Below are 56,326 nucleotides of genomic sequence, written 5' to 3'. Positions count from 1 at the left end.
GGCGTACACCCCATCTCCCGACGATAAACAGAATACATATACTGAAGTGACGTAAAACCGCTCTGCATAGCCACATCGGCATAACTCAGCTGCGTCTCTCGCAGCAAATTTTTTGAGCGATCGAGTCTGAAGCTCAGTAATTCGTCGTGCAACGTCTTTCCGAGGGTACGCATAAAGTGCATGTCGAGGGTCGCGCGGGAACAGCCTACGTGCTCTGCAACCTGGGCGGCCTTGATCCCCTGGGCGCCGAACTGACGGATGAAGTAGCGGGCGCGTAAAATATAGGTATTCATTATAACGCTATGCCGGGTAGACGCCTGGGCATTCACCCCTTCAGGCCCGACCATGACATGTTTTTCACGCAGCGGTGTGCCCGTCAGCTGCCGGTGCAGCATCTCCGCGGCGGTGCGTCCCATCTGATGAGTACCCTGCGCAACCGAACTGATGGCGATGCGACTAAGGCTGCGCAGCAACGGATCATCATCTATGCCGATAATAGCGATCTCTTCCGGCACGGCATAACCCGCGATGGAACACGCCTGCAGCACTTGTCTGGCGCGTGAGTCCGTCACGGCGATGATACCAACAGGCTTAGGTAGCGTCCCCAACCACCGGGCCAGATCCTCAAGGATGTTTTGCCACACCAGGGCGTGTGTCGGAATGCCTTCAAAGATCTCGGCCTGATGTCCGTCCGCCTCTACAAACTGGCGAAAGGCGTTTGCCCGTTCCACTGCCCAGGGGTTCATAATTGTCGGCTCGATGGAGTAACAGGCAAAGCGTGGCAGGCCCATGTCGATGAGATGTTGATACGCCTGCCTCACCAGCTCAACGTTATCCGACGCCACGTAAGGAAGAGAGCGGATCGTTGGGCTGCTCAGTTGCCAGGAGCCGCCAATCCCCACCACCGGCACCTCTACCTTCGTCAGTAGCGATGTCAACAGAGGATCGTCGAAATCCGCAATGACGCCATCCCCTTTCCATTCGAGCAGGCTGGCCGGGGATGAGCGGAAATCCTCTTCCAGCAGGAAATCCCAGTGGATGCGGGTCGATTTCATGTACTCGCATATTCCTTCAATGATACTCCTGCCATAGCGCCCTTTGGCTTTCAGCATCAGTGCCACCCGAAACATGTCATGCTTTCGCGACGCCATAGCGTGATCCCTGAACATAGAGAGAAACATCACCCTATCATAAGCCGATCAATGTCAGTAAAGATATTACTGCCCTTAACCTCATATTATTAAAGAATAATTTAACCATTTAGAAAAATCATAAACCGGTTTTGCAGCAGAGTTATGCCAGGCTGTTTTCCGTTCCTGAAGTGCAAAAAAATAAAAAACCTCTGGAGGAAATGTCTCTGCTATGAAATTGCAAATAAACGGAAAAACTCTTTTCCTGTCGCTGACGTTGCTCTTACTGGTTGTCACGCATGAATCGTTCAACCAGGTCCGCGCAGCAGTCAGCCCGGAAAATAACAGCGTGGCCGCTAAACCGCGGGTGATTGTCTCAACGGACATCGGCGGGACCGATTTTGACGATTACCAGTCGCTGGTCCACCTGCTGCTGTACGCAGATGCGATGGAGCTCGAAGGCCTGCTCTCCTCGCCGTGGGGGCCGGTAAGAAACCGTGCGACGGAAATCCTGAAGACAATCGATCGATATGAACAGGATTATCCGAATCTGAAAAGCTGGTCCAGTGATTACCCGACCCCGGATTACCTGCGCTCCATTACCCGACAAGGCGGGATGGATTCCGCGCCGCCCGAAGGCTTTAGTCAGCCCACTGATGCCTCAAAACTGATCATTGAAGCGGCAAAACGCCCCGATCCCCGACCGCTGTGGATCCTGATCTGGGGAGGCATTGACGACCTGGCGCAGGCGCTGCACGACGACCCAACCATCAAGCAAAAAATTCGCGTCTACTATATCGGTGGCCCGAACAAGAAGTGGTCAACCTCCGCATACAATTATATTGTTCGCCATCACCCGGACCTGCACATCATTGAAAACAATTCCACCTATCGGGGCTGGTTCACGGGAGGCGATCAAACCAACGGTCTCGACGGCGCGACCTTTGTGGCTACGCATGTAAAAGGCCACGGCGCGCTGGGCGATTTCTTTAATTCTTACGGAGAGGGTCAATTAAAGATGGGCGATACGCCGTCGGTGGCATATATCCTTGGGCCCAATCCCGACGATCCTCAACAAGAAAGCAAAGGCGGTGGACGGTTTGTGCGGGCATGGGATCGCCCCCTGTACACCTTCAACGGCAGGCCAACCGCCTCCGACGTGGTGGAAACCTATGGCCTGGTTGAGCTGATCGTTCATCCCAAAGGGCAGGCGCCGGCGGGGACCACCGCAAATCTGGTCGTGCCTGCCTCCGGGAGCAAAAGCGATCGTTTCCCGGGCTTTGCAGCAGCTGACGGGACGTGGCACTTCCGTTTCGTCCCAAAAGCATCCCAGACGTGGAAGTACACCATTGAATCCAACTGGGCCGGCCTGCAAGACCCGGTTGGAGGTAGCTTTACCTCAACGTCCCCAGCTGCTTTCCGGGCCACGCAGCCCTCTGGCCGCTATCCAAACTGGTGGACCGACAATCCCGATCCCGCTTTAAGCGAGGATGTGCCACCTTTTGGCCCGCAGCAGGGTATCAAAACCATTAATCAGTGGCGCGCGACCTACCTGGCTGACTTTGCTTCTCGTATCGAACGGCTGAAGCCACCAACACCTGATGTAAAAGAGAGCAAACAACGTCTGTTCGTGTTAACCGATATCGGTGACGATCCCGATGACCAGATGTCAATGGTGCGCCTGATGACCTACGCTAACCAGGTGAACATTGAAGGTCTTGTCGCCACCTCTACCGGCAAAAATAAAGATCAGGTAGAACCACAGCGCATCATCGATATCATTAAAGGTTACGGATTAGTCCGCGACAATCTGGAAAAACATGAGCCCGGATTTCCGCTTGCGGACGATCTGCTTAAGGTCGTGGCTCAGGGCTTGCCAGTCCACAATATGGCCGCGGTGGGTGAAGGCAAAGACTCGACAGGATCGGAACTGCTCATTAAGGCCGTTGACCGTCAGGACGATCGTCCATTATGGGTGACGGTCTGGGGTGGTCCGAATGTGCTTGCGCAGGCGCTATGGAAAGTACGTCAAACCCGTACGCCTGAAGAGCTTGAAAAGTTTGTTTCCAGACTTCGCGTCTACGCCATCTCCGATCAGGACGACAGCGGTCCCTGGATCCGCAAAATGTTCCCGTCACTGTTTTACATCGTCTCCCCGGGGCAAAACGCCGGGGGCGGTTTTCACCACGCCACCTGGATTGGCATCGGCGGTGACTATTTCCATGGCCGTTTCGCCGGGGCAGATTATCAGCTGGTAACCAACGAATGGCTGGATAAAAATGTGCGCAGCAAAGGCCCCTTAGGGGCAGAGTACCCGCGCTGGAAGTTTATGATGGAGGGGGACACGCCATCATTTTTGAATCTGATTCATAATGGTTTGTCCGATCCTGAACATCCTGACTGGGGTGGCTGGGGCGGTCGTTACGAGCTCTATACACCGCATAAAGAGCGTTGGTTTATGGCTCAGGAGACGCGACCGATTTGGACCAATGCGCAGGATGAAGTGCTGGGCTTTGATAATCGCTGGCACACCACTAACCATGCGACAATCTGGCGCTGGCGTGGGGCTTATCAAAATGACTTTGCCGCCCGAATGGACTGGACCATCAAGCCCTACAGTGAGGCCAATCATCCCCCGGTACCAAAACTCGATCACCCTGCCACCCTGACGGTGAAAAAAGGGCAACGGGTGGAGCTCAGCGCAATGGGCTCCACCGATCCCGACGGTGATGCCCTCTCCTATGAATGGTTTGTCTATGCAGAGGCGGGAACGCGCGTATTATCAAATGCGGCCACCGGGGTCATGTTAGACATTAAAAACGCTGACCAGCCAAAGGCCTGGTTCGATGTCACCGATGCCCGGGTGATGCCTCCGGGAACAGGTACGATGCATATCATTCTGGCCGTGACCGATCATGGCACGCCGCGCTTAACCCGCTACAAGCGCGTGATTGTCAATGTAGTGCCATAACCCCTCAAGCGGCGGGCCTGATGCCTGCCGCTTCACTTATGTACTGACAGGCGCTACTCGTCACCTTTCTTCTGACTCAGACCATACTCGCGCAGCTTGTTGGCGATGGCGGTGTGAGACACGCCCAACCGTTTCGCCAGCTTACGGGTGCTGGGATAGTTACGATACAACTGCGTCAGCACCGAGCGTTCAAAGCGGCTGGTAATGTCGTCCAGCGATCCTTCCATCGCCTCTTCGCCTACCGCCACCGTTCCGGCATCGTAATCCGGCAATAAAATATCCTGCGGCCGCAGCTCATAGCCTTCTAGCTGGGTCAGGGCACGATAGATCGCATTTTTCAGCTGACGAATATTCCCCGGCCAGCCGTAACGGGTAAGAACCGTATTCAGATCGGCTGAAAACTTCGGTCTTGGGATACCCTGCTCATCGGCAAAGCGCGCCACAAACAGCTCGGTCAACGGCATGATGTCCTGGGGGCAATCGCGCAGCGGCGGAATATTGAGGGTCAGAACGTTCAGGCGATAATAGAGATCTTCCCGGAACATCCCCTTCTGCACCAGTTCCACCAGGTTCTTCTGGGTGGCGCAGATGACGCGCACATCCACATGCACCTCATGATCTTCTCCCACCCGGCGGAAGGTGCCGTCATTGAGGAAACGCAGCAGTTTGGCCTGCATCCGCGGCGACATCTCGCCAATTTCATCCAGCAGCACCGAGCCGCCGTTGGCCTGCTCAAAGAAGCCTTTTTTGCCTTCCGGCGCGTGGCCAAACAGCTCGCTTTCAACGGCATCTTCCGGAATAGAAGCGCAGTTCAGGGCAAGATAAGGTTTGCTCGCCCGCGGCCCCGCCTGATGCACCGCATGGGCCAGCAGATCTTTGCCGGTACCGGTGTCGCCGGTGATCAGCAGCGGTGCGGCAAGGTTTGCCAGCTTGCGCGCCTGCTCCACCACGTGGCGCATTTTCGGGCTGACGGCAATAATCTGGCTGAAGGCGCCCGTATCCTGGCTCGACAGGTTTTGCAGTTGACGTCCCATACGGACCGTTGAGCGCAGCATGATCACTGAACCGGTCAGGGTTCTGTCGTCGTTGTCGCCCTGCAGATAGACCGGGGTGAGCTCCATCAGGAAATTTTGTCCGTTAATAACCACATGCTCGCTGTGAGTCGAGCGCGGGTTGCTCTCCAGCCAGCGCTGGAAATTGAAGCCGGGGATCAGCTGGGCGGCGTTGTGGTTGCTCAGTTTCTCCGGCTCCAGGGCAAACAGCTGGCAGCTCGCCTGATTAGCCCGATCGATTTTGCCTTTCAGATCCAGGGATAAAAAGGGTTCGGGCATCGCTTCCAGCAGCGCGCTGAGGGCCAGGTGCTCGCGCTCGGAGGGCATCCACGGCACGGTGCGCACATCCGTAACGCCAGCGATACGGCGGATTTCAGCCATTAAGCTGCTGAATGTTTCGAAAGCAATTTCAGCAAAATTCAGGTAAATCTTCCCGATTGGGTCAATCTCAATTCCACGCAGGTCAATACTCCGCAAAACAAGGAGATCGAGCAGCTCGCGAGTCAGGCCGAGACGGTCCTTACAAAACACTTCCAGACGCATGGGAAAATCACTCTATAAGCCATTAACCCTGAAATGATAAGCCAGATATCTGCAATCGGGAAGACGGCTGTCAACAAATATTGACAGCCTGTGAGCAGGGTGTCGGAATTATGTGCGAGGAAGCGAGCTTACTGCGGTTTTTTATTGAGGGTATCTTTCAGCTGGCCGATTAATTCCCGACGGAAATCCCCCAGCCGGGGTTTATCATCCTCTGTCCACGGCAGTGGACGGCACAATTCCATCGCTTTGATCCCCAGCCGCGCGGTGAGTAATCCCGCACCAATCCCCTGCGCCGCACGGGCCGAAAGGCGAGCGGCCAGATCCTGTGACATCCAGTCCATCCCCACCTCGCGGACCAGCTCACTGGCCCCGGCAAAGGCCATATTGAGTAGTACAAGGCGGAACAGGCGCAAGCGGCTGTAATAGCCCAGTTCGATACCGTACAGCGTGGCAATACGGTTGATCAGGCGCAGGTTGCGCCAGGCAATAAAAGCCATATCCACCAGCGCCAGCGGGCTGACGGCAATCATCAGCGTTGATTCGGCTGCCGAGCGGCTGATCTCCCGCCGCGCCTGGCTGTCCAACACCGGCTGCACGAGGTGGGCATACAGCGATACCACTTCGCGATCGTTTTGCGTTTCGTGAATGGCGGCGTACCAGCGCTGCAAGGCCGGATGAGACTGATCGAGCCCGGCCTGTTTCGCCAGTTTTTCACAAAATGCCCGCCCGTTACCGGTGCCGTGGCTGTGCAGCAGATCCCGGGCTTCATCGCGCTCGTGGGCGCGCTGGCGCAGTCGCCATAAACGGCGCCATTCTGTGGCAACAGAGCCGACGCCCGCGCCGACGATAAGCGCACCTGCCGCGCATCCTCCCAGCGCCACCCAGTCCTGGGTTTGCCAGGCATTGATTGCCCACTGCACGCCTTGCCCCACCACCGCAACGCCCGCCAGCATCAGGCCCGCGCTGACCATTTTGCGCCACAGGCTACGTTTAGGCCGCAAAGCGGCTTCGACGACGGCTTCGGCTTGTCCTTCTTCCGCAGGGAGCATATCGGTCACTACCGGGGCGAAGTTTCCGGCCTGGGTGTCATCAAATGTTTGTGCCGCTTTGAAGGCTTCGCGATCCGCTTCTTCCAGGGTGCCGGTAAAATCCATTCGCGGTTTTAAGGGTTCGGTCATCGCAATTTATCTCCAATCAAAAACTCCAGCGCGGCATCTAGGCGAATGTGCGGAAGCGGCTGGTCTACATTCATCGTCTGCGGGCGGAAGGCTTCAAACTGAAACCCCTGCTTCTGCCAGAATGCCTGGCCCGGCAATCGGGCGGGTACTTCGCCAGGGTAGACCGTCAGCGGGGCGCCGTCACTCAGACGGTGGCCGCGCAGCGCCGGGATCTTATCGCCATTAACGTCAATCAGGCCACTCTGGGTGGCCTGCACCGAGGCCAGCCCCAGGCAGTCCATGCTGATACCCTCAAAGGCGGCGTTTTGCCAGGCATCCTGCACCAGCTGCTGGAGGAGCGATACCATATTGGCGTGCTGATCCACCGTCACGTGATCCGCCTTGGTGGCGGCAAACAGCAGTTTGTCGATCACCGGAGAGAAGAGACGCCGGAACAGCGTGCGCTGCCCGTAGTGGAAGCTCTGCATCAGTTGGGTTAGCGCGAGGCGCATGTCGTTGAACGCCTGTGGCCCGCTGTTGAGCGGCTGAAGGCAGTCCACCAGCACAATCTGGCGGTCGAAGCGCAAAAAGTGGTTAGTGTAGAACCCCTTAACCACTTTCTCACAGTAGTAGTTAAAGCGTTCGCGCAGCATACCGGCGTTGGTATGTTTGTCCGCCTGGGCAAGCTTCGATTCACCAAAAGCCTCCACGTCCGGCCAGGGGAAAAATTGCAGGGCCGGGGCGCCCGCCATATCCCCAGGCAGCACAAAGCGACCCGGCTGGATAAAGTGCAGACCCTCTTTCTTACATTGATGCAGGTAATCGGTCCAGGCTTCCGAAATGGCCGCCAGCCGGTTTTCATCGGCGGGTGCCAGCGGATCCAGCCCCTCACACAGGGAACGCCAGCGGGCGGACCAGGCCGCGCGGGGCCCCTGTAACAGGCCGGTCATCTGCCGCGACCAGCTGAGATAGTCCTGGGTCAGCATCGGCAGGTCGAGCAGCCATTCGCCGGGATAATCGACAATCTCCAGATAGAGAGTGGAGGTCTCTTTAAAATGGCGAAGCAAAGAATCATTGGAACGGTACCGCAGCGCCAGGCGGATTTCACTCACCCCGCGGGTGGGCGTGGGCCAGGTTGGCGGCGTGCCGTAAAGCTGGGCCAGCCCTTCATCGTAGGTGAAACGGGGAATGCCAAAATCGCGCTGAGGGACGCGCTTCACGCCGAGCAGGCGCTCTTCGCGTACCGCGCTCAACAGCGGCAAGCGCGCCCCGGCATGCAGGTTAAGGAGCTGATTGACCATCGCCGTGATAAAGGCGGTTTTGCCGCTGCGGCTCAGTCCGGTAACCGCCAGGCGCAAATGTCGGTCAACCCCACGATTTACCAGAGAATTAAATTCATTTTTAAGTCGCTTCATCGCCATCCTGTTCTGCCTGAAGGAATTATTGTTCTGAGAAATATGACACGGGGGCAAGGAGAAAGGAATAAAAGCAGCGCAACGGCACATTGAACTTTGTGCCGTTGCGAATTATTTCAGTTTACTGGATAACCGGTTCGCGAGCTTTTTCAGCATCGGCTCCAGCGCGACGGCCAACAACATTCGTACCGGCTTGCGGGCAACCGATTTGATCGCCCACCCCGCCACGCCTGCCGGGCCGTAACGCAGTGCGGTGAGTAATACCAGCTTCCCTGCGATTTTCAGGCCCGGCTTGACGCGATGTCCGGCCTGTTGCCAGCGTTGATTCATATCAGTTCTCTCAGTTAAAGCTGACGAAAACGGCTTCGCAGCGTGAAGGTATCCGAGGTGACATACCGCTCCATTTCGCGCAAGCGTTTTTCGCCTGCCGACAGCTCAGCATCCACCGCGTCCAGTAATTCACTGCTGGTGGGGCTATTTTCATCGCCCATCGCGCCGTCCGGCATCGGGTCCAGCACGAAGGACAAAATGATATAGGCCACCAGGGTAATAAACGCCAGACCAAAGAAAATGGAGAGTACCGTTACCACACGCACCAGCTTCACCGGCACGTCGAGGTAGTGCGCCAGTCCGGCGCAGACGCCGCGCACCATCCCCTTCTGGGGGATACGCCACAATTTTTTATTCAGGTTCAGTGCCATTAGCGATCCCTCCAGTTCGGATGTTCTGCGTCCAGAATCGCCTCCAGCGCCTGAATACGTTCGCGCATTTTATTTGCGTCCTGAGTTAATTGCGCCAGGCGCTGCTGTTCGCTTTGCGACAGCTCTCCCCTTGAAGAACGGTTACTGTAGTGCAGCCACAACCAGATCGGCAGAACAAATAGCACGAAAATGGTCAGCGGAATGGCAAGAAAAAGCGCGCTCATGTCTACTCCTTGTGTGATGAGTGGCGGCGCCGGCGGGCGCCGCAGTTTTTATTATTGATTGTCTTGTTTCATTTTGGCCTTCAGCGCGGCCAGTTGCTCGCTGATTTCATCATCCGCTTTCAGATCGGCAAACTGCTGATCCAGCGTTTTCTGTTTGCCAAAGCTGTGGCTTTCCGCTTCCGCTTCCATCTGATCGATACGACGCTCAAACGACTCAAAACGGGCCATGGCTTCGTCAATCTTGCCGCTGTCGAGCTGACGGCGCACGTCACGGGATGAACTTGCCGCCTGGTGACGCAGCGTCAGGGCCTGCTGGCGGGCGCGGGTTTCGCTCAGCTTGTTCTCCAGCTCCGCAATCTCTTTTTTCATGCGGGCAAGGGTTTCATCCACCAGCGTCACCTCCTGATCAAGGGTGGCGACAATATCGGTCAGCTTCTGCTTTTCAATCAGCGCAGAGCGGGCCAGGTCCTCTTTATCTTTGCGCAGCGCCAGCTCCGCTTTTTCCTGCCATTCGGCCTGCTGGGCGGTCGCCTGTTCAATACGGCGGGAAAGCTGCTTTTTCTCAGCCAGCGCACGGGCGGAGTTAGAGCGCACTTCCACCAGCGTGTCTTCCATCTCCTGAATCATCAGACGAACCAGCTTCTGCGGATCCTCTGCTTTCTCCAGCAGTGAGTTGATGTTGGCGTTCACGATGTCGGCAAAACGAGAAAAAATACCCATAATTGAATCCTCATATTTTCTGTTATCGGGCTAAGCCCTGCTGCATAGTTAATACAATTCCCGTGCCAGTTTTATATCTTATTGATTTTATACGATGTGATTGCTTTTTCGCCCGCTACGCCCTACTCTCACTTAGTGAATTACACCAATAAGTGGTCAATTACGTCATGGCTGAATTTAAAGACACGTTACTCGGGGAAGCCAACAGTTTTCTCGAAGTGCTGGAGCAGGTATCCAGGCTGGCACCGCTGAATAAACCGGTGCTGATTATCGGCGAGCGCGGCACCGGCAAGGAGCTGATTGCCAACCGGCTACACTACCTCTCCGGGCGCTGGGATGGACCGTTTATCTCTCTGAACTGCGCCGCGCTGAACGAGAACCTGCTGGATACGGAACTGTTTGGTCACGAGGCGGGCGCCTTTACCGGGGCGCAGCGTCGCCATCCCGGTCGCTTCGAGCGCGCCGATGGCGGCACGTTGTTTCTTGATGAGCTGGCGACCGCGCCGATGCTGGTGCAGGAAAAACTGCTACGCGTCATTGAGTATGGCGAGCTGGAGCGCGTGGGCGGCAGCCAGCCTTTACAGGTAAACGTGCGGCTGGTGTGCGCCACTAACGCCAATCTGCCGGAGATGGTCGAGCAGGATAAGTTTCGCGCCGACCTGCTGGATCGGCTGGCGTTTGATGTGGTTAACCTGCCGCCGCTGCGCGAGCGGCGCAGCGATATCATGCTGCTGGCGGAGCAGTTTGCTATTCAGATGTGTCGCGAGCTTGGGCTGCCGCTGTTTCCCGGTTTTAGTCAGCACGCCCGTGAAACGCTGCTGGACTACCGCTGGCCGGGCAATATCCGCGAACTGAAAAACGTAGTGGAGCGCTCCGTCTACCGCCACGGTAGCAGCGAGACAGAGCTGGATGAAATTGTGATCGATCCCTTTCAGCGTCCCGCACAGCCCTCTGTCAGCAAACCGCTTACCACGGGTATACCTACCCTGCCCCTCGATTTGCGTCTGTTCCAGCTGGAGCAGGAGAAGCGGTTGCTGGAGCAGAGCCTGCGCGAGGCACAATTTAATCAGAAACGCGCGGCTGAACTGCTGGGGCTGACCTACCATCAGTTAAGGGCATTGCTCAAAAAGCATCAGATGCGATGACATAATCAGCACTTACCCGCAGACATTTTTACGAAGCAGGTGTAAGTGCGATACACTTTGCAGATCGTCTCTAAAAACCTTAAAAATTATGCGACTGGTTTTCTCGTCCCTGATTGCGCTCGGTCTGTTAAGCAGCCAGGCGTTTGCCGCGCCTGAGCTGGCGGATCGCGCGGATATTCGCGACAGCGGCTTTGTCTACTGCGTAAGTGGGCAGGTCAACACCTTCAACCCGCAAAAGGCGAGCAGCGGCCTGATCGTCGATACCCTCGCCGCCCAGATCTATGACCGCCTGCTGGATGTGGATCCCTATACCTATCGCCTGGTGCCTGAACTGGCCGAGAGCTGGCAAGTGCTGGACAACGGGGCCACATACCGTTTTCGCCTGCGCGACGACGTCAGCTTCCAGACCACGCCGTGGTTTAAGCCTACCCGTAAACTCAATGCGGATGACGTGGTCTTTACCTTCCAGCGCATTTTTAACCGCAACCATCCGTGGCACTACATCAACGGCGGTAATTTCCCCTACTTCGACAGTTTACAGTTTGCCGATACGGTGAAGTCCGTTCGCAAGCTGGATAACCGCACGGTGGAGTTCACCCTGGCGCGGCCAGATGCCTCCTTCCTGTGGCATCTGGCGACGCACTATGCTTCGGTGATGTCCGCGGAATATGCCACTCAACTCACCCTGAAGGACAAAATGGAGTTGATGGATCGCCAGCCCGTAGGAACCGGACCGTTCCAGGTTGAAGAGTATCGGGCGGGGCAGTACGTGCGCCTGCAACGCCATGAGAAATTCTGGCGCGGCACGCCGCTTATGCCGCAGGTTGTGGTCGATTTAGGCTCCGGCGGTACCGGGCGGCTGTCGAAACTGCTGACCGGCGAATGCGATGTCCTGGCCTGGCCCGCTGCCAGCCAGCTGACTATCCTGCGCGACGACCCGCGTCTGCGCCTGACCCTGCGCCCGGGCATGAATATCGCTTATCTGGCCTTTAACACCAACAAACCGCCGCTGGACAACCCGGCGGTACGCCATGCCCTGGCGCTGGCGATCAATAACCAGCGTCTGATGCAGTCCATTTATTACGGTACCGCAGAAACTGCCGCCTCAATCTTGCCCCGCGCCTCGTGGGCCTACGATAGCGAGGCTAAAATTACCGAATACAACCCGGAAAAATCACGCGAACAGCTCAAAGCGCTGGGGGCAGAAAACCTCACCCTGCAATTGTGGGTGCCTACCAGCTCCCAGGCCTGGAACCCCAGCCCGCTAAAAACCGCGGAGCTGCTCCAGGCTGACCTGGCCCAGGTGGGGGTTAATGTGGTGATTGTTCCGGTAGAAGGCCGTTTTCAGGAGGCGCGCCTGATGGACATGAACCACGATCTCACCCTGTCAGGTTGGGCGACAGACAGTAACGACCCGGACAGTTTCTTCCGTCCGCTCCTGAGCTGCGCGGCCATTGATTCGCAGACCAACTATGCCCACTGGTGCAACCGCGAGTTTGACAGCATTCTACGCAAGGCGCTGTCGACCCAGCAGCTGGCGGCACGTATCGATGCCTATGATGAAGCGCAGATTATTCTGGCCAAAGAGTTGCCGGTACTGCCGCTGGCCTCATCCCTGCGTCTGCAGGCGTACCGTTACGATATCAAAGGCCTGGTGCTCAGTCCGTTTGGAAATGCGTCGTTTGCGGGCGTCTCCCGCGAGAAACAAGAAGAGGTGAAAAAACCGTGATTATTTTTACCTTACGTCGGTTGCTGTTGCTGCTCATCACCCTCTTCTTTCTCACCTTAGTGGGTTTTAGCCTGAGCTATTTTACCCCGCACGCGCCGCTACAGGGTGCTTCGCTGTGGAATGCGTGGTGGTTCTGGTTTGAAGGCGTGCTGCACTGGGACTTTGGCGTCTCCAGCATTAACGGCCAGCCCATCTCCGAGCAACTGAAAGAGGTCTTCCCCGCCACCATGGAGCTCTGCATCCTGGCGTTCGGTTTTGCGCTGATTGTCGGGATCCCGGTCGGGATGCTCGCCGGGATCACCCGCAATAAATGGCAGGACAAGCTGATCAGCGCGATCGCCCTGCTCGGGTTTTCGGTTCCCGTCTTCTGGCTGGCGCTGCTGCTGACGCTCTTTTTCTCGCTGACGCTCGGCTGGCTGCCGGTTTCCGGACGTTTTGACCTGCTCTATGCGGTAAAAACTGTCACCGGATTCGCCATTATTGACGCCTGGCTCTCAGATTCGGTCTGGCGGCATGAGATGATCATCAGCGCCGTGCGCCACATGGTGTTGCCGGTGCTGGCCCTGGCCGTGGCACCAACCACGGAGGTGATTCGCCTGATGCGCATCAGTACCAGCGAGGTGTTTGACCAGAACTATGTTAAAGCGGCCGCCACACGCGGATTGTCACGGCTGACGATTTTACGTCGCCATGTGCTGCATAATGCGTTGCCGCCGGTGATCCCCCGTCTCGGGCTGCAGTTCTCAACCATGCTGACGCTGGCCATGATCACCGAAATGGTCTTTAGCTGGCCAGGCCTCGGGCGCTGGCTGATTAACGCCATTCGCCAGCAGGATTATGCCGCTATCTCTGCCGGCGTGATGGTGATTGGCGCGCTGGTGATTATTGTGAACGTGTTATCTGATATTTTGGGCGCTATGGCTAACCCACTGAAACATAAGGAATGGTATGCCTTACGATAGCGTATACAGTGAAAAGCGCACGCCCGGTGCGTTACGCACCGTGTGGCGAAATTTCTACGGCGACGCTATGGCGATGATCGGCCTGTACGGCTGTGGCGGCCTGGTGCTGCTGTGCATCCTGGGCTCGTGGTTTGCGCCGTATGGCATCGATCAGCAGTTCCTCGGCTATCAGCTGTTACCGCCATCCTGGTCCCGCTACGGTGAAGTCTCCTTCTTCCTGGGCACCGACGACCTCGGGCGCGATGTGTTAAGCCGTCTGTTGAGCGGCGCTGCGCCGACGGTGGGCGGCGCCTTTGTGGTCACCCTGGCCGCCACGCTGTGCGGCCTGGTACTGGGTATTGTCGCCGGGGCTACTCACGGCCTGCGCTCGGCGGTGATGAACCATATTCTCGATACGCTGCTGTCGATCCCGTCGCTGCTGCTGGCGATCATCGTGGTGGCCTTCGCCGGACCGCATCTGACGCACGCCATGTTTGCTGTCTGGCTGGCGCTACTGCCGCGCATGGTACGTTCGGTCTACAGCCTGGTGCATGATGAGCTGGAAAAAGAGTATGTGGTGGCCGCCCGTCTCGATGGCGCCACCACCATGAATATTCTGTGGTTTGCGGTGCTGCCCAATATCGCCTCGGGCATGGTTACGGAAATTACCCGTGCCCTGTCGATGGCGATCCTGGATATCGCCGCGCTCGGTTTTCTCGATCTGGGCGCGCAACTGCCCTCCCCGGAATGGGGCGCGATGCTGGGCGACGCGCTGGAACTGATCTATGTAGCCCCCTGGACGGTGATGCTGCCGGGTGCTGCAATTATGGTTAGCGTATTACTGGTGAACCTGCTTGGCGACGGGATCCGTCGCGCCATTGTGGCGGGGGTGGAATAATGCCGTTACTGGATATTCGCAATCTGACGATTGAGATTAAAACCGGCGAAGGCTGGGTCAAAGCGGTCGATCGCGTCAGTATTACCCTGAGCGAAGGCGAAATTCGCGGGCTGGTGGGGGAATCGGGATCAGGCAAAAGCCTGATTGCTAAAGCGATTTGCGGCGTGGCGAAGGATAACTGGCGCGTCACCGCTGACCGTATGCGCTTTGATGATATCGACCTGCTGCGCCTCTCCGTCCGCGAACGACGCAAGCTGGTGGGCCACAACGTGTCGATGATCTTTCAGGAGCCGCAATCCTGTCTCGATCCGTCGGAGCGGGTGGGCAAACAGCTGATGCAGAACATTCCCGCCTGGACCTATAAAGGCCGCTGGTGGCAACGTTTTGGCTGGCGTAAACGCCGGGCTATCGAGCTATTGCACCGGGTGGGGATCAAAGATCACAAAGACGCCATGCGCAGCTTCCCCTATGAGTTGACGGACGGTGAGTGTCAGAAAGTGATGATTGCCATCGCGCTGGCTAACCAGCCGCGCCTGCTGATCGCGGACGAACCGACCAACGCGATGGAGCCGACCACCCAGGCGCAAATCTTCCGCCTGCTGACCCGGCTTAATCAGAACAACAACACCACTATTTTGCTGATCAGCCATGACCTGCAGATGCTGAGTAAATGGGCAGATAAGATTGATGTGATGTACTGCGGCCAGACCGTGGAGACCGCCGGCAGCGAGGATCTGATCACCACGCCGCATCATCCGTATACCCAGGCGCTGATCCGTGCGATACCGGATTTTGGCAGCCCCATGCCGCATAAAAGTCGCCTGAATACCCTGCCGGGGGCTATCCCGCTGCTGGAGCACCTGCCCATTGGCTGTCGCCTGGGTCCGCGCTGTCCCTATGCCCAGCGTAAGTGCATTGAAACGCCGCGCCTGGCCGGGCCGAAGAACCATCTGTTTGCCTGCCATTTCCCGCTGAACATGGAGAAAGAGTGACATGGTCGAAACCCTGCTGGAAGTGCGCAACCTGAGTAAGACCTTTCGCTACCGTACCGGCTTATTCCGCCGACAGACCGTTGAAGCGGTAAAACCGCTGAGCTTTACCCTGCGTGAAAAGCAGACCCTGGCGATCATCGGTGAGAACGGTTCAGGGAAATCGACGCTGGCGAAGATGCTGGCCGGGATGATTGAACCCTCGGACGGTGAGGTCCTGATTGACGACCATCTGCTGAAATTTGGCGATTACTCGTTCCGCAGCCAGCGGATCAGGATGATTTTTCAGGATCCCTCCACCTCGCTGAACCCGCGCCAGCGTATCTCACAGATCCTCGATTTTCCGCTACGGCTCAATACCGATCTGGAACCTGAAGCGCGACGTAAGCAGATCATCGATACCCTGCGCATGGTCGGACTGCTGCCGGATCACGTCAGCTATTATCCGCATATGCTGGCGCCGGGGCAGAAGCAGCGTCTGGGTCTTGCCCGCGCGCTGATCCTGCGCCCGAAAGTGATCATCGCTGACGAAGCGCTGGCCTCGCTGGATATGTCGATGCGTTCACAACTTATCAACCTGATGCTGGAGTTGCAGGAGAAACAGGGTATCTCGTATATCTACGTCACCCAGCATCTGGGGATGATGAAGCACATCAGCGATCAGGTGCTGGTGATGCACGAAGGCTCAGTGGTGGAGCGCGGCAGCACCGCGTCGGTGCTGGCCGCCCCACTTCACGATCTGACCAAACGTTTAATTGCCGGGCATTTTGGCGAAGCCTTAACCGCCGATGCCTGGCGAAAAGATCGCTGACCTGCCCCGTATGGAGTGGTCGGATTAACACTGTACGCGACACATGCTATTATCGCCGCGTTTTAACGACGGTTGTCCAAAAATGACAGCCGCCACAACAATGAATATAAGGATTAAGAGCTATGGGTTTTCTTTCCGGTAAGCGCATTCTGGTCACTGGCCTTGCCAGCAAACTGTCCATCGCATACGGTATCGCACAGGCGATGCATCGCGAAGGTGCTGAGCTGGCATTCACCTACCAGAACGACAAGCTGAAAGGCCGCGTAGAGGAGTTCGCCGCGCAGCTGGGTTCCAGCATTGTTCTGGAATGCGACGTTGCTAAAGATGAAAGCATCGATGGCATGTTCGCCGAGCTGGCAAAAACCTGGCCGAAATTTGACGGTTTCGTTCACTCCATCGGTTTTGCACCAGGCGACCAGCTCGACGGCGACTATGTAAACGCGGTCACCCGTGAAGGCTTCAAAATCGCACACGACATCAGCTCCTACAGCTTTGTGGCGATGGCGAAATCCTGCCGCTCCATGCTTAACCCGGGCGCAGCTCTGCTGACCCTGTCCTATTTGGGCGCTGAGCGCGCTATCCCGAACTACAACGTAATGGGTCTGGCAAAAGCCTCTCTGGAAGCCAACGTGCGCTACATGGCGAACGCAATGGGTCCGGAAGGCGTGCGCGTAAACGGCATCTCTGCCGGTCCAATCCGTACTCTGGCGGCTTCCGGCATCAAAGACTTCCGTAAAATGCTGGCGCATTGCGAAGCGGTTACCCCAATCCGTCGCACCGTGACCATCGAAGATGTGGGTAACTCCGCAGCCTTCCTCTGCTCTGACCTCTCTGCTGGCATCTCCGGCGAAGTGGTTCACGTTGACGGCGGTTTCAGCATCGCTGCAATGAACGAGCTGGAACTCAAATAAGTTCATTACCTTCCCGCTCCGGCGGGAAGGTATCCCCACCGTTTCGCCCGCTTTCCCCGCGTTATTCCGTTCCGCTATTTGTTATCACTTAACAATATTTTTCCGCTTATCCGCCTTCCGCCAGGATATTGATCGCCATTTTGAGATCAAGGAACGCACATGGAACAACGCCGTATTTCTGGCAAAGGCCACTGGTATCATGAGACCCAGTCCAGTAGCAGCCCGACGGAAGTCCTGCCTTTGGTTCCCGAAGCCGCGCATGTCGCCGATCGCTTTTTGCTGAACATCGCGCTACCGGCAACGCTGCTGGCAGCCTGTGAACGCTGGTTAACCCCGGCCCGGGCGCTATGCGACCTTTTTTTCCCGCGCACCGTCACCGTAACCCGGCTGCGCACGCTGAGCGCCTACGATCGTTTCAGCACTGCTCTGACCGTCGCCCAGGTGTGCGGCGTGCAGCGTCTGTGTAATCACTACGCCGCCCTTCTCGCCCCGCTCCCCGGTCCCGACTCCTCCCGTGAAAGCAATCGCCGTCTCGCCCAGATCACCCAGTATGCCCGCCAGCTTGCCAGCTCGCCGGATGTGATTGACAGCAAAGCGCAGCAGGGGCTCGATGAGATGGGCCTGACGGTGTATGACATCGTGACCATCAATCAGATTATCGGCTTTGTGGGCTTTCAGGCGCGCGTGGTGGCGGTGTTTCAGGCCCTGCTCGGCCACCCGGTGCGCTGGCTGCCGGGGCACCATATCCCGCCTCACGCCCTGCCGGACGATAACGACCTGAACACATGGCAGCCTGCCATACCCGAGGTTGAGCGTTGTCAGGCCAGCCCACAGCAGCTGGCCTCGCTTGAACGCTGGCAGGACGAGCCGTTATTGCATCCCCTTACGCCGGTGCTCTGTCATGAACCGTTGATCCTCGATCAAACCGGTGAAATTCTCATCAGTGGCATTCACACGGCGTATAAAGACGATGAGGCGGTAAGGCGTGCGGTAGAACAGCTGGCGCGATCGCCGGATCAGTTCAGCGCCGCGCAGTTTACCCCGCTGACAGATGATGGCCAGTCGCCCGTACAGGCCATCAATCTCCTCACCTGGAGCGCTTTTTGCGGCTGGCTGAACCGTCTGAAAATCGCCATTGGCAGAAGCGAATAACCACACTAACGACCGAAAGAGCGCTTGCTGTAGCAGTGAGATTCGCGTAAAACTGTCAGCCGCTCAATGGCTACGAAAATAGATCACTATGCTCCAGGACAACCCGCTGCTAGCGCAGCTTAAACAGCAACTGCATTCCCAGACGCCACGTGCTGAAGGGGTCGTAAAAGCCACGGAAAAAGGCTTTGGCTTCCTTGAAGTCGATGCGCAGAAAAGTTACTTCATTCCGCCTCCGCAGATGAAGAAAGTGATGCACGGCGATCGCATTACGGCCGTGATCCATAGCGAAAAGGATCGTGAATCAGCCGAGCCTGAAGAATTAATTGAACCGTTCCTGACCCGTTTTGTGGGTAAGGTGCTGAGAAAAGATGACCGTCTGTCCATCATTCCGGACCATCCTCTGCTGAAAGACGCCATCCCCTGCCGCGCTGAGCGTGGCGTGACGCATGATTTTAAAGAAGGTGACTGGGCCGTAGCAGAAATGCGCCGTCACCCTCTGAAGGGCGATCGCGGTTTTTATGCCGAACTCACCCAGTTTATCACCTTCGGTGAAGACCATTTCGTACCGTGGTGGGTCACCCTTGCCCGCCATAATCTGGAAAAAGAGGCGCCAGAAGGCGCAGCGACTGACATGCTGGACGAAGGTCTTGAGCGTCGCGATCTGACTGCCCTGAATTTTGTCACCATCGACAGCGCCAGCACCGAAGATATGGACGATGCGCTGTATGTTGAAGAGCAGGCTGACGGTAAACTGCTGCTAACCGTAGCGATTGCCGATCCTACAGCCTGGATCGCGGAAGGTACCCCGCTGGATGACGCGGCGAAAATCCGTGCCTTTACCAACTATCTGCCAGGCTTCAACATCCCGATGCTGCCGCGCGAGCTGTCGGATAATCTCTGCTCGCTGCGCGCTAACGAAGTGCGCCCGGTACTGGCCTGCCGCATGTCCATCGCTGCCGATGGCACTATCGAAGAGAACATTGAGTTCTTTGCTGCGCTGATCGAGTCTAAAGCCAAGCTGGTGTACGACGAGGTCTCTGACTGGCTGGAAAACAGCGGTAGCTGGCAGCCTGAGCATGAGGCCATTGCCGACCAGATCCGCCTGCTGCACCGTGTCTGTCTGAGCCGTAGCGAATGGCGTAAGACCCATGCGCTGGTCTTTAAAGATCGCCCTGACTACCGTTTCATTCTTGGTGAGAAAGGCGAAGTGCTGGATATCGTGGCGGAGCCGCGTCGCATTGCTAACCGCATCGTTGAAGAGTCGATGATTGCGGCGAACATCTGCGCGGCCCGCGTACTGCGCGACAAACTCGGTTTCGGTATCTATAACGTGCATACCGGGTTTGATCCGGCTAACAGCGAAGCCCTGGCGGCCCTGCTGAAAACCCATGACGTGCATGTGGATCCGCAGGAAGTTCTGACCCTGAATGGCTTCTGCAAGCTGCGCCGTGAACTGGATGCCCAGCCATCTGGTTTCCTGGATAGCCGCATTCGTCGCTTCCAGTCTTTCGCTGAGATCAGCACCGAACCTGGCCCGCACTTTGGTCTGGGGCTGGAAGCCTACGCCACCTGGACCTCACCGATTCGTAAGTATGGCGATATGATTAACCACCGCCTGCTGAAAGCGATCGTTAAAGGCGAAACCATTGCCCGTCCACAGGACGAAGCCACGGTGCAGATGGCCGAGCGCCGTCGCCTTAACCGCATGGCGGAACGCGACGTCGGTGACTGGCTCTACGCCCGGTTCCTGAAAGACAAAGCCGGAACGGAGACCCGTTTCGCGGCGGAGATCATCGATGTCAGCCGTGGCGGCATGCGTGTGCGTCTGGTGGATAATGGCGCCGTGGCCTTTATTCCTGCGCCGTTCCTGCACGCCGTACGTGACGAGCTGGTCTGCAGCCAGGAAAACGGCACCGTGCAAATCAAGGGGGAAGTGGCCTATAAAGTGACCGAAGTTATCGACGTCACTATTGCTGAAGTGCGCATGGAAACACGCAGCATTATTGCCCGCCCTGCCGTCTGATTATTGAGTGCTTAAAAGTCGGTTCACCTCATTTGAGGGAACCGACTCTTTTTTGCGTTAACGTCAAATTCATCATTTTTACTTATCTTTTTCTCCCCTAAATTGCGAAAAGCGATCACACTTATTCATGACAGTCTGGTGAATGCTTTAACGTGTCACCAGAATATTCATTCGCCTGTATCCTTTTTTGCCGATCTCGTTCTAATATAAGAATACTGGGAAAAAACAATAAGTTTAGTTCGGGTTTACCGTTATTTAAGCACGGTAAAACCGACTGAAAATGCACAGTGTGTGCAATTAAGTGCGCCTGGGAGAGAGCATGATTGACGATCTGGAGCAAAATTTGCTGTTTCGTTACATGGGCACCCATAGTCCCTGGTGGCGACTGACGGCGGACAGTAACGCGCTCCATCTTGCGGCCAGCGAAAGCGCCGATACCACGCAGGTTGTGGCGCTGAATGACGAGCAGGCCAACAGCATTCGCCAGATGACGGTTATTACCTCCAGTATTACCATGACGCTCTCCCTCTACGGAACCGAGGTGCCAGTGCACCTGGTGGGACGTAAGATCAATAAAAAAGAGTGGACCGGTACCGCCTCCGCCTGGAACGACACCCCTTCCGTCGCCCGCGATCTGGCGCAGGGGTTATCCTTTGCCGAGCAGGTGGTTTCAGAGGCCAACTCGGTCATCGTTATTCTCGACCGGCACGGCAATATTCAACGCTTCAACCGCCTGAGCGAAGAATATACCGGGATGAAAGAGCACGAGGTTATCGGTCAGAACGTCTTTAAACTGTTTATGAGCCGCAGCGAGGCAGCGGCTTCCCGGCGTAATATCAGCGGTTTTTTTCGGGACGGCAGCTCCTATGAAGTGGAACGCTGGATTAAAACCCGCAAAGGGCAGCGTTTGTTTTTATTCCGTAATAAATTCGTGCACAGCGGCAGCGGAAAAAATGAAATATTCCTTATCTGTTCCGGTACGGATATCACTGAAGAACGCCGTGCCCAGGAACGTCTTCGTGTACTTGCCAATACCGACACCATTACCGGCCTGCCAAACCGCAACGCTATCCACGATCTGATCAGCGAAGCGATTGAAACCCGTGGCGATGGCCAGGTGGGCGTGGTCTATCTTGACCTCGATAATTTCAAAAAAGTGAATGATGCCTACGGGCATATGTTTGGCGATCAGCTGCTGCAGGCGGTGGCGCTGGCTATCCTCAGTTGTCTGGAGGACGGGCAGGTCCTTGCGCGTCTGGGCGGCGACGAGTTTATCGTGCTGGCAACCGGTACGTCACAGGGTGCGCTCGAGGCCATGGCTTCGCGGATCCTCACCCGCCTGCGTCAGCCTTTCCGGATTGGTTTAATTGAAGTCTACACCGGCTGTTCGCTGGGGATCTCCCTCGCGCCGCAGCACGGCACCGATCGGGAAAGCGTGATACGCAACGCCGATACGGCCATGTATACCGCGAAAGAGAACGGACGCGGCAAGTTCTGCGTTTTCTCCCCGGAAATGAATCAGCGCGTATTTGAATATCTGTGGCTGGACACCAACCTGCGCAAGGCGCTGGAGAATGATCAGCTGGTGATCCACTACCAGCCTAAAATTACCTGGCGTGGCGAGGTGAGAACCCTCGAAGCGCTGGTCCGTTGGCAGTCTCCGGAGCGCGGACTGATCCCGCCGCTGGAGTTTATCTCCTACGCCGAAGAGTCCGGACTCATCGTTCCGCTGGGGCGTTGGGTGATGCTGGATGTTGTTCGTCAGGTTGCCAAATGGCGCGATAAAGGCATCAATTTACGCGTGGCGGTCAACGTTTCGGCCCGCCAGCTGGCAGACCAGACGATTTTCAGCGATCTGAAACAGGCGCTGAAGGATCTCAATTTTGAATATTGCCCCATTGACGTTGAATTGACCGAAAGCTGCCTGATTGAAAACGAAGAGCTGGCGCTGTCGGTGATCCAGCAGTTCAGCCAGCTGGGGGCGCAGATCCACCTTGATGATTTCGGAACCGGTTATTCGTCGCTGTCGCAACTGGCGCGTTTTCCCATCGATGCCATTAAGCTCGACCAGGCATTTGTCCGGGATATCCATAAGCAGTCGGTGTCGCAATCGCTGGTGCGCGCGATCGTTGCAGTCGCTCAGGCGCTGAATTTGCAGGTTATTGCCGAAGGGGTCGAGAGTGCGAAAGAAGACGCCTTTCTGACGAAGAACGGCGTCAATGAACGACAGGGATTTCTGTTTGCTAAACCCATGCCCGCTGTCGCTTTCGAGCGATGGTTTAAACGCTATCAGTCACGCAATGCGCGCTAGCTGGCTTTACGCAGCCCCGATGCCGTGTGGCGGTCCTGCAACAGCACCAGCCGCTGCATATAGGCCACGTCCTTAGGTTGCAGGCAGAATGCGGCGTCTACCCAATCTTCCGTGATGTCCATCAGCTCACTGCGCGGCAGCTGCAATACCCGCTGGCGGGCGCGCAGCATCGCTCTGACGCCATTCATTTTGGGTTGTAACGTGTCTATGAAGGTCCGCGTCGCCACGTAGCCCTGACCGGGTTCGAACAGCACGTCCACCAGCCCCTGCTGCTCATACCATTCCGCAGTGTGCGACTCCCCTTTATAGATCAGCTCTTCTGCCAGTTTCATACCAGAGCGGCGGGCAACCAGCGAGTAGCCTCCCATCCCGGGGAACAGGTTAAAGGCGATTTCAGGAAACCCTAAGCGGGCATCCCGTTGCGCCAGTAAAAAGTGGTGCGCCAGCGCCGCTTCAAAGCCACCGCCAAGGGCACTGCCCTCTACCATCGACAGGGTGATCGCCCCGGTATCAAATCCCCGCGATGCGGCGTGGACACAGTCCACACAGGCGCGGGCATAGGCCCGAAGCGCTTCCCGACGACCGTTCTCAATGCACTCGACAAAGAAGCGTAAATCGCCGCCAGTATTATACATATCGGGCACCAGCGAACCGGTCACCCAGAAATCAACCTCAAACCCGGACTGACGCACCAGCCAGGACAGGTTCATAATCTCCTCTATAAGCGCATGATTGAAGCAGGGACGCGGCTGGGCCCGTAACATCATCCACACGGTACGTCTCTCCTCCTCGTAATAGCCGGCGAGCTGAGTGAATCGTGCAGAATCAGTGAACAGTTTACAGGTTGCCTGATTGATAATTGTCATAGTCTAATTCCTCATAGAAAAAAGCGCCTTGCGCGCAGAGTTAGACTAATCCACTACATAATTCCTACGTATAAAGAAGCATCAAAATATCACTACCATTAATGGGCTTTCGTTAGCTCACTTTTTCCCTTCTCTTTTGCCTTCAATTTCTGCATCATTGAATTTATTCACTTTTCATTTAGGGATGAGATTATGTCTGATATCGATGCACTGAAAGTGGCGCAACGTATTGATACTGTGCTGGATATTCTGGTCGCAGGCGATGTGAACTCTGCTCTTCGTAATCTCGAGATATTAAAATCAGAATTACTGACCCAGGCGGGCGAGCAGAAAAACCCCGAGGCAGTATCGCCTAAATCCCCCTGGGAAGTTTAAGGCTCGATCCATCTCTCGTGTTTATGTCAGTTTTCAACTAACGGCGATGCCGTTTTAATATGGATGCTATGAACTCCCGACAACAAGTAATATTACAGATGGTGATCGATACAGGGCGTGTGAGTGTCGTTGATCTGGCAAAAGCGACCGGCGTGTCAGAAGTCACCATCCGCCAGGATCTCAATCTTCTGGAAAAAATGAGCTACCTCCGTCGCGCGCATGGTTACGCCGTCCCGCTGGACAGCGAAGATGTTGAAACGCGGATGATGAACAACTATGCGCTGAAACGCGAGCTGGCGGAGTTTGCCGCGTCTCTGGTGAATAATGGCGAAACGGTGTTTATCGAGAACGGCAGCTGCAATGCCCTTCTCGCGCGCACGCTGGCCGACCAGAAAGAAGAGGTTACCATCGTGACGGTGAGCAGCTATATAGCGCATCTTCTGAAGGAGACGCGCAGCGAAGTGATTTTGCTCGGCGGCATTTACCAGAAAAAAAGCGAAAGCATGGTTGGCCCGCTTACCCGTCAGTATGTGCAGCAAGTCCATTTCAACAAGGCATTTATCGGCATTGATGGCTGGTTGCCTGATACCGGCTTTACCGGAAGGGACATGATGCGCTCGGATGTGGTAAATGCGGTGCTGGAGAAAGGCGGCGAGACCATTGTGCTCACCGACAGCTCAAAATTCGGTGCGGTTCACCCTTATACCATGGGCCCGGTCTCTCGCTTCAGCCGGGTTATTACCGACGAGGGCATTAAACAGGCGCACATCGCTAATCTGCAGCAAGACGGCTTAACCGTCGATATCGTCAAAAAACCTGCCTGACCCTCCCCTAACGCCCGAATATCGGGCGTCATTTTTCTGCCCCTTCGCTCTGAGACTTTTCTGAACCCCCGTTTAAGACTATTTACCTGTCGGATCAGTAATAAAGACGTAAAATTATTGTTAGCGATATAACAGGAAGTAACTATCACCTGCGTGATCTTGTAACGCCTGCGCAATCAAGTTTCATGGAATAACGCGCTTGAGGGGGATTGATAACCATTTAAGCGAAATGATTTCCGTGGATCAATACTTCAGGAGAATGAATTATGACTTTTAACAGCAAAAAATTATCCGCTGCTATGCTGGCCGTTACGCTGGCATTATCCCTGAGCGCGTGCTCCGGCATGAGCAGACAAGACCGTAATACCGCGATTGGTGCGGGTGCTGGCGCAATCGGTGGTTCCGTCTTAACTGACGGTAGCACGCTGGGTACCCTGGGTGGTGCTGCAGTGGGTGGGATCATCGGTCACCAGGTTAAATAACCTACCGATTGCCACCGCAGTCATTTGATAACGCCCTGCTGTTCTGGCGCTATCTCAAAATAAAAACAATAAGCCACGGTCTGACCGTGGCTTATTTGTTTTGGCGGTACGTTAACCGCCCGCTAATTTCACTTTCATCCCTTTTGCTTCCAGGAGGGATTTAATGAGATCCCGCTTGTCGCCCTGGATCTCAATAACGCCATCTTTAACTGAGCCGCCGCATCCGCATTTTTTCTTCAATTCTGCGGCAATCTGCGTAAGGGTGGCATCGTCGGCGTCAATTCCGGTGATCAGCGATACGCCCTTCCCTTTACGTCCGCTGGTCTGGCGTTGAATACGTACAATGCCATCACCTTTTGGTCGCTCCGCGACCTCTTTTGGCTCATCAATGCGCCCGGTTTCTGTCGAATAGACCAGGCGGCTGTTAGTGTCGCGCATTACGCCCCCTTCTGAAGTGATGCGTTGATAGCTTTCAGGGTTTGTGCCGGATCGGCTGACTGGGTGACCGGTCGACCAATAACCATATAGTCCACGCCCGCCGCCAGCGCCTGTTCCGGGGTCATAATGCGGCGCTGATCGCCGGCATCACTCCCCTGGGGACGGATACCCGGCGTGACAAGCTTGAAATCCTGTCCGATGGCACTTTTGAAGCGAACGGCTTCCTGAGCAGAGCAGACGACGCCATCAAGGCCACAGGAGTGCGTCAGGCGGGCCAGACGTTCGGCATGCTCTGCCGGTGACAACGTCACGCCAAGGTCCAGCAGATCGCTGGCTTCCATGCTGGTCAGCACGGTAACGGCAATCAGCAATGGGGCCTCTTTACCGAAGGGTAACAGCGCTTCGCGAGCGGCGGTCATCATACGCGCCCCGCCGGAGGCGTGAACGTTCACCATCCAGACTCCAAGCTCAGCCGCAGCCGCAACCGCATGGGCCGTGGTGTTGGGAATATCGTGGAATTTCAGATCCAGAAAGACATCGAATCCGCGCTGCTGCATATCCCGAACAATTTGCGGACCAAAAAGCGTGAACATCTCTTTACCGATTTTCAGGCGGCAGTCTTGCGGATCAATTCGATCAACGAACGCCAGGGCATTGTCGCGATTGTTGTAATCCAGAGCGACAACAACAGGAGATTCAGTAACTACGCGGGAGGAAGATGAAGCTACAGACGTCATGACCGGACCTTCTCGTCGATGGGCGCCGCATCGGCGCGGGAATGTTAAACGGCGAGCATTCTACCTGCGCACCACAAAAATTAACAGGTTACATTTTCTTTCCTGCCAGACTACAGCGCGCACGGACCCAGTGTTTCACCTTAATTAGTATGTTGTAACTAAATTAAGCCTTTTTAAAAATTACTGCCCATCGAGGCCGCGAATTGGCTTAATGGTGGACCAGGCGCGGCATGACGGACAGTGCCAGTAGAGGGTATAGGCCGTAAAACCACACTTCTGGCAGCGATAGCGCGGCTTGCTGCGCACCTGTTCGCCTACCATGTCGCGCAGCACCATCAGGCTCTCTTTGGCGCGCCCCTCTTCTGCCTCGTTCAGGTGATAATCCATCAACTTATGGAAGACGCGCATGGTGGGATGGCGCTGCAGCTGGCGGGTAATGTAGACCTGCGCCGTATCACTGCCTTCGTGTTCCTGAACCACATCCGCCAGCATCAGCTCCGCTGTCGCCCCGGTGTTCTCTTCCACGCAACGGCGCAGGAAAGCCACCCACTCTGAGGTCATGCCCAGCTGCTGATAGCAGGTTTGCAACATCTCCAGGGTTTCGCTGACCAGCTCTTTATCCTGATCGATAACCCGGAGCAGGCTCTCCACCGCCTTCTGGTAATCCCCTTTCGCCATATAGACGCGCCCCATCATGATGGAGACGCGCGCGCTGCTGCGATCCGCGGCGGCACCCTTGCGAAGAAGCGCCATGGCTTTGTCCATATCTTCGCTGCCCATCTGTTGCAGGGCGAGTTCACAGTAAAAGTGGCCAATTTCAACGCGCTGTTTATCTTTACCGAGCTTCACCAGACGTTCAGCAACGTCGATCGCTTTCTGCCATTCGCTGGTGGCCTGGTAAATCTGCAGCAACTGCTGCAGGGCGCTGATGCGAAAATCAGTTTCATCCACCAGCTGCTTGAACATCTCTTCGGCGCGATCGTAGAGGCCGGCCGCCATATAGTCACGGCCCAGCTGTTGTACCGCCAGCAAACGCTGCTCATAGGTTAATGATGCGCTCTCCATTAAGGTCTGGTGGATGCGGATGGCGCGGTCGACTTCACCGCGGGAGCGGAACAGATTACCGAGCGTAAGGTGGGCTTCAACGGTACCGGTATCCTCTTTCAACATCTCAAGGAACAGATCGACCGCTTTATCCTGTTGGTTGCTCAGAAGGAAGTTAACCCCGGCGACATAGTCGCGAGAAAGACGGTTCGCCTCATCCTGCTTTGTTTGTTGCGCACTTCTGCGGCCCATATACCAGCCATAGGCTGCGGCTACAGGCAAAAGCAGAAACAACAACTCCAGCATCTTAGATTATTCCTTCGCTACCGGCACACCTGAACTTACCGGAACGTCGGCCGGAGGCGCAATTTGGTTTTCAAGACGTTTAATCTTTCGTTCAGCCCGGGCGAGTGTTACCCGAACTTTAAGCCAGAACAGACCGCAAATCAGCCAGCCGATAACAAACCCGGCAGCAAACAGAACCGCCAGGAGGCTGGATATCCGATATTCGCCTTGCGCCAGCAGATAATTAAACGTTACCTGTTGATCGTTTTGCGCACCCAATGTGACGGAAATGACAAAAATCGCCAACACCAGTAAGAAAATGAGTAAATATTTCACATTACTTCCCGTTATGTGGTTTAAGCGAATAAAGAGTGTTCACCATAGCGTAACCAGCCTTATAAACTACCATTTTCAGGACGGGCGCGAAACGGAAAAAGCGTCGCGCCACGTCCAGATCTGCGGCTTAATATAATAATTTCAACCTTAGTCAGCTTTCTTGCTCTCTGTCGGCAATTTCCCGCTTCTCTTCAGCCGGAGGCGTGAGCGGGCCACAGAATCGCTGAGCAAGCCAGGTCGCACAGGTGATCAACAGCCAGGAAATCAATGTGGCGACCACCAGATCCCGCGGCCAGTGCATGCCAAGCAGCAAGCGGCTTCCCATCACGCCCGTCGCCCAGACCAGCAGTACCACAATAGTCACCGTGCGCCGACGCGGCCACAGCAACCCTATCCCCAGTAACGCCCAGCTTGCCGCGAACATGGTATGCCCGGACGGGAAAGCAAAACCGGTCTCTTTCTGCCAGTGTTTACGTAAAAAAGTGGGAATAGTCTGTTGTTCAGCAAGCTGTTCTTCTACCAGCTCACCGCGCGCTTTACGCTTTAAATTGTAGAAGTCGTTGACCGGGACATGGTGAGTTTTTTCCAGCCAGACCACGAAAGGACGCGGCTCCTGCACCCGATCTTTTACCAGAGATTTAACGCCCTGACCCACCAGAATGACCCCCGCAAGGATGGCAAAGAGCATGATGGCTGCCCGCAGGCGGAAACGCAGGCACCACAAAAACCAGCCGCAGAGTAGCGTATGCGTAATAATTCCCCAGGGCTGGGTGACGGTCTCCGTTATCCAGAACAGCACCTTCAACCATCCGCTATTCGTGCCTGGCTGCCACTGCCAGCCCGATATCCATAAGGCCGCAGGCATAATGAGCAATATCCCCGCGCCAACCGCCGTGCGGCGGGCAATTGAAAGCATGTCGTCTCCTTTTTCCGATAAGCCTCACAATCATAACCGAAAAATCAGAACTGCGTAAAAATGTCGGATTGTGCGTTTAACGTTCGTTAAGCCGGCAGTGATTAGGTGAACCCGTGCAGCTTGTGGCAAAATAAGAACATACCGACAGCCAAACAGGCGACAGACACAAGGCGTGTCAGCATTTTCTGGAGAATCACATGCAGCTTAAACGTGTGGCAGAAGCCAATCTGCCAACCCCCTGGGGCGATTTCCTGATGGTGGGCTTTGAAGAACTGGCAACCGGGCAGGATCATGTCGCGTTAGTCTTCGGCGATACGTCCGGGCAGACGCCGGTTCTGGCTCGCGTTCATTCTGAGTGTCTTACGGGTGATGCCCTGTTTAGCCTGCGCTGCGATTGTGGTTTTCAACTTGAAGCTGCCCTGTCGCGCATCGCCGAAGAGGGCCGGGGCATTCTGCTGTATCACCGTCAGGAGGGCCGCAACATCGGTCTGCTGAATAAGATCCGCGCCTATGCGTTGCAGGATCAAGGCTACGATACGGTTGAAGCTAATCACCAGTTGGGCTTTGCTGCCGATGAACGTGATTTCACCCTGTGCGCGGATATGTTCAAGCTGCTGGGCGTCGATGAAGTGCGTCTGCTGACCAACAACCCGCGGAAGGTGGAGATCCTGACCGAAGCCGGGATCAACATCGTAGAACGTGTGCCGCTGATTGTAGGGCGTAACCCGAAAAACGAACACTATCTGGATACCAAAGCGGCCAAGCTAGGTCATCTGCTTAATAAGTAAAAACAACAGCCCGGCAATTTATGCCGGGCTGATTTTCCTTTAGTTCAGCATATTACGAATGACATAGTGCAAAATGCCGTCGTTCTGGTAGTAGGTGAGCTCCGTCGCGGTATCGATACGACAGCGGCAGTTCACCACCTCGGTTTGCCCATCAGCTCGCGTCAGTTTGACCGGCACGGTGGCGCCAGGCGTCAGGTTCTGCAGATCCGCAATGTCAATGCGCTCCTCACCCGTCAGCCCCAGGGTTTTACGCGATACCCCCTCCGGGAACTCCAGAGGTAAAATCCCCATCCCGATCAGGTTTGAACGGTGAATACGCTCAAACGATTCGGCGATAACGACGCGTACACCGAGCAACCTGGGTCCTTTTGCTGCCCAGTCGCGGCTTGATCCGGAGCCGTACTCTTTCCCGGCAATGACCGCCAGCGGGATGCCATCCTGCTGATATTTCATGGCGGCATCATAGATTGAGATCACTTCGGTTCCGGGCAGATAGCGAGTCATTCCGCCTTCCACCCCAGGCACCATCTCGTTGCGGATACGAATATTAGCGAAGGTGCCACGCATCATCACTTCATGGTTGCCGCGACGCGAACCGTAGGAGTTGAAGTCCCGTCGCTCTACGCCACGACTCTGGAGATAACGTCCTGCCGGGCTATCCGCTTTGATACTGCCTGCCGGGGAGATATGGTCGGTGGTCACCGAGTCACCGAGGATGGCCAGCACGCGCGCGCCGTGGATATCTTCCAGCGGTTTGGGTTCTGCCAGCATCTCGTCAAAGAACGGGGAGAGACGGATATAAGTGGAATCCTCCTGCCAGCTATAGGTATCTGAGCGCGCCACTTCAATGGTTTTCCACTCCGGCGTGCCTTCAAACACTTCGGCGTACTCTTTGCGGAACATGTCGGTAGACACTTTTTCAACCGCAAGGGCAATTTCCTGTGCCGATGGCCAGATATCTTTCAGATAAACCGGATCCCCTTTGCGATCGTATCCCAGCGGATCGGTTGCCAGATTGATATTCATGTTGCCCGCCAGCGCATAAGCCACCACCAGCGGCGGAGAGGCCAGCCAGTTGGTTTTAATCAGCGGATGGATACGTCCTTCAAAGTTACGGTTGCCCGAGAGCACCGCCCCTACCGTCAGATCGCCCTGCTTGATTGCTGTCTCGATAGGTTCCGGCAGCGGCCCGGAGTTGCCGATACAGGTGGTACACCCGTAGCCCACCAGGTTAAAGCCCAGCTCATCAAGATACGGCGTCAGGCGGGCCTGCGCCAGATAATCGGAGACCACTTTCGAGCCCGGGGCCAGCGAGGCTTTAACCCATGGCTGGCGTTTCAGGCCGAGAGTAACCGCTTTTTTCGCCAGCAGCCCCGCCGCCATCAGGACGCTGGGGTTCGAGGTGTTGGTGCAGGAGGTGATGGCCGCGATCGTAACCGCGCCGTCCGGGAGCTGGTACTGCTGGCCGTTCATGACGTAATCAATGGGGCGGCGATCCTTCTGTGCGGTGTTGACCTCCAGTTCAGTGCTGGCGGCAAACGCCTTAGGTACATCCGGCAAAGCCACCCGGTCCTGGGGACGTTTCGGCCCGGCGACGCTGGCCTCTACATCGCCCATATCCAGCGCCAGGGTGCTGGTGAACACCGGTTCATCGCCCGGATTACGCCACATCCCCTGTGCTTTGGCGTAGGCTTCCACCAGCGCGACCTGCTCGCTGCTGCGACCGCTAAGGCGCATATACTCCAGCGTCACGCCGTCAATGGGGAAGAAACCGCAGGTAGCGCCATATTCAGGCGCCATATTGGCGATAGTAGCCCGGTCTGCCAGCGGCAGAGAGTCGAGGCCGTCACCATAGAATTCTACAAATTTACCCACCACGCCGTGCTTACGCAGCATCTGGGTGACGGTGAGCACCAGGTCGGTGGCGGTAATGCCCTCGCGCAGCTTACCGGTCAGCTTAAAGCCGACCACATCCGGGATCAGCATTGAGACCGGCTGGCCGAGCATCGCCGCTTCGGCTTCGATCCCCCCTACCCCCCAGCCCAGCACGCCGAGTCCGTTGATCATGGTGGTGTGGGAGTCCGTGCCGACCAGCGTATCGGGGTAGGCCACCCACTCCTTATCCTGCAGTTCACTCCACACCGCTTTGCCGAGATACTCCAGATTGACCTGGTGGCAGATACCGGTGCCAGGTGGGACGACGCTGAAGCGACTGAACGCCTGCTGGCCCCACTTCAGAAACACATAACGTTCGTGGTTACGCTCCATCTCCAGACGCACGTTCTCTTCAAACGCCTCATCATCGCCAAAATGGTCCACGGTCACCGAGTGGTCAATAACCAGGTCAACCGGGGAGAGCGGGTTCACTTTTGCGGTATCGCCCCCCAGGCGTTTTACCGCTTCACGCATTGCCGCCAGATCAACCACCGCCGGGACGCCGGTGAAATCCTGCATCAGCACCCTGGCCGGACGATAGGCGATCTCCCGGTCGGCGTGGGCGTTCTGCAACCATCCGGCCAGGGCGTGAATATCCTCAGCCGTAACGGAGAGGTCATCCTGCCAGCGCAGGAGGTTTTCCAGTAACACTTTAAGTGACTTGGGTAAGCGCGCAATATCCCCAAGTTCCTTTGCGGCCAGTGGCAGGCTGTAGTAGTGATAGGTTTTGTTCTCAGCCTGCAATGTGTCCTTACTGGCTTCGCGTAGGGTTAACGACATAAGCTCCTCCTTAATTACCGGGATTGCGATGCCCTGACTTTTATCAGGGCCGTAATTAAAGATAACACATCGTCACCGTAACGATTTGATAACAACTCAAATGGACAAATTCAGTGCGAAAAGAAGGCATAAAAAAGCCCCGCGGGCGCGAGGCTTTCATCATTCACTGTAGGGTGAGCCAGAGTAGCTGACACCAGAAGAGGATCGAGAGGGAAAAGGCGGCCATCCACGACCAGTATTTAGCTCCGGATATATTATTCATCATTGCGGCACCACGCTTTATTAATTTATTGCTCGCTGAGTTTGTCTCAGTTCGGTATTGCTGATGTGTATTTATTAAAGAGTACAAAAGCGCATCGGATTATTATCGCCGGGGGCTGATAATAAGAATTATTGTTTTTTGTCTTCGTCTTCTGCGAAGAGATCAATGAAAGCTTGTTGTACAGGCGATAGCTTCCAGGATGCCGGAACGTTACCTGTAGATCCATTACGGACTTTGCGACGCGTGTCACGCTGCTGACATACAGGCTTCACTGCTTCACTACGCCCCTGAACCGCCATGCTTAACCCCAGAATTTCCAGATAAGTAAAGCCACCACTACCCAAAACAGGGTGGAGCCGAGAAACACCGCCAGCCAGGCTTTGCGCTTAAGTCCTGGGTCCCTTTGCGGCTCTTGACGTCCTGACGGCATTGCTAACCCCATACAATCGATTTCGCTTATCATTTGAATACCAAACAATTGGTATAAGTAATCGTAGTTGAGATAAATCCTAAAGAAACTTTAGTCGAAGATCCAGCGAATTTACGAATCGTCTGGCATGAAATAGTTAATCTTTTGAGCGGAAATATATAAATGAAACGTGGAATTTGCATAGCTGCAAAATATTTTCTATTTTTGTCACGTTTTTACAACTGACTCATGAAAAAAACGCCATAACGTTATGGTTATTGTGAGAAATGAACGCAGATCGGGGGATTTAATTCGGGTCTTAAGAGAAATAACGGTATCTCTCCCGAAGGAAAGATACCGGAGGGTATTATTTTTCAGGCAGCTTAATATCTTTAAACATCGCTTCGATATCGTCGTTAGAGCGCAGCGCCACCGCCGTATCTACCACGTCACGGGTCAGATGTGGCGCAAATCGTTGAATAAAATCATACATATAGCTACGCAGGAAGGTGCTACGGCGGAAACCAATTTTGGTCGTGCTGTGGCCGAATACGCCCTGGGTATCCAGACGCACTAAATCCGGATCGGCAACAGGATCCACCGCCATGCTGGCGATAACCCCGACGCCAAGACCCAGCCGCACATAGGTTTTGATCACATCGGCATCGGTGGCGGTAAAGACGATCCTCGGCGTAAGCCCCGCGCGATTAAAGGCGGTATCGAGTTCCGAGCGGCCCGTAAAGCCGAAGGTGTATGTCACCAGCGGATACTGCGCCAGCTCTTCGATGGACACCGACGTTTTTGCCGCCAGCGGATGTTCCGGCGTCACCACAATCGAACGGTTCCAGTGATAGCAAGGCAGCATCACCAGATCGTCATACAGGTGCAGCGCTTCGGTGGCGATGGCAAAGTCCGCATTGCCCTTGGAGACCGCTTCGGCAATCTGTGTTGGCGAGCCCTGATGCATATGCAACGACACGCGAGGGTAGCGCTCGATAAAGCCTTTGATCACCCCTGGCAACGCGTAGCGCGCCTGAGTGTGGGTGGTGGCAATATACAACGAGCCTTTATCTGGCCAGGTGTGCTCTCCGGCAACGGATTTAATGGCATCAACCTTCGACAGCACTTCGCGGGCGATGCGGATAATCTCCTGTCCTGCTGGCGTTACCTGGGTAAGATGCTTACCACTGCGGGCGAAAATCTGGATCCCCAGCTCATCTTCAAGCATGCGTACCTGCTTACTGATGCCGGGTTGCGAAGTGTAAAGACCTTCTGCGGTGGAGGAGACGTTAAGGTTGTGGTTGACCACCTCAACGATATAGCGGAGCTGCTGTAGTTTCATGCCAGACCATCCGATTTAGCGCACACGGGCAATCGCTTAAGACGATTTGATAATAAAGAAAGGGTTAACTATAACCACTATATCACTTATATCTTTGCTGTATAGCCCGGAACAAAAAATAATAATCCGGTAATAAAAAAGGGCCGGAATACCGGCCCTTACGAGGTAACTTAGCGTAAATTAAGGCTATTTCTTACCTTCAACCCATTTGCCGTCAACATAAAATGCTGACCAGCCGGTGGCTTTACCCTCTTTCTCAGCAGCGACATATTGCTGCTTGGTTTTACGGCTAAATCGCACCACGGTCTTATTACCTTCTGCATCCTGCTGCGGTGCATCAGCCAGGTAACGCAGTTTTTCTGGCAGGCGATCGCGGAAGCGGTAAAGCTCCTCAACCAGCGGCGCACGCGTTTCACGCGATTTCGGGAAGGTATTCGCCGCCAGGAAGACGCCCGCAGCACCGTCACGCAGTACAAAGTACGCATCGGATTTTTCACACGGCAGCTCCGGCAACGGAACCGGATCTTCCTTCGGCGGTGCCACTTCACCGTTACGCAGGATCTTACGCGTGTTTTTGCAGTCGTCATTGGTGCAGGCCATGTACTTACCAAAACGCCCCATTTTCAGGTGCATTTCAGAACCACACTTCTCGCATTCCACAATCGGACCGTCATAACCCTTGATGCGGAACTCACCCTCTTCAATCTCGTAACCGTCGCAGGTCGGGTTGTTACCGCAGACATGCAGCTTACGTTTCGGGTCGATGAGGTAGCTGTCCATCGCTGTGCCGCACTTATTGCAGCGGCGTTTGGCGCGTAATGCGTTGGTTTCCGCATCATCGCCTTCCAGCACGTTCAGCACTTCGTTTTCCGGCACCAGGTTGATGGTGGTTTTGCAGCGCTCCTTCGGCGACAACGCATAGCCTGAGCAGCCAAGGAAGACACCGGTCGTGGCGGTACGAATCCCCATCTTACGGCCGCAGGTCGGACAGTCGATGCTGGTCAGCACCATCTGGTTCGGCTGCATGCCCCCCTCTTCCGGATCTTTTTCCGCTTTATCCAGCTGCTTGGTGAAGTCGCTGAAGAAGCTGTCCAGCACCTTCTTCCACTCGGCTTCATGGTTAGCCACCTGGTCCAGGCTGTTTTCCATCTGCGCGGTAAAATCGTAGTTCATCAGCTCGCGGAAGTTATCTTCCAGGCGATCGGTGACGATTTCACCCATTTTCTCCGCATAGAAACGGCGGTTTTCCGTGCGCACATAGCCGCGATCCTGAATGGTCGAGATGATCGACGCATAGGTCGACGGACGACCGATACCACGTTTTTCCAGCTCTTTCACCAGCGAGGCTTCGCTGAAGCGCGCCGGCGGCTTGGTGAAGTGCTGAGCAGGCGTCAGCTCAACCAGGGAAAGTTCATCCCCGGCGTTGACCGCTGGCAGGGTTTTGTCTTCATCACCCTTACGCAGCGCAGGCATCACTTTGGTCCAGCCATCAAAACGCAGGATACGGCCACGCGCCTTGAGGCGGAAATCGCCCGCGCCGACGGTCAGCGTGGTGGAGTCATACTGCGCCGGGGTCATCTGACAGGCAACAAACTGGCGCCAGATCAGCTGATACAGTTTTTGCGCATCGGCTTCCATATCCTTGAGGGATTCCGCCAGCACAGAGACGTCAGAAGGACGAATCGCTTCGTGCGCTTCCTGGGAGTTCTCTTTGCTGTTGTACTGATTGGCGCTTTCCGGCAGGTATTTCTTACCGAAATTGTCGCCAATGTAATCACGCACCATGTTGACGGCGTCCTGGCTCAGGTTGGTAGAGTCAGTACGCATATAGGTGATGTGACCCGCTTCATACAGACGCTGCGCCATCATCATGGTTTTTTTCACGCCATAGCCCAGACGGGTGCTGGCCGCCTGCTGCAATGTGGAGGTGATAAACGGTGCGCCAGGCTTGCTGCTGGTCGGTTTGTCTTCACGATCCAGCACCTGATAGCGCGCTTTTTCCAGCAGCGCTACCGCGGCCATGGTCTGTTCGCGATTTTCAGGACGGAACGGCTTATCGTTCTGGTGCGACACTTCCAGCGGCAGGGTGTCGCCGCCCGGCGTGGTCACGCTGGCGTCAATTTCCCAGAACTCTTCTGGCACGAACGCTTTAATTTCGCGTTCCCGTTCAACCACCAGACGCACGGCAACAGACTGTACGCGGCCTGCGGAAAGTCCACGCGCAATCTTTTTCCACAGCAGTGGAGAAACCATGTAACCCACGACGCGGTCCATAAAGCGGCGCGCCTGCTGAGCGTTGACGCGGTCGATATTCAGCTCACCCGGCTTTTCAAAGGCCTGGCGGATCGCGTTTTTAGTAATTTCGTTAAACACTACGCGGCTGTAGCGTGTGTCATCGCCCCCGATCACTTCCCGCAGGTGCCATGCAATGGCCTCCCCTTCGCGGTCAAGGTCGGTTGCGAGATAGATGTGGTCGGCTTTTTCCGCCAGCTGTTTCAGCTCGGAGACGACTTTCTCTTTACCCGGCAGTACTTCGTACTGTGCCTGCCAGTTATCCCATGGGTTAACTCCCATGCGATTTACGAGCGCGCTACGTTCATCCTTTTTAGGCTTTTTGGCCCCTTTGGTGGAGGTAGAGTCGGCGCTCTTCTTGGCTGAGCCACTGGTCGGCAGATCGCGGATATGACCGACGCTGGACTTAACCACGTAGTCACTACCCAAATACTTATTGATCGTTTTGGCTTTTGCCGGGGACTCAACGATAACGAGAGCTTTACCCATATTCACCTTTACCTAATTTGTTTCTTCCAGGAATACGTCGCGTGAGTTCACCTTCCCCTGACGACGAGACATTTATATAACGACGCCACGAGTGGATATCAACCCCGTTTGCCGTTCAGTCATAAAATCGACATCACATAAGCAGTTGAGTTGACGCGATTTTTCTCGCTCCAGTATAACCACACGACGAGATTTAGGTCGAATGTCAAGCAAATCTGTTGCCAGAATGACGAAAGCGCACACTCTACCTGATAAAATCCGTTACGCAACTTTATTAGCATGCAAAAGCAAATCACGCCAGCGCTGTACCTCTTGCCCTGGAGGGGGTAAAACGGGGAAAATTTGCTCCCGGCACCGCGGCGGCGTAGACTAATATCACTGTTTAAGGAGTGGATAATGCAGCAAAATACCCAACCCATTGACCGTGAAACGTTGCTTGTTGAAGCAAATAAACTCATTCGTGAACATGACGACACCATGGCCGGGATCGAAGCCACGGGCGTGGAACAGCGCAATGGTGTGCTGGTGTTCAGCGGTGAGTACTTTCTCGATGAGCAGGGGCTACCAACCCCTCGCAGCACGGCGGTATTTAATATGTTTAAATACCTCGCCCATGTCTTATCTGAAAAGTACCACCTGGTTGATTGATGCAAAAACGCGAGGCACTGGCCTCGCGTTTTTATTCACAGTAGCGGTTTCTGCCCTCGCTGTAGCCAGCGCAGCAGCAGACGATCCGCGCTCTCTGCGGCGCTATTGGTAAAGCGGTCCATCAGCTTTTTACGGCGCGTATAGCGCACACCCACCAGCTCGCGGCCCTCCATCAGCGAGAGCAGCAGATCGTCGCTGGTTCCCACCTGGTCCACCAGCCCTTTTTCCAGCGCCTGGGTACCGTACCAGTGCTCGCCGGTGGCAACCTCGTCGATATCGAGCGTGGGTCGCATCTGCTTCACAAATCCTTTAAACAGCTGATGGGTGTCATTGAGATCTTCGCGGAATTTCTGTCGCCCCTCTTCGGTGTTTTCACCCAACAGGGTCAGCGTGCGCTTGTACTGGCCCGCCGTGTGAAGCTCAACATCGATGTCTTTATTTTTCAGGAAACGATTGAAGTTAGGGATCTGCGCCACCACGCCAATCGAACCAATAATAGAGAAAGGCGCCGCGACAATTTTATCGGCCACGCAAGCCATCATATAACCGCCGCTGGCAGCGACTTTATCCACCGCCACCGTCAGCGGGATATGTTTGTCACGCAGACGTTGCAGCTGTGAAGAGGCCAGCCCGTAACCATGTACCACCCCACCCGGGCTTTCGAGACGCAGCACCACCTGATCTTCAGCTCTTGCCACCGCCAGCACAGCAGTGATCTCCTCGCGCAGGGAGGAGACTTCATGGGCGTCCATGCTGCCTTTAAAGTCCAGCACATAGACCCGTGGCTTTGCCACCTCCGGATGGAGTTCCTGCTTTGCTTTCTGCTTTGCCGCTTTCGCTTCAAGTTTGTGCTTTTTCTTCTGCGCTTTGTGCCACTGTTTTTGCTGATGCGCATCGAGCAGCGCCACTGACATCTCTTCCTTCATCTCAGTGTACTGCTCGCTTAAGCGGGTAATGCGCAACTCGCCGCGCTGACGTTTGCGCTGCGTCAGGTTAACAATCAGAACGGCGATCACCGCAATGGCAATCACCACCGTCGCAATTTTGGCCAGAAATAAACCGTACTCAGAAAGTAATTCCACGCGTCCACCTTGGTTTAACCACTTGTTTTCCCACCCAGTGTACAACAGCCTTCACCAGGCGTCTCTTACCTGACGATACCCTTGCGAGCCCTCTTCAGAAATGTTTATTTATGAATGAAATATTTGCAAATTGTTAATTTTACAGCGAACTCTCCGGTAGACTGATTGTAATCAACCGCGCTTTCGGGCATAAAGCCGAAAAGAGACCGCACAGCATGGGCCGCGCCAACGCGCGCCAGAGGAGTGACCTTGCACTATCAACCGAAAAAAGATCTACTGCAAAAACGTATTATTTTGGTCACGGGGGCCAGCGACGGTATTGGTCGCGAAGCGGCGCTGACTTACGCCCGCCACGGTGCGCGCCTGATTTTGCTGGGACGTAATGAAGATAAATTGCGTGACGTCGCTCAGGCGATCGCCAGTGAAGGTGGCGCGCCGACCCGCGAATATGTTCTCGACCTGTTAACCTGTACCCCCCAGAGCTGCAGGGAACTTGCTGATCGTATTTCAGCTGAGTATCCCCGTCTGGACGGGGTACTGCATAATGCGGGCTTCCTTGGCGAAGTGCGTCCCATGGAAGAGCAAACGCCGGAGATCTGGCAGCAGGTGATGCAGGTCAACGTTAACGGTACCTTCTTCCTTACCCAGGCATTGCTTCCTTTATTACTGAAGTCTGATTCCGGCTCGCTGGTGTTTACCTCATCCAGCGTTGGGCGTCAGGGTCGGGCTAACTGGGGCGCCTATGCCGCCTCGAAATTTGCCACCGAAGGGATGATGCAGGTCCTGGCCGAGGAGTATCAGAACCGCCATCTGCGCGTAAACTGCATCAACCCCGGCGGGACCCGCACCAGCATGCGCGCCAGCGCGTTCCCGAGCGAAGATCCGCTTAAACTGAAAACCCCTGCCGATATCATGCCGCTTTATCTGTGGCTGATGGGCGATGACAGCCGCCGGAAAACCGGCATGACCTTTGATGCCCAACCCGGCCGTAAACCAGGAATATCGCAATGAGTGATGAACGTCATCAGCAGCGCCAGCAGCGCCTGAAAGAGCAGGTCGATGCCCGCGTTGCCGCAGCTCAGGATGAGCGCGGAATTATTATCGTCTTCACCGGCAACGGCAAAGGCAAAACCACTGCCGCTTTTGGGACCGCCACGCGCGCCGTCGGTCATGGACAAAAGGTGGGTGTGATCCAGTTCATCAAAGGCGAGTGGCCTAACGGCGAGCGTAATCTGCTGGAGCCGCAGGGTGTAGAGTTTCAGGTTATGGCGACCGGCTTTACCTGGGACACGCAAAACCGCGACACTGACACCGCGGCCTGCCTGGCGGTCTGGGAGCATGCAAAGCGCATGCTGGCGGATACCACGTTGAATATGGTTCTGCTCGATGAGATCACCTATATGGTGGCCTACGACTATTTACCGTTACAGGAAGTGGTTGATGCGCTGAACAACCGACCGGCGCACCAGACGGTGATTATTACCGGGCGCGGCTGTCATCGGGATCTTATGGAGATGGCGGATACGGTCAGCGAGTTACGCCCGGTGAAACACGCCTTTGATGCAGGCGTTAAAGCGCAAATCGGCATCGACTATTAACAAAAAACCCGGCCAGGCCGGGTTTTTTATTTTTTAGCCGTTGTTGTTACGGCTGCCAGAGCGGCGATTATTGCCGCTGACCTGGCTATGGCGTTTAACCGCACGACGGATCTGGTTCGCCTTCATGCGGCGACGATCTTTTTCTACCGCCACTTTCGAGGAGGTTTCCGGCGCCAGCTGCACCAGCTCACGCAGATAGTTGGTCTGGGTTAAATCCAGCTCGGTATAGCCGCCACGTGGCAGCCCCTTCGGCAGAAGAATGTCACCGTAGCGAACGCGGATCAGGCGGCTAACCTGCACGCCAACGGCTTCCCACAGGCGACGCACCTCGCGGTTACGGCCTTCGGTCAGGGTGACGTTGTACCACTGGTTAATACCTTCACCACCGGTAAACTTGATGGTTTTAAACGCAGCCGGGCCATCTTCAAGCTGCACGCCGCGGGAGAGTTCACGGATCTTATTGTCGTCAACTTCACCGAACACGCGGACCGCATATTCACGCTCCACTTCACGGCTTGGGTGCATCAGACGGTTTGCCAGTTCACCATCGGTAGTGAAGAGCAGCAGGCCACAGGTGTTAACATCCAGACGACCTACAGCGATCCAGCGCGCGCCGCGCAGTTTTGGCAGGCGGTCGAATACGGTTGGGCGACCTTCCGGATCGTTGCGGGTGCAGAGCTCACCTTCCGGCTTATAGTAAGCCAGTACGCGGCAGATTTGCTCGGCGGACTCTTTCACCGAGATCAGGTGGCCATCGATACGGATTTTCAGGCCTGGTACGATTTCCACACGGTCGCCCAGCGTGGCGATTTTACCGTCCACACTGACACGACCTGCTTCGATAATGGTTTCGATTTCACGGCGTGAACCGTGGCCGGCGCGGGCCAGCACTTTCTGTAATTTCTCGCTCATTGAGCTTCCTTCAGGTGTCGCCTTCACAGGCGTCTGGTATACATTCGAAAACAAGGAGTTAAGCGCGATTCAACCTTAACTCAATGATCTGTAACTTTTTCACAGCACACATAATGGCAGACAATACGTCTCGCCCAGTGATTCATGGCCGCACATACTACATGAATTTTAGACTAAATGATTCAACAAGTTTTGCGCCGCGGCGAGCGGGTGCTGGTAACCTGAAGCAAACCCAACGATTTGGGCAGGCAGATTTCTCAGGCCGTAGGCCGCTCATTCCAGGCATCGGTGAACTGAATGTTGCCATCCACGATACGCCAGGTGATTTTTTCATACTGAATACTGACGCTTTCTACATGATTCATTTTATCGTTGCCCGATAATTTTACGTTAGGTACAGCGCAGTTAACGCCAGTGATCTTCACGTTTTCCATCAACACCGTGTAATAGCAGACTTGCTGTCCTGCGTCGTTAATGTGATAAAACCTGATCTCGGCACTTTTCAACGTCTGGCCTGTCGCGGCTGCTTTATAGAGGTAGGGCGTGGAGCTATCGACTTCCTTTTCAATCATCATGGATGAGTGTTGGCGTGTACCGGTAATTTTAACGTTGGCACTGTCAACAGGCAGGTTGATGCCATGACTCAGACCGATAATTTCGACGCTGCCTTCACGGTCCTGCACGTCTACAGAACCTTTAATATCGGCGCCACCATCGTCTTTGAGCCACATATACGGAGGAATTGGCATTTTATTTGCTCCTTAATTTTTTGATTAACTTCATTGTTATAAAATATATTGGCATTGCTATTGATATCATTATAGATAGATCTATATCGGTATAAGCGTCATACATGGATTCCGCGTCTTCACCCCCATAGAAAAACAACGCCCATTTTGTTGCAAAATCCTCATCAATATATAATTCGGCATATGGGAAAGTGTGACCAACACAATATAACAATAAAATAAATAAATTTAATGATTTTATGCGCAATTTTTTTTTAGTATTGCCACCATCAACCACCTCCACCCATCCCCGCATTGCGGATCATCGAAAAATCTGAATTATTGGCGATAGTTATACAACCTTTGGAAACTGTACCGGGATGCAACCGGAAGTTGCCGCGCTTGACATTTTCTATCCAGGTATCATCGTCGATATTCCAGTCATCGCGCCATAACGCAAACCAGTCCGACTTGCCAAAGGCACGTCGGCCAAAAAATCTATTAGCCTCATCGTGTATTTCCGTTAGCTTCTGAGAAAAGTAGTTGCCTTCTTTGCGATCTACAATCCAATATTTTCCGGGTGGGATAGGCCCTAATTTTGCAACAGCAGCACAGTTAATATTGTTCCGGTATGCCCCTAACCCCGAATGCGCCATAAATACACCCACGCCGTACAGATTAAAAGGCGCATAGTCTGCCCCGTTGAGGATTAACTTCCCTTGCAACGCCATAGATATCCTTTTTTCAATAAGCATATGTTCGCTTATCGTACATCAACATATTCAGGCAGGGGCGAGATTATTCCAGCAACGAACTATTTTCAGAAAATCACAAGATATTTACTACAGGAAGGAATAAGAAGACAGGCGGAGTGATAATATCAGGGTCATTATAGCGAGAATATCATGCTAAACAGATGACCCTGTACCCTATGAAATTACAGGAAAGGCTTCACGTCCCCCACCCCTTCACGCAGCACAACCGGGGCATCTTCCGTTAAATCGATCACCGTGGTCGGCTGTTGGCCGAGATAGCCGCCGTGAATCACCAGCTCAACCTGTTTCTCCAGACGGTCTTTGATCTCATCGGGATCGGATTCCGTAAAGTCGCTGCCCGGTAACATCAGCGAGGTGGAGAGCATCGGCTCGCCCAGCGTCTCGAGAAGCGCCTGAGCAATCGGGTTTGACGGCACGCGCATCCCGATGGTTTTGCGTTTTTCCTGCAGCAGGCGGCGCGGCACCTCTTTCGTCCCCTTGAGGATAAAGGTGTAATTACCCGGCGTGTTATTTTTGATCAACCGAAACGCCACGTTATCCACGTAGGAGTAGGTCGATAACTCAGAGAGATCGCGGCACATCAGGGTAAAGTTATGCCCGTTAGGCAGGTTGCGGATCCGGCAGATACGCTCCATCGCGTTTTTGTCTTCGATCTTACAGCCCAGCGCATAGCCTGAGTCAGTTGGATAGACAATAACGCCACCCTTACGCACGATCTCCACGGCCTGATTAATCAAACGCGGCTGCGGATTGTCAGGATGGATATAAAAAAATTGGCTCATACTCCCCTCTCTTCAATTGGCGTTGGCTGCTCCCAGAGGTGCCACACCGGCTCGACACCGGCGGGTAACCAGAGCTTGCGTCCCAGCTCTATCCAGGGACAAGGCTGATGAAAATCAGAGCCCTGGGAGGCAAAGAGTCCATACTGGCGGGCATATTCAGCCAGCTGACTGCGCTCGTTGGGTGCCTGCTGACACTGAGCGACTTCCATCGCCTCTCCGCCGTGTTCGGCAAAGTATGCCAGCAGACGTTTCAGCCATTTGGCGGAAAGGTTATACCGCCCCGGATGGGCCAGTACCGCCTTACCACCAGAATGATGAATGACATCAATAGCTTGTTCTATTGTACACCACTGGGGAGGAACGTATCCGGTTTTCCCGCGGGCGAGATATTTTTTAAACACATCCGCAATGTTATTTGCTTTCCCGGCTTCAATCAGAAAACGGGCAAAGTGGGCGCGGGTCACCGCCCCGCCATTCGCCAGACGCAGGGCCCCTTCCCACGCGCCGGGAATATGCGCTTTCTCCAGACGTTCGGCGATCATCTCTGCCCGCTGTACGCGCCGCATCTTTTGTTCATCCAGGAACGCACAGAGGGTCGGGTTCTCAATATCGATGTTTAACCCGACGATATGGATCTCGTGGTTTTCCCAGACGGTGGAAATCTCCACGCCGGTGATTAAGGTCAGGGGCAATCCGCTGCGGGCAATTTCCGCCCGCGCGGCCGCAATGGCCTCGGTGGTGTCGTGATCGGTAATGGCCAGCGTACCCACGCGCATCTCATGGGCACGATGGACAAGCTCTTCAGGCGTAAGCAGGCCATCGGAGGCCTGGGTATGGCTGTGTAAATCATAAATCACTGCGTAATTCGTGTCGCTCAAAGCGGCTCCCGTCACTGCTCGTCAATATCTGCGCCGCCATCATAACGGCATGTGGTGAAATTCTGAAATCGGGGGTTGACAATAAGCCATCGAACTAGTTAACTAGTACGCAAGTTCACTCAACGAGGTATCTGGAAATGACCGCACATTTTTCTCTGCATAGCTGGTGGCGCACCTCCTGAATTGTCGGGCAGTGTCGTACGTCTGCGTCATGCATACAGATACCTGGCCCGCCACTGAGCGGGCTTTTTTATGAACAGAATAAAGAGAACAACATAATGCAAACAGCCAAACCGAATCTTGAACTGCTGACCCGTGAGGCGGCCTATCGCCACAATCCCACAGCCCTGTTCCATCAGGTGTGTGGCGCCCGTCCTGCCACGCTGCTGCTGGAGTCGGCGGATATCGACAGTAAAGACGATCTGAAAAGCCTGCTGCTGGTCGACAGCGCCCTGCGCATCACCGCCCTGGGCAACACCGTCACCCTGAAGGCGCTTTCTGAAAACGGTGCGGCCCTGCTGTCGCTGCTGGACGATGTCCTGCCCGCGGGCATTGAGAACGAACATCGCCCGGACCAGCGGATCCTGCACTTCCCGCCGGTGAGCCAGCTGCTGGACGAAGATGCCCGTCTCTGTTCTCTGTCGGTGTTTGATGCCTTCCGCCTGCTGCAAAACCTGGTGAACGTACCGGAAAGCGAGCGCGAAGCGATGTTCTTCGGCGGGCTGTTTGCCTATGACCTGGTGGCCGGTTTCGAAGAGCTGCCGGAGCTTGAACAGGGCAACCGCTGTCCGGACTACTGCTTCTACCTGGCGGAGACCTTACTGGTGATCGACCACCAGAAAAAATACACCCGCATTCAGGCCAGCCTGTTTACCCCGTTACTGGCGGAGAAGCAGCGCCTGGAGCAGCGCATTGCCCAGCTGCAAGAGCAGATGAATGAAGCCCCACCGGAACTGCCGGTGCAGCGCGTGGAACAAATGCGTTGCGACGTCAGCCAGACGGACGACGAGTACGGCGTGGTGGTGCGCCAGATGCAGAAAGCCATTCGCGCAGGCGAGATCTTCCAGGTGGTGCCGTCCCGTCGTTTCTCCCTGCCCTGCCCGTCTCCGCTGGCGGCCTACGACGTGCTGAAGAAAAGCAACCCCAGCCCCTACATGTTCTTTATGCAGGACAACGATTTTACGCTGTTCGGCGCCTCGCCGGAGAGCTCCCTGAAGTACGACGCCACCAGCCGCCAGATTGAAATCTATCCCATTGCCGGAACCCGTCCGCGCGGTCGTCGCGCCGACGGCTCACTGGACCGCGATCTGGACAGCCGCATTGAGCTGGAGATGCGCACCGACCAGAAAGAGATGTCCGAGCACCTGATGCTGGTGGACCTGGCCCGTAATGACCTGGCGCGTATCTGCACCCCGGGCAGCCGTTACGTCGCCGACTTAACCAAAGTGGACCGTTACTCTTTCGTGATGCATCTGGTCTCCCGCGTGGTGGGCGAGCTGCGTCAGGATCTGGACGTGCTGCACGCCTACCGCGCCTGCATGAACATGGGCACCCTGAGCGGCGCGCCGAAAGTCCGCGCCATGCAGCTGATTGCCGAGGCCGAAGGCCGTCGTCGCGGCAGCTACGGCGGCGCGGTGGGCTACTTCACCGCCCACGGCGACCTGGATACCTGCATCGTGATCCGCTCCGCCTACGTTGAAGAAGGCATTGCCACCGTCCAGGCGGGCGCGGGCATCGTTCTCGACTCGGTTCCGCAGTCTGAAGCTGACGAAACCCGCAATAAAGCCCGCGCGGTACTGCGCGCCATTGCGACTGCCCATCACGCACAGGAGATTTTCTGATGGCTGACATTCTGCTGCTCGATAATATCGACTCCTTTACCTATAACCTGGCGGATCAGCTGCGTGCTAACGGTCACAATGTGGTGATTTACCGTAACCATGTCCCGGCCCAGACCTTAATCGACCGTCTGGCCACCATGCAAAACCCGGTGCTGATGCTCTCCCCGGGGCCTGGCGCGCCGAGTGAAGCGGGCTGTATGCCGGAGCTGCTGACCCGCCTGCGCGGCAAGCTGCCGATCATCGGTATCTGCCTGGGCCATCAGGCGATTGTTGAGGCTTACGGCGGCTACGTCGGCCAGGCCGGTGAGATCCTGCACGGGAAAGCCTCCAGCATTGAACACGACGGCCAGGCGATGTTTGCCGGGCTGATGAATCCCCTGCCGGTGGCGCGTTACCACTCGCTGGTGGGCAGCAACATCCCGGCGGGCCTGACGATCAACGCCCATTACAACGGGATGGTAATGGCGGTACGTCACGACGCGGACCGGGTTTGCGGGATGCAGTTCCACCCGGAATCCATTCTGACCTCCCAGGGCGCGCGCCTGCTGGAGCAGACCCTGAACTGGGCGCTGCAGAAACTGGAGCAGACCAACACTCTGCAGCCGATTCTGGAAAAACTCTACCAGGCGCAGACCCTGAGCCAGCAGGAGAGCCACCAGCTCTTCTCCGCCGTGGTACGCGGTGAGCTGAAGCCTGAGCAGCTGGCTGCCGCGCTGGTGAGCATGAAAGTGCGCGGTGAACAGCCGCAGGAGATTGCCGGTGCCGCCACCGCATTGCTGGAAAACGCCGCCCCGTTCCCGCGCCCGGACTACCTCTTCGCGGATATCGTCGGTACCGGCGGTGACGGCAGTAACAGCATCAACATCTCCACCGCCAGCGCCTTTGTCGCTGCCGCCTGTGGGCTGAAGGTGGCGAAGCACGGCAACCGCAGCGTCTCCAGCCGTTCCGGTTCGTCGGATCTGCTGGCCGCCTTCGGGATTAATCTGGACATGAATGCGGAGAAATCCCGCGATGCGCTGGACGAACTGGGCGTCTGTTTCCTGTTCGCGCCGAAGTATCACACTGGCTTCCGCCATGCCATGCCGGTGCGTCAGCAGCTGAAGACCCGCACCCTGTTTAATGTGCTTGGGCCACTGATCAACCCGGCGCACCCGCCGCTGGCGCTGATTGGTGTCTACAGCCCTGAACTGGTGCTGCCGATCGCCGAAACCCTGCGGGTACTCGGTTATCAGCGTGCGGCGGTGGTTCACAGCGGCGGGATGGACGAAGTCTCGCTCCATGCGCCGACGCTGGTGGCCGAACTGCACAACGGTGAAATCAAAAACTATCAGCTTGACGCAGCAGACTTTGGTTTAACCCCGTATCACCAGAAACAACTTGCGGGCGGCACCCCGGAAGAAAACCGTGACATTCTGACCCGCCTGTTACAAGGTAAAGGTGAACCAGCGCATGAGGCCGCTGTCGCCGCTAACGTCGCCATGCTGATGCGTCTGCACGGCGAAGAGGATTTACAGGTCAACGCGCAAAAAGTGATTGATGTGCTGCGCTCCGGCGCAGCCTACGACCGAGTGACCGCACTTGCGGCAAGAGGGTAAACAATGCAGACCGTATTAGCGAAAATCGTTGCCGATAAGGCCATCTGGGTTGAAGCGCGGAAACAGCAGCAGCCGCTCGCCAGTTTCCAGAATGACGTGGTACCGAGCAGCCGTCGTTTTTATGATGCCCTGCGGGGCGCGCGCACCGCATTTATCCTGGAGTGCAAAAAGGCCTCCCCGTCGAAAGGGGTGATCCGCGACGATTTCGACCCGGCGAAGATCGCCGCCATCTATAAGCACCACGCTTCGGCTATTTCGGTGCTGACCGATGAGAAATATTTTCAGGGAAGTTTTGATTTTCTGCCCATCGTCAGCGGCATCGCGCCGCAGCCGATTTTGTGCAAAGACTTTATCATCGACCCGTATCAAATCTGGCTGGCGCGTTTTTATCAGGCCGACGCCTGCCTGCTGATGCTCTCGGTCCTGGACGATGAACAGTACCGCCAGCTTGCTGCGGTCGCGCACAGCCTTAACATGGGTGTGCTGACCGAAGTGAGCAACGAAGAGGAGCTGGAGCGCGCTATCGCCCTCGAGGCAAAAGTGGTCGGGATCAATAACCGCGACCTGCGCGATCTCTCCATCGACCTGAACCGCACCCGCCAACTGGCGCCGCGTCTGGGCGCAGGCGTAACGGTGATTAGCGAGTCCGGCATCAACAGTTATGCCCAGGTTCGCGAGCTGAGCCACTTCGCCAACGGCTTCCTGATTGGGTCGGCGATGATGGAGCAGGACGATCTCAGCGCCGCGGTACGTCGCGTGCTGCTGGGGGAGAATAAGGTCTGCGGCCTGACGCGTCCACAGGATGCCGCCGCGGCTTATGAAGCGGGCGCCATTTACGGCGGGCTGATCTTCGTTGATGCCTCCCCGCGCAACGTGACCGAGGCGCAGGCGCGCGAGGTGATCGCCGCCGCCCCGTTACAGTATGTGGGCGTCTTCCGTAATGGTGCCATCGAACAGGTGGCTGCCACGGCAGAGTCGCTTTCCCTGACCGCCGTTCAACTGCACGGCAGCGAAGATCAGGCGTATATCGATGCCCTGCGTGAAAGGCTAAAACCGCAGGTGCAAATCTGGAAAGCGCTGAGCGTGGCCGACACCCTGCCGCCGCGCACGCTGCAGCATGTTGATAAGTATGTGCTGGATAATGGCCAGGGCGGAACCGGGCAGCGTTTTGACTGGTCGCTGCTCCAGGGCGAGAAGCTGGATAACGTCCTGCTCGCCGGGGGCTTAAGCCCCGATAACTGCGTTGAGGCCGCCAAAGCGGGCTGCGCAGGTCTCGATTTTAATTCAGGCGTTGAGTCGCAGCCGGGCATAAAAGATGCCAGCAAACTGGCTTCGGTGTTCAAAACGCTGCGTGCATATTAAGGAAGAGAAGATGACCACATTATTAAATCCCTATTTTGGTGAGTTTGGCGGCATGTATGTGCCGCAAATCCTGATGCCCGCCCTGCGCCAGCTTGAAGAGGCGTTCGTGAGTGCGCAAAAAGATCCGCTCTTCCAGGCTGAGTTCACCGACCTGCTGAAAAACTACGCCGGACGCCCTACGGCCCTGACCAAATGCCGCAACCTGACAGAGGGGACGAATACCACCCTGTATCTGAAGCGTGAAGATCTGCTCCACGGCGGCGCACATAAAACCAACCAGGTGCTGGGGCAGGCGCTGCTGGCAAAACGGATGGGTAAAACCGAAATCATTGCCGAAACCGGGGCCGGTCAGCACGGGGTGGCTTCGGCGCTGGCCAGCGCCCTGCTCGGCCTGAAATGCCGTATCTACATGGGGGCAAAAGACGTTGAGCGTCAGTCGCCGAACGTCTTCCGTATGCGTCTGATGGGCGCGGAAGTGATCCCGGTGCACAGTGGCTCGGCCACCCTGAAAGATGCCTGTAACGAGGCGCTGCGCGACTGGTCCGGTAACTATGAAAACGCCCACTATATGCTCGGTACCGCCGCGGGCCCGCACCCGTTCCCGACCATCGTGCGTGAATTCCAGCGCATGATCGGCGAAGAGACCAAAGCGCAGATCCTCGAAAAAGAGGGTCGCCTGCCGGATGCGGTGATCGCCTGCGTGGGCGGCGGCTCTAACGCCATCGGCATGTTTGCTGACTTCATCGACGATACCCGTGTGGGGCTGATCGGCGTTGAACCTGCTGGTCACGGAATTGAAACCGGCGAGCACGGTGCGCCACTGAAGCATGGCCGCGTGGGCATCTACTTCGGCATGAAAGCGCCGATGATGCAGACCGACGAGGGCCAGATTGAAGAGTCGTACTCCATCTCTGCCGGGCTGGACTTCCCGTCCGTGGGGCCGCAGCACGCGCACCTGAACAGCATCGGTCGCGCCGAGTACGTCTCAATTACCGATGACGAAGCGCTGGAAGCGTTCAAGACCCTGTGCCGTAAGGAGGGGATTATCCCGGCGCTGGAATCTTCCCACGCCCTGGCCCATGCCCTGAAAATGATCAAAGAGAACCCGGAAAAAGAGCAGCTGCTGGTGGTGAACCTGTCCGGTCGCGGTGATAAAGATATCTTCACCGTTCACGATATTCTGAAAGCACGAGGGGAAATCTGATGGAACGTTACGATAACGTGTTTGCTGAACTTAAGGCCCGCAAGGAAGGCGCGTTTGTTCCCTTCGTCACGCTGGGCGACCCCTCTCCGGAGCAGTCGCTGAAAATCATCGACGCCCTGGTTGAAGCGGGCGCCGACGCGCTGGAGCTGGGCATCCCCTTCTCCGATCCGTTGGCCGATGGCCCGACCATTCAGAGTGCCACCCTGCGCGCCTTTGCCGCAGGCGTGACCCCGACCCAGTGCTTCGAGATGCTGGCAACCATCCGTCAGAAATACCCGGCGATGCCCATCGGCCTGCTGATGTACGCTAACCTGGTCTTTAACCGCGGCATTGACGAGTTCTACGCCGAGTGCGCGCGCGTGGGCGTGGATTCGGTGCTGGTCGCCGATGTCCCGGTCGAGGAGTCGGCCCCGTTCCGCCAGGCGGCGATGCGGCACAACGTTGCGCCGATCTTTATCTGCCCACCAAATGCCGATGATAACCTGCTGCGCCAGATCGCCTCCCACGGTCGCGGCTATACCTACCTGCTGTCCCGCGCCGGGGTGACGGGTGCGGAGAACAAAGCCGCCCTGCCGCTGCACCATCTGGTGGAAAAACTGACGGAGTATAATGCCGCACCGCCGCTGCAGGGCTTTGGTATTTCAGCGCCTGAGCAGGTGACCGCGGCGCTGGGTGCCGGGGCGGCCGGGGCGATTTCCGGCTCGGCGATCGTCAAAATTATCGAGAACAATGTCGATAAGCCTGAACAGATGTTGAGCGAACTGAAGGCCTTTGTCAGCGCCATGAAAGCCGCAACCCGTCCGCAGTAAAAGAGTCGCCGTCTGGTTTTTTACCAGGCGGCTTTACGCATAAATTGATCCCTTCGATCTTTAACGCAGTTAATCCTTTTCAAACGCGATTCCCGGCGTATCATCCTCACGTTTTATAACACTTCCTCCTTAAACCTTCTGAGTTCAGAGGCTTAACTATGTCATGGCAATACTTTAAGCAGACTTATTTAATTAAGTTCTGGTCACCTGTTCCTGCCGTTATCGCTGCCGGGATCCTCTCCACCTACTATTTTGGTATCACCGGCACCTTCTGGGCGGTTACGGGTGAATTTACCCGTTGGGGCGGGCAGTTGCTGCAACTGGCGGGCGTTCACACCGAAGCGTGGGGTTACTTCAAACTCATTCACCTTGATGGCTCCCCACTCACACGCATCGACGGCATGATGATCATCGGTATGTTCGGCGGCTGTTTTGCTGCCGCACTCTGGGCAAACAACGTCAAGCTGCGCATGCCGCACAGCCGGATCCGCATCGCCCAGGCGGTGGTTGGCGGTATCATCGCCGGGTTTGGTGCGCGCCTGGCGATGGGCTGTAACCTTGCGGCTTTCTTCACCGGGATCCCGCAGTTCTCCCTCCACGCCTGGTTTTTTGCTCTCGCCACCGCCGTCGGCTCGTACTTTGGCGCGCGCTTTACCCTGCTGCCCCTGTTCCGTATTCCGGTCAAAATGCAAAAAGTGAGCGCCGCCTCGCCGTTAACGCAGAAGCCGGATCAGGCCCGTCGTCGCTTTCGTCTCGGTATGCTGGTCTTCTTCGGCATGCTGGCCTGGGCGCTCTGTACCGCGCTGAACCAGCCGAAGCTCGGGCTGGCGATGCTGTTCGGTGTCGGATTTGGTCTGCTGATTGAACGGGCGCAGATCTGCTTTACCTCCGCGTTTCGCGATATGTGGATCACCGGACGCACCATGATGGCGAAGGCGATTATCGCCGGGATGGCGGTGAGCGCCATCGGGATCTTCAGCTACGTCCAGCTGGGTGTCGCGCCTAAAATCATGTGGGCCGGGCCAAACGCCGTGATCGGCGGGCTACTGTTTGGCTTTGGGATTGTGCTGGCGGGCGGCTGCGAGACCGGGTGGATGTACCGCGCGGTGGAAGGCCAGGTGCACTACTGGTGGGTTGGTCTGGGTAATGTGATTGGCTCGACCCTGCTGGCTTACTGGTGGGATGATTTATCCCCCGCGCTGGCGACCAACTGGGACAAGGTTAATCTTCTCAACACCTTTGGCCCGCTGGGTGGATTACTGGTGACCTACATTTTGCTGCTGGTCGCATTTTTGCTGGTGCTGGCGCAGGAGAAACGCTTCTTCCGCCGCGCTGCCATGAAAACTGACATTCGTGAGGAAGCCGCATGAAAGCGATCGTTCCCGACTACCGCCTCGATATGCTGGGTGAACCTTGCCCGTACCCGGCGGTTGCCACGCTTGAGGCGATGCCGCAACTGAAAAAGGGCGAGATCCTGGAGGTGGTGAGCGACTGCCCTCAATCCATCAACAATATTCCCCTGGACGCCAGAAACCACGGCTATACGGTACTGGATATTCAACAGGATGGGCCGACCATCCGCTATCTCATCCAGAAATAATAAGAGGGTGGCGCCAGGCCACCCTTTCTTAAGTATTAATCCCATTTTCTCCAGGATATCCCTGTTGAGTCTATGCTTAACATTGACTACAAAAGGAGAACGTTATGTCAGACCAAAATCTTGATAATGATGCACAATATGCAGGTGAAAAAGCGAAGAACAAACTGGATGAATTCGCCGGCGCTGCGCAGCAGCAGTTTGGCGAGGCCGTTGATTCGCCAAAACATCAGCTGAAGGGTGCCGGGCGCAAATATGCTGCACAGGCAAGCGACGTTGTTACTGATGTTACCGACGCAGTAAAAAATAACCCTCTTACCGGCCTGATCGCCGCGGGTGCGGTGGGTATTGTTCTTGGCCTGCTGTTAGGGCGTAAATAAAAAAAGGCCCCTCGGGGCCTTCTTATTTTCAGAAGCGGTATCCCGCCGAGAACATAAACACCCACGGATCCAGACGGGTATTGATATTTTGCTGCTGATCCCCCGCCTTAAAGCGCACCTCGGTGTCGATATCCATGTACCAGACCGACATATTAATCAGCCAGTCGCGGTTGATGAGGTAATCCAGCCCCACCTGCCCCGCCATACCCCATGAATCTTTCAGGCTCAGATCGGAAAGGCCAGCCGCTTTACCGGTGTCGTTAAACTTCTCATCAAAGAAGGTGGTGTAGTTAACCCCGGCGCCAACGTAGGGGCGAACCTTGCTGCCTGCATCACCGAAATACCACTGGGCCATCAGGGTCGGCGGCAGATGGTGAACCGTGGCGATATCCCCGGTTGGGCCCGTACCGACTTTATGGCGAAACGGCGTGGCCGCCAGCAGTTCAACGCCGACGTTGTCGGTCGCCATCCAGGTAAAGGTCATCCCCGCCTGGGTATTGTTACTGACGTTAAAACCGCCCAGACCCAGAACATTGTCCGAGCCTTCCGTTGGACGTACCGTCGCCGTCCCGAGACGGAAAAAGAACTCACCTGCTTCGTGGGCCATTGCGCCGCCGGAAAGCGTACTCAGAATCAGTGCTGCCACCGCTGCTTTTTTCATATCCATTCCCTCGTTATGGTTTTATTCAGGAACGGAATATACCCACAAATGATTAATAAGTGATCTTGCATTGATCACACTAAATTCAGGGATTTAACATTCATTGATCTAAATTAATTTTTTTCACAACTGGCAAAAATTGGTAGGCAGGGTCTGGATCAATTTTGCCATTTCGGACACAAAACGCCCTGCTTGCCCACAACCGCGCAAAATGGCAGCGACGCATTACGGGCGCTTTACAAAGATATGCTTTTCCATACAAGGCTTGATACTGCCACCGTACACTTATCCAGGGTACAATTGCCCGCTAATTAACACCTGCAATACTCAAGGAGAGTGCATGTCTATCACGGCGAAGTCTGTCTACCGTGACACGGGGAATTTTTTCCGCAATCAGTTCGTTACCTTTTTACTGATCGCCTTGTTGTGCGCATTTATCACGGTGGTACTTGGTCATGCTTTTTCGCCGAGTGAGGAGCAAATTGCCAGCCTGAGCGAAGGCGATCAAATCGCCAGCAGCGTTGGTCTGTTTGAGATGGTGCAGAACATGACTCCGGAACAGCAGCAGATCCTGTTGCGGGCTTCTGCGGCCTCGACCTTTTCCGGTCTTATCGGCAATGCCATTCTGGCAGGCGGCGTGCTGCTGATGATCCAGCTGGTCTCTGCCGGGCAGCGCGTCAGCGCGCTGCGGGCGATAGGTGCCAGCGCGCCGCTGCTGCCCAGGCTGTTCATTCTGATCTTTTTAACCACCATGCTGGTGCAATTAGGGATTATGCTGGTTGTGGTGCCGGGCGTGCTGTTGGCGATTGTGCTCGCCTTCGCCCCCGTGATGCTGGTACAGGACCGCATGGGCATTTTTGTCGCCATGCGTAGCAGTATCCGGCTGGCATGGTCTAATATGCGTCTGGTCGCGCCAGCGGTAATGAGCTGGCTGCTGGCGAAAACCCTGCTGCTGCTGTTTGCACCCAATCTTGCCGTTCTGACGCCTAACGTTGGTGCTGTTGTGGCGAATACCCTGAGCAACCTCATCTCCGCTGTCTTGCTCGTTTATTTGTTCCGCCTGTACACGTTAATTCGCCAGTAATTTTTTCTGATGGCCTGTTCAGAACGTACAGGCCGTCGCTGATAGATGGAATCGAAGAATGAAGCAGTTTCTTGATTTTTTACCCCTGGTTGTCTTTTTTGCTTTCTATAAGCTGTATGACATTTACGCCGCGACCACTGCCCTGATTGTCGCCACCGCAGTCGTGCTGATTTACAGCTGGGTGCGCTACCGCAAGGTTGAAAAAATGGCCCTGATCACCTTTGTGCTGGTGGCCGTCTTTGGCGGGCTGACCGTCTTTTTCCACAACGATGAGTTCATCAAGTGGAAAGTGACCGTCATTTATGTGCTGTTTGCCGGCGCCCTGCTGTTCAGCCAGTGGGTGATGAAAAAGCCGCTTATCCAGCGCATGCTGGGTAAAGAGCTGGCGCTGCCGCAGGCGGTCTGGTCGCGCCTGAATATCGCCTGGGCGGTATTCTTTATTCTCTGTGGTCTGGCGAATATCTATATCGCTTTCTGGCTGCCGCAGAATATCTGGGTCAACTTTAAAGTCTTTGGTCTGACCGCCCTAACGCTGATTTTCACCCTCCTGAGCGGCATCTACATCTATCGCCACATGCCACAGGATGACAAGCAGTAATCCTTCCGCCAGGCTTGATAAGCCTGGCGTTTTTCTTCTGTTCTCTCCGGCAGCAAATCATAGTAGCATCCCGCCTGAAGTCCTCCGTAATAAGTAGAGTTCATAATGACAACAACGAACGCCCCGCAGGGCGAACTGGTTTTACGCACACTTGCAATGCCCGCCGACACCAATGCGAACGGCGATATTTTTGGCGGCTGGTTAATGTCGCAGATGGATATGGGCGGGGCGATCCTCGCTAAAGAGATTGCCCATGGCCGCGTGGTGACGGTCCGGGTTGATGGTATGACCTTTCTGCGGCCTGTCGCGGTGGGTGATGTGGTCTGCTGTTACGCCCGTTGCGTGAAGCGGGGAAATACCTCGGTGTC

General features: G+C 55.6%; 56 protein-coding genes, 1 pseudogene and 1 other annotated feature (2 of these 58 only partly in view). Of the genes and pseudogenes, 30 read left to right on the top strand and 27 right to left on the bottom strand.

Annotated elements, in window-relative coordinates:
- Positions 1 to 1,151: the 5' portion of a XylR family transcriptional regulator gene (locus ACT3IC_RS19205; protein ID WP_290561714.1), read on the bottom strand. 55 nt of this gene lie to the left of the window's left edge; 1,151 of the gene's 1,206 nt are visible here — the first part of the coding sequence; it begins with the start codon at positions 1,149 to 1,151; its stop codon lies off the left edge, out of view.
- A 211-nt stretch (positions 1,152 to 1,362) separates the two neighbouring features.
- Here ACT3IC_RS19205 and ACT3IC_RS19200 point away from each other — a divergent pair, with 211 nt between their 5' ends.
- Positions 1,363 to 4,101 (top strand): nucleoside hydrolase-like domain-containing protein, encoded by a 2,739-nt coding sequence (locus ACT3IC_RS19200; RefSeq protein WP_201304729.1) that lies wholly within the window; start codon positions 1,363 to 1,365, stop codon positions 4,099 to 4,101.
- 53 nt (positions 4,102 to 4,154) lie between these two features.
- Here the strand turns inward: ACT3IC_RS19200 and tyrR are convergent, their stop codons facing one another.
- The 7 genes from tyrR to pspA form a co-directional block, all read right to left on the bottom strand.
- Positions 4,155 to 5,696, bottom strand: coding sequence for a transcriptional regulator TyrR (gene tyrR, locus ACT3IC_RS19195; RefSeq protein ID WP_103179861.1), 1,542 nt, complete (start codon positions 5,694 to 5,696; stop codon positions 4,155 to 4,157).
- 128 nt (positions 5,697 to 5,824) lie between these two features.
- Positions 5,825 to 6,874 (bottom strand): YcjF family protein, encoded by a 1,050-nt coding sequence (locus ACT3IC_RS19190; RefSeq protein ID WP_103179862.1) that lies wholly within the window; start codon positions 6,872 to 6,874, stop codon positions 5,825 to 5,827.
- Positions 6,871 to 8,268 (bottom strand): YcjX family GTP-binding protein, encoded by a 1,398-nt coding sequence (locus ACT3IC_RS19185; RefSeq protein WP_103181094.1) that lies wholly within the window; start codon positions 8,266 to 8,268, stop codon positions 6,871 to 6,873. Before ACT3IC_RS19185 ends, ACT3IC_RS19190 begins: the two co-directional genes overlap by 4 nt.
- Before the next feature lie 111 nt (positions 8,269 to 8,379).
- Positions 8,380 to 8,598: a phage shock protein PspD gene (gene pspD, locus ACT3IC_RS19180; RefSeq protein WP_103179863.1), complete on the bottom strand. Its 219-nt coding sequence runs from the start codon at positions 8,596 to 8,598 to the stop codon at positions 8,380 to 8,382.
- Between the two features lie 14 nt (positions 8,599 to 8,612).
- Positions 8,613 to 8,969, bottom strand: coding sequence for an envelope stress response membrane protein PspC (gene pspC, locus ACT3IC_RS19175; RefSeq protein ID WP_103179864.1), 357 nt, complete (start codon positions 8,967 to 8,969; stop codon positions 8,613 to 8,615).
- Entirely contained in the window at positions 8,969 to 9,193 is a 225-nt protein-coding gene (pspB, locus tag ACT3IC_RS19170; protein ID WP_103179865.1) for an envelope stress response membrane protein PspB, read from the bottom strand. Before pspB ends, pspC begins: the two co-directional genes overlap by 1 nt.
- Before the next feature lie 51 nt (positions 9,194 to 9,244).
- Entirely contained in the window at positions 9,245 to 9,913 is a 669-nt protein-coding gene (pspA, locus tag ACT3IC_RS19165; protein WP_156654643.1) for a phage shock protein PspA, read from the bottom strand.
- Positions 9,914 to 10,080: 167 nt separating this feature from the next.
- On the opposite strand from pspA, the gene pspF reads away from it, so the two are divergent.
- The 10 genes from pspF to pdeR all read left to right on the top strand — a co-directional run bounded on the left by pspF (position 10,081) and on the right by pdeR (position 22,823).
- The gene (gene pspF / locus ACT3IC_RS19160) at positions 10,081 to 11,058 is read left to right on the top strand and encodes a phage shock protein operon transcriptional activator (protein ID WP_159339432.1); all 978 of its coding nucleotides are present in this window, start codon (positions 10,081 to 10,083) and stop codon (positions 11,056 to 11,058) included.
- An 88-nt stretch (positions 11,059 to 11,146) separates the two neighbouring features.
- Entirely contained in the window at positions 11,147 to 12,787 is a 1,641-nt protein-coding gene (sapA, locus tag ACT3IC_RS19155; RefSeq protein WP_103179868.1) for an ABC transporter substrate-binding protein SapA, read from the top strand.
- Complete coding sequence (gene sapB / locus ACT3IC_RS19150) at positions 12,784 to 13,749, top strand: putrescine export ABC transporter permease SapB (protein WP_103179869.1); 966 nt, start codon at positions 12,784 to 12,786, stop codon at positions 13,747 to 13,749. Before sapA ends, sapB begins: the two co-directional genes overlap by 4 nt.
- The gene (sapC, locus tag ACT3IC_RS19145; protein WP_103822232.1) at positions 13,736 to 14,626 is read left to right on the top strand and encodes a putrescine export ABC transporter permease SapC; all 891 of its coding nucleotides are present in this window, start codon (positions 13,736 to 13,738) and stop codon (positions 14,624 to 14,626) included. The genes sapB and sapC overlap by 14 nt, the downstream gene beginning before the upstream one ends.
- On the top strand, positions 14,626 to 15,618 hold the full coding sequence (sapD, locus tag ACT3IC_RS19140; protein ID WP_103179871.1) for a putrescine export ABC transporter ATP-binding protein SapD: 993 nt from the start codon (positions 14,626 to 14,628) through the stop codon (positions 15,616 to 15,618). Before sapC ends, sapD begins: the two co-directional genes overlap by 1 nt.
- A 1-nt stretch (position 15,619) precedes the next feature.
- A complete protein-coding gene (gene sapF / locus ACT3IC_RS19135; RefSeq protein ID WP_103179872.1) occupies positions 15,620 to 16,426 on the top strand; it encodes a putrescine export ABC transporter ATP-binding protein SapF in 807 nt (268 codons plus the stop codon).
- A gap of 122 nt (positions 16,427 to 16,548) precedes the next feature.
- Positions 16,549 to 17,337: an enoyl-ACP reductase FabI gene (fabI, locus tag ACT3IC_RS19130; RefSeq protein ID WP_103179873.1), complete on the top strand. Its 789-nt coding sequence runs from the start codon at positions 16,549 to 16,551 to the stop codon at positions 17,335 to 17,337.
- Positions 17,338 to 17,496: 159 nt separating this feature from the next.
- On the top strand, positions 17,497 to 18,489 hold the full coding sequence (locus ACT3IC_RS19125; protein ID WP_159339434.1) for a CMD domain-containing protein: 993 nt from the start codon (positions 17,497 to 17,499) through the stop codon (positions 18,487 to 18,489).
- 88 nt (positions 18,490 to 18,577) lie between these two features.
- Positions 18,578 to 20,512, top strand: coding sequence for an exoribonuclease II (locus ACT3IC_RS19120; protein ID WP_103179875.1), 1,935 nt, complete (start codon positions 18,578 to 18,580; stop codon positions 20,510 to 20,512).
- A gap of 319 nt (positions 20,513 to 20,831) precedes the next feature.
- Positions 20,832 to 22,823: a cyclic di-GMP phosphodiesterase gene (pdeR, locus tag ACT3IC_RS19115; RefSeq protein ID WP_156654648.1), complete on the top strand. Its 1,992-nt coding sequence runs from the start codon at positions 20,832 to 20,834 to the stop codon at positions 22,821 to 22,823.
- Here pdeR and ACT3IC_RS19110 read toward each other — a convergent pair.
- The gene (locus tag ACT3IC_RS19110; RefSeq protein WP_103179876.1) at positions 22,820 to 23,689 is read right to left on the bottom strand and encodes a crotonase/enoyl-CoA hydratase family protein; all 870 of its coding nucleotides are present in this window, start codon (positions 23,687 to 23,689) and stop codon (positions 22,820 to 22,822) included. The two genes, pdeR and ACT3IC_RS19110, sit on opposite strands and share 4 nt — an antisense overlap.
- A gap of 192 nt (positions 23,690 to 23,881) precedes the next feature.
- Between ACT3IC_RS19110 and yciZ the strand changes: the two genes are divergently transcribed.
- The 3 genes from yciZ to osmB all read left to right on the top strand — a co-directional run bounded on the left by yciZ (position 23,882) and on the right by osmB (position 25,370).
- Complete coding sequence (yciZ, locus tag ACT3IC_RS19105; protein ID WP_103179877.1) at positions 23,882 to 24,064, top strand: protein YciZ/DeoL; 183 nt, start codon at positions 23,882 to 23,884, stop codon at positions 24,062 to 24,064.
- Positions 24,065 to 24,132: 68 nt separating this feature from the next.
- On the top strand, positions 24,133 to 24,888 hold the full coding sequence (yciT, locus tag ACT3IC_RS19100; protein ID WP_103179878.1) for a DNA-binding transcriptional regulator YciT: 756 nt from the start codon (positions 24,133 to 24,135) through the stop codon (positions 24,886 to 24,888).
- A gap of 266 nt (positions 24,889 to 25,154) precedes the next feature.
- Positions 25,155 to 25,370, top strand: a complete 216-nt coding sequence (gene osmB / locus ACT3IC_RS19095) for an osmotically-inducible lipoprotein OsmB (protein WP_103179879.1) — start codon at positions 25,155 to 25,157, stop codon at positions 25,368 to 25,370.
- 111 nt (positions 25,371 to 25,481) lie between these two features.
- Here osmB and yciH read toward each other — a convergent pair whose 3' ends face one another.
- The 5 genes from yciH to pgpB all read right to left on the bottom strand — a co-directional run bounded on the left by yciH (position 25,482) and on the right by pgpB (position 29,126).
- Positions 25,482 to 25,808 (bottom strand): stress response translation initiation inhibitor YciH, encoded by a 327-nt coding sequence (yciH, locus tag ACT3IC_RS19090; protein WP_103179880.1) that lies wholly within the window; start codon positions 25,806 to 25,808, stop codon positions 25,482 to 25,484.
- Positions 25,808 to 26,545 (bottom strand): orotidine-5'-phosphate decarboxylase, encoded by a 738-nt coding sequence (pyrF, locus tag ACT3IC_RS19085; RefSeq protein ID WP_103179881.1) that lies wholly within the window; start codon positions 26,543 to 26,545, stop codon positions 25,808 to 25,810. Before pyrF ends, yciH begins: the two co-directional genes overlap by 1 nt.
- Positions 26,546 to 26,725: 180 nt before the next feature.
- Positions 26,726 to 27,895 (bottom strand): lipopolysaccharide assembly protein LapB, encoded by a 1,170-nt coding sequence (gene lapB / locus ACT3IC_RS19080; RefSeq protein ID WP_103179882.1) that lies wholly within the window; start codon positions 27,893 to 27,895, stop codon positions 26,726 to 26,728.
- Between the two features lie 6 nt (positions 27,896 to 27,901).
- A complete protein-coding gene (locus ACT3IC_RS19075) occupies positions 27,902 to 28,210 on the bottom strand; it encodes a LapA family protein (protein ID WP_103179883.1) in 309 nt (102 codons plus the stop codon).
- Between the two features lie 151 nt (positions 28,211 to 28,361).
- Complete coding sequence (gene pgpB, locus ACT3IC_RS19070) at positions 28,362 to 29,126, bottom strand: phosphatidylglycerophosphatase B (RefSeq protein WP_156654651.1); 765 nt, start codon at positions 29,124 to 29,126, stop codon at positions 28,362 to 28,364.
- Positions 29,127 to 29,323: 197 nt separating this feature from the next.
- Between pgpB and ribA the strand changes: the two genes are divergently transcribed.
- Positions 29,324 to 29,914 (top strand): GTP cyclohydrolase II, encoded by a 591-nt coding sequence (gene ribA / locus ACT3IC_RS19065; RefSeq protein ID WP_168192025.1) that lies wholly within the window; start codon positions 29,324 to 29,326, stop codon positions 29,912 to 29,914.
- A 39-nt stretch (positions 29,915 to 29,953) separates the two neighbouring features.
- Here the strand turns inward: ribA and acnA are convergent, their stop codons facing one another.
- The 5 genes from acnA to topA form a co-directional block, all read right to left on the bottom strand.
- Entirely contained in the window at positions 29,954 to 32,629 is a 2,676-nt protein-coding gene (gene acnA / locus ACT3IC_RS19060; RefSeq protein WP_473478624.1) for an aconitate hydratase AcnA, read from the bottom strand.
- A 163-nt stretch (positions 32,630 to 32,792) separates the two neighbouring features.
- Positions 32,793 to 32,894 carry a small membrane protein YmiC gene (gene ymiC / locus ACT3IC_RS19055; protein ID WP_231736514.1) on the bottom strand — a complete coding sequence of 34 codons (102 nt, stop codon included), beginning with the start codon at positions 32,892 to 32,894 and terminating at the stop codon, positions 32,793 to 32,795.
- Between the two features lie 298 nt (positions 32,895 to 33,192).
- A complete protein-coding gene (locus tag ACT3IC_RS19050; protein WP_214422604.1) occupies positions 33,193 to 33,333 on the bottom strand; it encodes a YmiA family putative membrane protein in 141 nt (46 codons plus the stop codon).
- A 334-nt stretch (positions 33,334 to 33,667) separates the two neighbouring features.
- Positions 33,668 to 34,642: an HTH-type transcriptional regulator CysB gene (cysB, locus tag ACT3IC_RS19045; RefSeq protein ID WP_103179887.1), complete on the bottom strand. Its 975-nt coding sequence runs from the start codon at positions 34,640 to 34,642 to the stop codon at positions 33,668 to 33,670.
- Positions 34,643 to 34,828: 186 nt separating this feature from the next.
- Positions 34,829 to 37,423 (bottom strand): type I DNA topoisomerase, encoded by a 2,595-nt coding sequence (gene topA, locus ACT3IC_RS19040; RefSeq protein ID WP_473478621.1) that lies wholly within the window; start codon positions 37,421 to 37,423, stop codon positions 34,829 to 34,831.
- 396 nt (positions 37,424 to 37,819) lie between these two features.
- Between topA and ACT3IC_RS19035 the strand changes: the two genes are divergently transcribed.
- A complete protein-coding gene (locus ACT3IC_RS19035) occupies positions 37,820 to 38,071 on the top strand; it encodes a YciN family protein (RefSeq protein ID WP_156654654.1) in 252 nt (83 codons plus the stop codon).
- Positions 38,072 to 38,106: 35 nt separating this feature from the next.
- Here ACT3IC_RS19035 and sohB read toward each other — a convergent pair whose 3' ends face one another.
- Positions 38,107 to 39,153 (bottom strand): protease SohB, encoded by a 1,047-nt coding sequence (sohB, locus tag ACT3IC_RS19030; RefSeq protein WP_103179890.1) that lies wholly within the window; start codon positions 39,151 to 39,153, stop codon positions 38,107 to 38,109.
- Between the two features lie 249 nt (positions 39,154 to 39,402).
- On the opposite strand from sohB, the gene ACT3IC_RS19025 reads away from it, so the two are divergent.
- Together ACT3IC_RS19025 and cobO are read left to right on the top strand one after the other, a co-directional pair.
- Entirely contained in the window at positions 39,403 to 40,164 is a 762-nt protein-coding gene (locus ACT3IC_RS19025; protein WP_180210515.1) for a YciK family oxidoreductase, read from the top strand.
- Positions 40,161 to 40,751: a cob(I)yrinic acid a,c-diamide adenosyltransferase gene (gene cobO / locus ACT3IC_RS19020; RefSeq protein WP_103179892.1), complete on the top strand. Its 591-nt coding sequence runs from the start codon at positions 40,161 to 40,163 to the stop codon at positions 40,749 to 40,751. Before ACT3IC_RS19025 ends, cobO begins: the two co-directional genes overlap by 4 nt.
- Positions 40,752 to 40,784: 33 nt before the next feature.
- Here cobO and rluB read toward each other — a convergent pair whose 3' ends face one another.
- From rluB to rnm, 6 genes are all read right to left on the bottom strand, one after another.
- Positions 40,785 to 41,663 carry a 23S rRNA pseudouridine(2605) synthase RluB gene (rluB, locus tag ACT3IC_RS19015; RefSeq protein WP_103822250.1) on the bottom strand — a complete coding sequence of 293 codons (879 nt, stop codon included), beginning with the start codon at positions 41,661 to 41,663 and terminating at the stop codon, positions 40,785 to 40,787.
- 257 nt (positions 41,664 to 41,920) lie between these two features.
- On the bottom strand, positions 41,921 to 42,412 hold the full coding sequence (locus ACT3IC_RS19010; protein WP_473478617.1) for an Hcp family type VI secretion system effector: 492 nt from the start codon (positions 42,410 to 42,412) through the stop codon (positions 41,921 to 41,923).
- A gap of 1 nt (position 42,413) precedes the next feature.
- Positions 42,414 to 42,695 carry a hypothetical protein gene (locus ACT3IC_RS19005; RefSeq protein ID WP_473478614.1) on the bottom strand — a complete coding sequence of 94 codons (282 nt, stop codon included), beginning with the start codon at positions 42,693 to 42,695 and terminating at the stop codon, positions 42,414 to 42,416.
- Positions 42,682 to 43,122: a DUF2778 domain-containing protein gene (locus ACT3IC_RS19000; protein WP_420193735.1), complete on the bottom strand. Its 441-nt coding sequence runs from the start codon at positions 43,120 to 43,122 to the stop codon at positions 42,682 to 42,684. The genes ACT3IC_RS19005 and ACT3IC_RS19000 overlap by 14 nt, the downstream gene beginning before the upstream one ends.
- 206 nt (positions 43,123 to 43,328) lie before the next feature.
- Positions 43,329 to 43,949, bottom strand: a complete 621-nt coding sequence (locus ACT3IC_RS18995; protein ID WP_103179897.1) for an L-threonylcarbamoyladenylate synthase — start codon at positions 43,947 to 43,949, stop codon at positions 43,329 to 43,331.
- Positions 43,946 to 44,827: an RNase RNM gene (rnm, locus tag ACT3IC_RS18990; protein WP_156654656.1), complete on the bottom strand. Its 882-nt coding sequence runs from the start codon at positions 44,825 to 44,827 to the stop codon at positions 43,946 to 43,948. Before rnm ends, ACT3IC_RS18995 begins: the two co-directional genes overlap by 4 nt.
- 158 nt (positions 44,828 to 44,985) lie before the next feature.
- Positions 44,986 to 45,081 (top strand) — a sequence feature (Trp leader region).
- Positions 45,082 to 45,105: 24 nt separating this feature from the next.
- On the opposite strand from rnm, the gene ACT3IC_RS18985 reads away from it, so the two are divergent.
- The 8 genes from ACT3IC_RS18985 (at position 45,106) to ACT3IC_RS18950 (ending at position 53,615) form a co-directional block, all read left to right on the top strand.
- On the top strand, positions 45,106 to 46,668 hold the full coding sequence (locus tag ACT3IC_RS18985) for an anthranilate synthase component 1 (RefSeq protein ID WP_473478610.1): 1,563 nt from the start codon (positions 45,106 to 45,108) through the stop codon (positions 46,666 to 46,668).
- On the top strand, positions 46,668 to 48,263 hold the full coding sequence (gene trpD / locus ACT3IC_RS18980; RefSeq protein WP_473478607.1) for a bifunctional anthranilate synthase glutamate amidotransferase component TrpG/anthranilate phosphoribosyltransferase TrpD: 1,596 nt from the start codon (positions 46,668 to 46,670) through the stop codon (positions 48,261 to 48,263). The genes ACT3IC_RS18985 and trpD overlap by 1 nt, the downstream gene beginning before the upstream one ends.
- 3 nt (positions 48,264 to 48,266) lie before the next feature.
- A complete protein-coding gene (gene trpCF, locus ACT3IC_RS18975; RefSeq protein ID WP_473478605.1) occupies positions 48,267 to 49,625 on the top strand; it encodes a bifunctional indole-3-glycerol-phosphate synthase TrpC/phosphoribosylanthranilate isomerase TrpF in 1,359 nt (452 codons plus the stop codon).
- Positions 49,626 to 49,635: 10 nt separating this feature from the next.
- Positions 49,636 to 50,829: a tryptophan synthase subunit beta gene (trpB, locus tag ACT3IC_RS18970; protein WP_103179902.1), complete on the top strand. Its 1,194-nt coding sequence runs from the start codon at positions 49,636 to 49,638 to the stop codon at positions 50,827 to 50,829.
- Positions 50,829 to 51,638, top strand: a complete 810-nt coding sequence (gene trpA, locus ACT3IC_RS18965; RefSeq protein WP_103179903.1) for a tryptophan synthase subunit alpha — start codon at positions 50,829 to 50,831, stop codon at positions 51,636 to 51,638. The genes trpB and trpA overlap by 1 nt, the downstream gene beginning before the upstream one ends.
- A gap of 158 nt (positions 51,639 to 51,796) precedes the next feature.
- The gene (yedE, locus tag ACT3IC_RS18960; protein WP_103179904.1) at positions 51,797 to 53,008 is read left to right on the top strand and encodes a selenium metabolism membrane protein YedE/FdhT; all 1,212 of its coding nucleotides are present in this window, start codon (positions 51,797 to 51,799) and stop codon (positions 53,006 to 53,008) included.
- The gene (yedF, locus tag ACT3IC_RS18955) at positions 53,005 to 53,238 is read left to right on the top strand and encodes a sulfurtransferase-like selenium metabolism protein YedF (RefSeq protein ID WP_103179905.1); all 234 of its coding nucleotides are present in this window, start codon (positions 53,005 to 53,007) and stop codon (positions 53,236 to 53,238) included. The genes yedE and yedF overlap by 4 nt, the downstream gene beginning before the upstream one ends.
- A 104-nt stretch (positions 53,239 to 53,342) precedes the next feature.
- Entirely contained in the window at positions 53,343 to 53,615 is a 273-nt protein-coding gene (locus ACT3IC_RS18950) for an ElaB/YgaM/YqjD family protein (protein ID WP_103179906.1), read from the top strand.
- A gap of 28 nt (positions 53,616 to 53,643) precedes the next feature.
- Here the strand turns inward: ACT3IC_RS18950 and ompW are convergent, their stop codons facing one another.
- Entirely contained in the window at positions 53,644 to 54,276 is a 633-nt protein-coding gene (ompW, locus tag ACT3IC_RS18945; protein WP_103179907.1) for an outer membrane protein OmpW, read from the bottom strand.
- Positions 54,277 to 54,501: 225 nt separating this feature from the next.
- Here ompW and ACT3IC_RS18940 point away from each other — a divergent pair.
- The 4 genes and pseudogenes from ACT3IC_RS18940 to yciA form a co-directional block, all read left to right on the top strand.
- Positions 54,502 to 54,591: pseudogene (locus ACT3IC_RS18940) on the top strand (YkgJ family cysteine cluster protein); the annotation flags it as partial.
- 25 nt (positions 54,592 to 54,616) lie between these two features.
- Positions 54,617 to 55,360 (top strand): YciC family protein, encoded by a 744-nt coding sequence (locus ACT3IC_RS18935; RefSeq protein WP_103179908.1) that lies wholly within the window; start codon positions 54,617 to 54,619, stop codon positions 55,358 to 55,360.
- A 58-nt stretch (positions 55,361 to 55,418) separates the two neighbouring features.
- The gene (locus tag ACT3IC_RS18930) at positions 55,419 to 55,958 is read left to right on the top strand and encodes a septation protein A (protein ID WP_103179909.1); all 540 of its coding nucleotides are present in this window, start codon (positions 55,419 to 55,421) and stop codon (positions 55,956 to 55,958) included.
- 105 nt (positions 55,959 to 56,063) lie between these two features.
- On the top strand, positions 56,064 to 56,326 hold the 5' portion of the coding sequence (gene yciA, locus ACT3IC_RS18925; RefSeq protein ID WP_103179910.1) for an acyl-CoA thioester hydrolase YciA. Its footprint extends 133 nt past the window's final position; the window shows 263 of its 396 coding nt (coding positions 1-263); its start codon is at positions 56,064 to 56,066; its stop codon lies beyond the right edge, outside the window.

The organism is Leclercia sp. GHBNCSD, assembly GCF_055805075.1.
The sequence above is the reverse complement of the archived record's forward strand: the minus strand, read 5'-3'. Positions and strand labels throughout refer to the sequence as shown.

What these genes read in the sequence shown, in the direction of transcription:
- ACT3IC_RS19200 (WP_201304729.1), top strand. Translation starts at nt 1,363, where the DNA reads ATGAAATTGCAAATAAACGGAAAAACTCTTTTCCTGTCGCTGACGTTG.
- tyrR (WP_103179861.1), bottom strand. Translation starts at nt 5,696, where the DNA reads ATGCGTCTGGAAGTGTTTTGTAAGGACCGTCTCGGCCTGACTCGCGAG.
- ACT3IC_RS19190 (WP_103179862.1), bottom strand. Translation starts at nt 6,874, where the DNA reads ATGACCGAACCCTTAAAACCGCGAATGGATTTTACCGGCACCCTGGAA.
- ACT3IC_RS19185 (WP_103181094.1), bottom strand. Translation starts at nt 8,268, where the DNA reads ATGAAGCGACTTAAAAATGAATTTAATTCTCTGGTAAATCGTGGGGTT.
- pspD (WP_103179863.1), bottom strand. Translation starts at nt 8,598, where the DNA reads ATGAATCAACGCTGGCAACAGGCCGGACATCGCGTCAAGCCGGGCCTG.
- pspC (WP_103179864.1), bottom strand. Translation starts at nt 8,969, where the DNA reads ATGGCACTGAACCTGAATAAAAAATTGTGGCGTATCCCCCAGAAGGGG.
- pspB (WP_103179865.1), bottom strand. Translation starts at nt 9,193, where the DNA reads ATGAGCGCGCTTTTTCTTGCCATTCCGCTGACCATTTTCGTGCTATTT.
- pspA (WP_156654643.1), bottom strand. Translation starts at nt 9,913, where the DNA reads ATGGGTATTTTTTCTCGTTTTGCCGACATCGTGAACGCCAACATCAAC.
- pspF (WP_159339432.1), top strand. Translation starts at nt 10,081, where the DNA reads ATGGCTGAATTTAAAGACACGTTACTCGGGGAAGCCAACAGTTTTCTC.
- sapA (WP_103179868.1), top strand. Translation starts at nt 11,147, where the DNA reads ATGCGACTGGTTTTCTCGTCCCTGATTGCGCTCGGTCTGTTAAGCAGC.
- sapC (WP_103822232.1), top strand. Translation starts at nt 13,736, where the DNA reads ATGCCTTACGATAGCGTATACAGTGAAAAGCGCACGCCCGGTGCGTTA.
- sapD (WP_103179871.1), top strand. Translation starts at nt 14,626, where the DNA reads ATGCCGTTACTGGATATTCGCAATCTGACGATTGAGATTAAAACCGGC.
- sapF (WP_103179872.1), top strand. Translation starts at nt 15,620, where the DNA reads ATGGTCGAAACCCTGCTGGAAGTGCGCAACCTGAGTAAGACCTTTCGC.
- fabI (WP_103179873.1), top strand. Translation starts at nt 16,549, where the DNA reads ATGGGTTTTCTTTCCGGTAAGCGCATTCTGGTCACTGGCCTTGCCAGC.
- ACT3IC_RS19125 (WP_159339434.1), top strand. Translation starts at nt 17,497, where the DNA reads ATGGAACAACGCCGTATTTCTGGCAAAGGCCACTGGTATCATGAGACC.
- ACT3IC_RS19120 (WP_103179875.1), top strand. Translation starts at nt 18,578, where the DNA reads ATGCTCCAGGACAACCCGCTGCTAGCGCAGCTTAAACAGCAACTGCAT.
- pdeR (WP_156654648.1), top strand. Translation starts at nt 20,832, where the DNA reads ATGATTGACGATCTGGAGCAAAATTTGCTGTTTCGTTACATGGGCACC.
- ACT3IC_RS19110 (WP_103179876.1), bottom strand. Translation starts at nt 23,689, where the DNA reads ATGACAATTATCAATCAGGCAACCTGTAAACTGTTCACTGATTCTGCA.
- yciZ (WP_103179877.1), top strand. Translation starts at nt 23,882, where the DNA reads ATGTCTGATATCGATGCACTGAAAGTGGCGCAACGTATTGATACTGTG.
- yciT (WP_103179878.1), top strand. Translation starts at nt 24,133, where the DNA reads ATGAACTCCCGACAACAAGTAATATTACAGATGGTGATCGATACAGGG.
- osmB (WP_103179879.1), top strand. Translation starts at nt 25,155, where the DNA reads ATGACTTTTAACAGCAAAAAATTATCCGCTGCTATGCTGGCCGTTACG.
- yciH (WP_103179880.1), bottom strand. Translation starts at nt 25,808, where the DNA reads ATGCGCGACACTAACAGCCGCCTGGTCTATTCGACAGAAACCGGGCGC.
- pyrF (WP_103179881.1), bottom strand. Translation starts at nt 26,545, where the DNA reads ATGACGTCTGTAGCTTCATCTTCCTCCCGCGTAGTTACTGAATCTCCT.
- lapB (WP_103179882.1), bottom strand. Translation starts at nt 27,895, where the DNA reads ATGCTGGAGTTGTTGTTTCTGCTTTTGCCTGTAGCCGCAGCCTATGGC.
- pgpB (WP_156654651.1), bottom strand. Translation starts at nt 29,126, where the DNA reads ATGCTTTCAATTGCCCGCCGCACGGCGGTTGGCGCGGGGATATTGCTC.
- ribA (WP_168192025.1), top strand. Translation starts at nt 29,324, where the DNA reads ATGCAGCTTAAACGTGTGGCAGAAGCCAATCTGCCAACCCCCTGGGGC.
- acnA (WP_473478624.1), bottom strand. Translation starts at nt 32,629, where the DNA reads ATGTCGTTAACCCTACGCGAAGCCAGTAAGGACACATTGCAGGCTGAG.
- ymiC (WP_231736514.1), bottom strand. Translation starts at nt 32,894, where the DNA reads ATGATGAATAATATATCCGGAGCTAAATACTGGTCGTGGATGGCCGCC.
- ACT3IC_RS19050 (WP_214422604.1), bottom strand. Translation starts at nt 33,333, where the DNA reads ATGGGGTTAGCAATGCCGTCAGGACGTCAAGAGCCGCAAAGGGACCCA.
- cysB (WP_103179887.1), bottom strand. Translation starts at nt 34,642, where the DNA reads ATGAAACTACAGCAGCTCCGCTATATCGTTGAGGTGGTCAACCACAAC.
- topA (WP_473478621.1), bottom strand. Translation starts at nt 37,423, where the DNA reads ATGGGTAAAGCTCTCGTTATCGTTGAGTCCCCGGCAAAAGCCAAAACG.
- ACT3IC_RS19035 (WP_156654654.1), top strand. Translation starts at nt 37,820, where the DNA reads ATGCAGCAAAATACCCAACCCATTGACCGTGAAACGTTGCTTGTTGAA.
- cobO (WP_103179892.1), top strand. Translation starts at nt 40,161, where the DNA reads ATGAGTGATGAACGTCATCAGCAGCGCCAGCAGCGCCTGAAAGAGCAG.
- rluB (WP_103822250.1), bottom strand. Translation starts at nt 41,663, where the DNA reads ATGAGCGAGAAATTACAGAAAGTGCTGGCCCGCGCCGGCCACGGTTCA.
- ACT3IC_RS19010 (WP_473478617.1), bottom strand. Translation starts at nt 42,412, where the DNA reads ATGCCAATTCCTCCGTATATGTGGCTCAAAGACGATGGTGGCGCCGAT.
- ACT3IC_RS19000 (WP_420193735.1), bottom strand. Translation starts at nt 43,122, where the DNA reads ATGGCGTTGCAAGGGAAGTTAATCCTCAACGGGGCAGACTATGCGCCT.
- ACT3IC_RS18995 (WP_103179897.1), bottom strand. Translation starts at nt 43,949, where the DNA reads ATGAGCCAATTTTTTTATATCCATCCTGACAATCCGCAGCCGCGTTTG.
- ACT3IC_RS18985 (WP_473478610.1), top strand. Translation starts at nt 45,106, where the DNA reads ATGCAAACAGCCAAACCGAATCTTGAACTGCTGACCCGTGAGGCGGCC.
- trpD (WP_473478607.1), top strand. Translation starts at nt 46,668, where the DNA reads ATGGCTGACATTCTGCTGCTCGATAATATCGACTCCTTTACCTATAAC.
- trpCF (WP_473478605.1), top strand. Translation starts at nt 48,267, where the DNA reads ATGCAGACCGTATTAGCGAAAATCGTTGCCGATAAGGCCATCTGGGTT.
- trpB (WP_103179902.1), top strand. Translation starts at nt 49,636, where the DNA reads ATGACCACATTATTAAATCCCTATTTTGGTGAGTTTGGCGGCATGTAT.
- trpA (WP_103179903.1), top strand. Translation starts at nt 50,829, where the DNA reads ATGGAACGTTACGATAACGTGTTTGCTGAACTTAAGGCCCGCAAGGAA.
- yedE (WP_103179904.1), top strand. Translation starts at nt 51,797, where the DNA reads ATGTCATGGCAATACTTTAAGCAGACTTATTTAATTAAGTTCTGGTCA.
- yedF (WP_103179905.1), top strand. Translation starts at nt 53,005, where the DNA reads ATGAAAGCGATCGTTCCCGACTACCGCCTCGATATGCTGGGTGAACCT.
- ACT3IC_RS18950 (WP_103179906.1), top strand. Translation starts at nt 53,343, where the DNA reads ATGTCAGACCAAAATCTTGATAATGATGCACAATATGCAGGTGAAAAA.
- ompW (WP_103179907.1), bottom strand. Translation starts at nt 54,276, where the DNA reads ATGAAAAAAGCAGCGGTGGCAGCACTGATTCTGAGTACGCTTTCCGGC.
- ACT3IC_RS18935 (WP_103179908.1), top strand. Translation starts at nt 54,617, where the DNA reads ATGTCTATCACGGCGAAGTCTGTCTACCGTGACACGGGGAATTTTTTC.
- ACT3IC_RS18930 (WP_103179909.1), top strand. Translation starts at nt 55,419, where the DNA reads ATGAAGCAGTTTCTTGATTTTTTACCCCTGGTTGTCTTTTTTGCTTTC.